This window comes from Halomonas litopenaei, from assembly GCF_017303055.1.
Taxonomy (GTDB): domain Bacteria; phylum Pseudomonadota; class Gammaproteobacteria; order Pseudomonadales; family Halomonadaceae; genus Halomonas; species Halomonas litopenaei_A.
The window spans coordinates 173015-230685 of record NZ_JAEKJT010000007.1; the positions used below are offsets into that span (position 1 = coordinate 173015).

Below are 57671 nucleotides of genomic sequence, written 5' to 3' on the forward strand. Positions count from 1 at the left end.
CCCGGTGTGGTCACGGAAGATCCAGCCACAGCGGGCATCGCCAAATCTCACGACGTAGTAATCCCGCCGGGCCGGGGCGGCGTCCCACCAGCCACTGGCCAGGCGTTCTGGCCCGGCAAGCCACTCCAGCTGCGACAGCGCTGCCGACGACATGGCCAGCGGAGTGGGCAGCAGCCAGGCCGGACGCGGGCCCTGGGGCAACACCTGCGCCGCTGCGCGGGTGCACCGCTCAAGCGTCGAGGCTCGCTCAGGGCGATGATCCTCGCGCCAGCGAGGCTGCATGACACTGTTCTGACCAAGCCGGGTTCGCAGGCGGCTGAACAGGGCGTCGGCAGTTTCTTTGGGGGGCGCCGTATCGAACAGGTCCTGGGCGGGCTGCTCCTGCTGCGTCAGTTCGCTGACCTCTAGTCGCAGACGGCGCACTGGCGCATTGAGCTCACAGCGCTCCAGGCGCAACCGACATAGCTCGAGCCAGGCATCGGCAGACTGCTCTCCTCCGGCATGTCCCACCGTGATGTGCTGCTCTGCATCCCGCTGATACAGCGTCAGCTGCAGCGACAGCGCCTTGGCACAGCGCACATGCAGAAAGCCCTCCATTTCCATCAGCAGTCGCTTCAAGGGGAACAGCAGCGCAGGCGCCAATTCGATGTCATGGTTCAACTCGAGCTCACGCTCCAGCCGCGGTGGCGGCTCAAAGACGGGCAGCAGGTCAGGCACAGCACCGGTCAGCCGCTTGAGCCATTGGGTCAGATCGGGACCCAGTCGCGAAGCCAGAGATGCCGTCGGCAGAGCCAGCAGATCGCGAACACGCTGGAAGCCTAGCCCTTGCAAACGCGCCAATTGGGCACGCGGCAGCGCCAGCTGGGACAACGACAGCTGCCCCAGCCGCCGATGATGGCCATCAACATCGGCTCCAGGGCTCTGAGTACCATTGCCCCGAAAACCAGAGCCCCGAAAACCAGAGCCCCGAAAACCAGAGCCCCGAACACCAGTGCCCCGAACAGCGCTGTCCTCAACGTCTGGGCGGACGCCCCCCGCACGAGCCAGCAGCACCGCCGCCAAGGGCGTATGCCCCGTGGCGCAGACGAGATCGAGCTCCAGACCGGCCAGCTCGCTCTCCAGCCTGGACCACAGCGCGGCAAGACCACCGAAGTAATGGAGCATCGAGCCAATTTCCAGCACCACGCCCCGGGCAGGCTCGCCAGCGAGGCTAGGCTCGAAACTGACACGCGCGCTAAAACGCCCCACCCACAGGGCGAGCCCTTCCAGCCGCTGTCGACATGCGGCCGTGTCCGCCGTGAACAATTGCAGCTCAGGCTCCAGGCTGAGCGCCGTGCTCACGGTCATGCCGGGCCGCACTCCTTGACGCTGGGCCTTGCTGCATACCTGCTGGACACGCTCTCCATTGGCCGATACCAGCGCCTTGGGCTGCGTGTCGCCAAGAGCCACCACGTCAAGCTCAAAGCGAGGACCATGCAGGCACAGCCATAACCCCTTCATGGCGCCCCCCTGTTCACCGGTGACAGGGACGAGGTCGGCAGATCCAAGGTGATCGTTTTTGCCGGTATGGCACCCTTGCGCTTGAAGGCCTCCACCTCAAGCCGACCATTAGCGCTGCCCCCCAGGCGCAAACGCCAGGGTGCAGCAGACCCTTGCTGGCCAAGCGATGCAGGGCGCAGCAATACGCCGACCCCGGTGCCCCCCGCCATCGCCAGTTGCAGGCGACGCAACCAGCTGCCCTGGAGGGCGCCAAACCAGCCAAGCACCAAGTCACAACAGCCACTTTTCACCACCTGTTCCATGGCCCACAGACGTTCTTTGGTGGTGCCTGTCTGAATGACATGGATCTTGGTGATACCGATGCCCGCCGCCTGCAGTGCCAGGGCATGAGGTATCCAAGGGGGATCCAGCAAGACAATCCGCTGGCTGCGAGTCATCAGTGGCGCCAGCAGGCGGATTTCACCGATACCGGGATGGTCAAGCAACCACTCCATCAGGTCTCCACGGGGCCAGCCCCCACCCAACACCTCATCCAGTGTCGCGAATCCGCTTGGCACGACCAGAACATCCGCCTGAGAGGTCTCCCTGTCCCGCGCAGGATCACGGCCCGCGCGCCATAACGTTCCCCGTTGCATTAGTTGAGTGATGTCGACGGGGTGTGCTGCTGTCATGGCGCCCCCTCCTTGAAAGTGATGCGAGTCATGCTGAACAGAATACTGTTATTTTATACAGTATTTAAGGAATGCCAAGCGATGACGGCTTGAGACGTCGTCAAGGCGTCAACGCAGTCAGCGTGACATGGGGTCTGTCGTCAGAGCTCAGCACTGCATAGGTTCCGCCGAGAAAGGCGGGACAAGAGGAGTAAGGTGAACACAGACCGTGACGCAGCTCACCGCAGCCTGGAAAAGACTGTGGAATAGTCGTGCGGAACATTTGCCTGCTGCCCGAAGGCGTACGCCAGTGACCACCACTCCCCTTCCCGCTTCCCCCGACCTTATGATGTCAGCGCTTGAGATCAGGGTGCAGGGCTGCGTTCAGGGCGTCGGGTTTCGTCCTTGGGTATGGCAGCTCGCCACCGCTATTGGCGTGACGGGGAATGTCCGCAATGATGGCCAGGGGGTCGTGATTCGCGCTCAGGGGTCCCCGGCACAGTTGGCGACGCTGCTGACACAGCTCGACAGTGAGCCGCCACCGCTGGCGACCATCACAGGCATCGCATCGTCCGAGTTGCCCCAAGTGGAATCGATCACCGATTTCACCATCATCGACAGTCGGCCCGGACTAACTCGCACCGATATTGCGGCAGATGCCGCTGTCTGCGCCGCGTGCAAAGCCGAGATTCTCGATCCGATGCAGCGCCGCTCGGGCTATGCATTGACCAATTGCACCCACTGCGGCCCGCGACTGTCGATTATCCGGGCCATGCCCTACGACCGTGCAGCCACGACCATGGCGGCCTTTCCGCTTTGCGCCAGCTGCCGCCAGGAATACCGCTCCCCTGCCGATCGGCGCTTCCACGCGCAGCCCATCGCCTGCCCCGACTGCGGTCCACGGGTCTCGCTGGTGCGCCTTGATCGCGACCATGGTGTGCCCGCCACCGACCCGGAGAACCACGCTGATATCTCTTATGGCAGCCCTGAAAGCAGCCCTGATGCCGATCCGATCATGGCCGCGGCAGAGCTGATCTGCGCGGGTCATATCTTGGCCATCAAGGGACTCGGCGGCTATCAGCTCGCCTGTGATGCCTCTAGAGAGGATGTGGTCGCACGACTGCGCCAATTGAAGCGTCGACCGACGCGGCCCCTGGCATTGATAATGGCGGATCTCGCGATGGTCTCCCGCTACTGCCACGTCAGCCCGCGGGAGGCCGAGGCGCTAGAGAGCCCGGCGGCGCCGATCGTCCTGCTGGAGCGACGCACGCCCATGTCTCCCAAAAGGCCTAGCCAGGCCCCCAACCTGGCTTTAGATATCGCCCCGAATCCGGCTCTAGATATCGCCCCGAATCCGGCTCCCGACATCGCCCCGAACCTGGCTCTAGATATCGCCCCGAACCTGGCTCCAGGCCTCGACCGGCTGGGGGTGATGCTGCCGTCCACGCCCCTGCACCTGTTGCTGTTTCGACATATCGACGTACCGCTGGTACTGACCAGTGGCAATGCCTCGGGCGAGCCGCAGCTGATCGATGATGCTCGTCTCAGCGATGCACTGGGGGCTATGGCCAGCCACGCCCTGAGCCATGATCGCGGTATCGCCAGGCGCGTTGATGACAGCCTGGTTCAGGACGCCGCGGGGGCCTTGCGCGTCCTGCGGCGGGCTCGGGGCTTCGCGCCAACGTCGCTGCCATTGCCGCCGGGGTTCGAGGATATTGGCCCTGGCCTCGCCCTTGGCCCGCAACAGAAAGCCACGTTCTGCCTGATCGATCGAGAACGCGCCATTCTGTCGCCTCATCAGGGCGACCTGGACGATCCCGCCACCCTGGATGACTTTGAGCATCATCTGCAGGATTTTCTGAAGCTCTACGATCATCGTCCTGGTTGGCTGGCCTGCGATCGTCATCCGGACTACCACACGAGCCACCTGGCCACAGCGATGGCCGCTCGCGAGGGGCTGACGATAACCCAAGTCGGCCACCACCATGCCCATATTGCCGCCTGCCTGGGTGAACATGGCCGACCACTGTCTGCACCGCCGGTACTGGGTATCGCCCTGGATGGCCTCGGTCTTGGCCTGAATGGTGAGCTATGGGGTGGAGAGTGCCTGCTGGCGGACTACCAGCAGTGTCAGCGCGTGGCAGCATTGAAGGCGGTGCCGATGCCCGGAGGCGCAGCCGCCGCCCGAGAACCCTGGCGCAATCTTGTCGCCCAGTGGTTCGCCGGCCCTGGCATTGACGCCTTGCTAGGAGGCTATCCCCAACTGGAGGTGGTCAAGCGGCTTGGCGGCATGCCCTTGCCAGCCCTGGTTGCCATGCTCAAGGCAGGCCTAAACAGCCCCAAGGCGTCATCCTGCGGCAGGCTGTTCGACGCCGTCGCGGCGGCACTCGAGCTGAGCTTCGAGCACCAGCATCACGAAGGCGAAGCCGCCATGGCGCTGGAAACACTGGCTGCCAGGACACTGGCCCGCATGTCCGTGCACGACCTCGGCACCGCCCCAGGCTATCCCCTCGACATTACCGTTTCTGACACTGGCGTCATGCTGCTGGACCCGGCCCCCCTGTGGCCGGCGCTATTTGATGATCTGGCCAGGAGCTGCGACCCGGCCCTCTGCGCGGCGCGCTTTCATCTGGGCCTGGCCACCGCCTTGACTCGTGTCGCTTCGACACTCTCGCAAGACCACCCTTTTGACACCGTGGCCCTGAGTGGTGGCTGCTTCCACAACCGTAGCTTGCTTGCGCTGGTCGAGCAGCGCCTTGGTGCGCAGGGCTTCAAGGTGCTGAGTCACCGCCAGGTACCGGCCAATGATGGGGGCATCGCCCTTGGCCAGGCGTTGATTGCCGCAGCACGTGCTCACCGCGGGCACCCACCACACTCGCCATTACACCCTTGTCTAGTGCCCGACGGCCATGACGACGACGCACAGGAGAGTACCCATGTGCCTGGGAATCCCGGGGCAGATCATCACGATCGATGATATCGACAACCGTCTGGCAACCGTGGACGTCAGTGGCGTCCGCCGCCAGATCAACATCGCCTGCATCATCGATGATGCCCATCCGCCCGAATCCTGCGTGGGAGACTGGGTGCTGGTACACGTCGGGTTTGCCCTGAACCGGATCGACGCTGCTGCCGCGGAACGTACCCTGGCGATGCTGGACATGCTCGGTGATACCCACGAACTCGATGCCTTGATCGACAGCCAGGAGAAGCGGCAATGAAGTTTATCGATGAATTCCGCGACCACACGCGAGCCCGCCAGACCCTGGAGCACATCACCACGCTGGTCGAGAGGATCTGTCGTGATCGCGCTGCCCCCCTTCGTATCATGGAGGTCTGCGGAGGTCACACCCACGCGATCTTCCACTATGGGCTGGAGGCGATGCTGCCCAAGCAGCTGGAGCTGATCCACGGCCCGGGCTGTCCGGTCTGCGTGCTGCCCATGGGACGCGTAGATGACTGCCTGGCGATCGCTGAACGCCCCGAGGTCATCCTGGCGACCTTTGGTGATGCCATCAGGGTCCCGGGCTCTCGCAAGAGCCTGCTTCAGGCCAAGGCCGAAGGCGCCGACGTGCGCATCGTCTACTCGCCCATGGATGCACTGGATCTCGCTATCCGCCATCCAGAACGGGAAGTGGTGTTCTTCGGCCTGGGCTTCGAGACCACTATCCCCTCCACGGCTCTGACCATCACCCAGGCGCAGCGCCAGCGCATCACCAACTTCTCGGTGTTCTGCAACCACATCACCATCATTCCCACGCTGAAGGCCATTCTCGAGAATCCCGATCATCGCTTGGACGGTTTTCTCGGGCCGGGCCATGTGTCAATGATCATCGGCACCGAGCCCTACCGCTTCATCGCTGAACATTACCGTTGCCCGGTGGTCATCTCCGGCTTCGAGCCCCTGGACATGCTGCAATCTCTGCTGATGGTGGTGCGCCAGCTGCACGACGGCCGCGCCGAGGTCGAAAACCAGTACCAGCGGCTGGTTTCCCGAGACGGTAATCCCGCTGCACTGCAGGCTGTCCACGAGGTGTATGAATCCCGCCAGTCCTGCGAGTGGCGGGGCCTGGGGCCCATCGAGGACTCCGGCATGCAGATCAGGCAGGCATACGCCGCCTACGATGCCGAGCGCAAGTTCTCGCTCCCGAACCAGCAGGTGGCCGACCCCGAGGCGCTGCGCTGTGGCGAGGTACTGACCGGCAATCTCAAGCCCTGGCAGTGTGAATTGTTCGGTAGCCAGTGCTCCCCAGAGTCCCCCTGCGGCGCCCTTATGGTCTCGAGTGAAGGCGCCTGCGCCGCTTACTTCCAATATGGCGGTCCCCGCGCGGAACAGCATGAAGAGGTCTCGCCATGAGCCACAAGCGCACTCTGGCCACGGTCAATGCAGCCTTCATCACCCAGGCCCATGGGGGTGGCGGCAAGGCCATGAAGGACCTGATAGATGATGTCTTCATTCGGGCCTTCGGCGCCCCTGAGGATACCCTCGAGGATCAGGCTCGACTGGCGCTGGAGCCCCTCTGCCGTACCGGGGATCGGCTGGCCATGACCAGTGATGGCTTCGTGGTGAAACCGCTGTTCTTTCCGGGTGGGGACATCGGCAGCCTGGCGGTCTGCGGCACCGTCAATGACCTGGCGGTAGGTGGCGCCCTTCCGCGCTATCTGTCCTGCTCGGTGATTCTGGAAGAAGGACTGCCGGTCGAAGACCTGAGACGTATTGCCCGATCCATGAAGGAAGCGGCAGACCGTGCGGGGGTCGCCATCGTGACCGGCGATACCAAGGTGGTCGAGCGTGGCGCCTGCGACGGTATCTTCATCACCACCACCGGTGTGGGGGTGATCCCTGCCGAGCGCCGCCTGAGCATCGAGCAGATTCAGGCGACAGACGTGGTCATCGTCAACGGCTGGCTGGGCGACCACGGTGCAGCGATCCTGGCCGCCCGTGGAGATCTCTCGCTGGAGACGGCTCTAGAGAGCGACTGCGCCGCCCTCAATGGCCTGGTGGAAGCACTGCTCGAGGCGGTGCCGAACACGCGCTGCCTGCGCGATGCCACCCGCGGTGGGGTCGCCACGGTGCTCAACGAGATGGCCGAGGCCTCGCAACTGTCCATCGAACTTCAGGATGCGTCCTTGCCGCTGCGCCGAGAGGTCAGGGGCATGTGCGAGATACTGGGCCTGGACCCTCTCTATCTGGCCAACGAAGGCAAGCTGGTGGCCGTGGTACCGGCGGATCGTGCCGATGCCGCCCTGGCCGCGCTCAAGCGCCATCCCCTGGGCCGGGACGCCAGCGTGATCGGCCACGCCTACTCCGGCAAACCCGGGCGGGTTACCCTGCGCACCTTATTTGGGGGCCAGCGAATCGTCGACATGCTGGTGGGTGAGCAGCTCCCCAGGATTTGTTGAACCGCAAGCGCTTGATGATCTATGCAGCGCGGCCTTAGGTGGCGTCACTGGGCCCCGCCGCGTCGCCACCCTCTATCCCATAGTCGATTCCATAGCGCTTGAGCTTGGCACGCAGCCCAATGCGCGAAAGCCCAAGCTCCTCGGCGGCACGTGTCTTGTTGCCGCCATGCCGGGTCAACGCATCGAGCAGGCAGCGCGTCTCCAACAGTTCGATCTGCTCCCGCAGGGTCGCCGCGGGAGCGGTCGTCGAGGCGGGGTGACTCTGCCGGAGGCTATCACGAACGCAGTGTTCTCCTGGCACTGCGCCTAGGCCCCCGTCTGTTTGCTCTGCTCTGATGTCACTTCTGGCGGCACCTCCGGCTTTACCCCTGACCGCCCCCTTGTTCCTTTCTTCACAACCCCATCCTTCACGCTCTTCACGGCACGGCTCTTCACGGAACATGCCGGCATGGGGTGGTGTTCGCAGGGCTTCGGGCAGCAGCTCCAGACCGATGGTCGCGCCGGTCGTCATCATCAGCATGCGCGTAATCTGATTTTCCAGCTCGCGCACGTTACCGCTCCAGGGTTGGGCCGATAGACAGTCAAGCACGCCAGGACCAAACCCCGAGACACGCACGCCGTGACGGCTGGCCAGCTGCATCAACAGCACTTCTGCCAGCGAAGGAATATCCTCAGGCCGTTCACGCAGTGCCGGCAAGGCCACCGTGGCAACGTTCAAACGATGGTACAGGTCTTCCCGAAAGCGGCCCGCCGCCACCTCTGCCGCCAGATCACGGTGGGTGGCGGCAATCACCCGCACATCCAGCTGACGCACAGTGTTGGTGCCCACCGGACGTATCTCGCCCTCCTGCAGGAAGCGCAGCAATCTCAGCTGGAAGGCGGGCGAGGCGTCCCCAATCTCATCGAGCAGCAGCGTGCCCTGCTGCGCCCGTTCCAACATACCGATACGGTGGGCACTGGCGCCGGTAAAGGCCCCCTTGCAATGTCCAAACAGCTCGCTTTCCAGCAACTCGTCTGACACCGCGCCGCAATCCAGCGCGAGAAAGGGCATCTCGGAGCGCAGGCTGGCTGAATGTATGGCCCTCGCCATCAGCTCCTTGCCGGTGCCACTTTCTCCTGTCACCAATACCGGGACGTCGAAGCCGGCTATCCGAGCAGCCAGATGACAGAGGCCATCAAGGGACGACCCCGGCAAACGGATGATTCGCTCAAACCCGCGGGACTGTTGCAGCTGCTGTCGATGCGCGGCCAGACGCGCCTGAACAACCGGCTGTGACAGCGCCTGCTCGGCGCGCAGCCGACGTGTTTCTCGCTCGAGCCAGTAGTGCTGCTGAGCATGCTCAACGGCGCGTACCAGCGTCCACGGCAGATGCTGACGACAGAGACACTGAAACGCCTCGGGCAGCGCCACGTCGCTGTCGCCTCCCCTGACCATCGCTGCCGCATGCTCGGACTCCCCCTCAGACGCCTCATCCAGCACGAGAAGACCACGCACGTCAGGCCAGCGCTGGGTCAGCTCCTGGACCCAGCCCGGCGACAACGGCACCTGGGTATCGACGACCAGCACCCCAACCCATTGCCGCGCCAGCTGCTCCCGGGCCCCTGGCCAATCCTGCGCGACCAGACACTCCGGCGCAGGCGATGACAGCCCGCTGAGCAGAGACTCATACAGCGACTGGCCCACCACCAGCACACCGGGAAGCGCATCCGCTGCGACCAGGCCCGCCCCCAGCGCCGAGCGCTCCGTCAGGGAAGACACGTCACAGGACCTTGAGGCCTGGCGCCTCGCCTTGCTCCAGCTTCTCGAGGCGTTGTCGTGCCGCCTCCAGCGCGCGCTGCCGCAGCATTTCTCGCCGCTGGGCGATCCACTGAAGCCAGCGATCCATGCCCTCGCCACTGCGGGCCGACAGCCGGATGATCTCGATATCCGGGTTGATCTGGCGGGCGTAGGCTTCACAGGCCTCTATATCGACATCCACATGGGGCGCCAGATCCATCTTGCTCAACAGCATGAGGGAGGCTGCGGCGAACATATGGGGATACTTCAGCGGCTTGTCCTCTCCCTCTGTCAGCGACAGGATGACCACCTTGGCATCTTCACCAAGGTCGAACCCTGAAGGGCACACCAGGTTGCCGACGTTCTCGATGAACAGCAGCCCAAGTTCCGCCGGCATCACCCTGGGAAACGCTCGCTCGATCATCGATGCATCCAGGTGGCAGCCCTTTCCGGTATTGACCTGAAGCGCCGGGACTCCCGTCTCACGAATACGCTGAGCGTCGTTGGCCGTCTGCTGGTCGCCTTCAATGACCGCCAGCCCATCAGGCCCCAGCCGCCGAATCGTCTCAACCAGCAGCGTGGTCTTGCCGGAGCCCGGACTGGACACCAGGTTCAACGACAGCACGCCTTTCGCTTCCAGCTGCTGGCGTACGCTGTCGGCGATCCGGTTATTGCGCGACAGCACGTCTGTCTCGATCTCGATCAGCCGGCGTTGCGACAATCCCGCCACCTCGACGCCAGCGGGTCCCGAACCACAGTCCAGATGCGCCTCGGCACCGGCGGTGACGCTGCCCATGGCATGCCGAGAGCCTTGCTCATCCGCTGAACCTGCCTGGCTATGGCTAAGGTCATGGCTATGGCTATGATCATGGTGATGGTCATGCCCATGATCGTGGTGATGGTCGTGGTGATGGTCGTGGCTATGAGCGTGGCTACGATAGTGACCCTGGTCGTGGCTATGTCCGTGATGATGCGCGTGGTGATCGTGCTTATGGTCATGCGCGTGGTCATGATGGGTGTGGTCGTCCTCACCGGGACGGTTCTGCACGCCTGTCCCGGCGCATCCGCATACGGTACACATCAGATTACCTCCAGTTCCTTGATGCGAAGTTCTTCTCCGCCGGTGACTCTCAGGCGCGAGCTGGCGCAGCACGGACAATGATCGCCCCGCTGCTTGAGCGTCACGGTCTGGTTGCAGCCAAAGCACCAGGCGACGGCAGCCACCTCGACGATCTCAAGCCTGGCGCCCTCGACGAGGGTTCCTCGAGCGCTCAGGTCGAACCCAAACCGCAGCGCGTCGGGCTCGACACACGCCAGGGCGCCGACCTCCAGGCAGACTCGGGTGACCTGGGTGAACGGATCGCTGCGGGCGTGCTCTTCAATCAGCTCCACGATCCCCTGGCACAGGCTCAACTCATGCATGCTGGCCACCCCGCTCTCCGGCTGCGTTGATGTCTCCTACAGCTTGCTGCGATGCAGGCCAGGTCATATCCGTCGTCTGCCACACCACCGGCAGACAAGGGTCCGCGCAGCTGAGGGCAATGGCCACACGTTGCCGGGCACCGCTGTCGCCTGAGCCGTAGGCAGAGCTGAGCAGTCGCGCCAGAAATCCCGGCTGGCACCCGCCCGCATCATCGTCGTGGCCATCTACAAGAGGTGTATCGAGCATGGCATCGGTAGGGGTATGGATGCGGTACGCCATGACCCGGCCATCGCGGCAATCGACCTGATGCCACAGCCGGCCACGAGCAGCCTCTGCCCAGCCGTCGCCGGGACGGGATCGACCGAACCAGGCACGCGCTGGCGACGCTGGGCATGTGCCGCTGCGGGACGTACCATCGCCGCCAGCTGCGTTACCTCTGACACCACGCAAACCCTCGATCAGGCGTGCCACCTCGACGACGCGCGCCAGCATTCGAACATGCAGGCTCCAGCCATGCCGGGCGATGAGCGGCGCCAAGGAAGGATCAGAGGCAACGCGTCGCACGAAGCTGGGGTCATTGACCGCCTCCATGCGTCCAGCCCCGGGCGGCCAGTCAGCCGTCTGCCGTAGTACCTGAGCAGGCAGGCTGGGTGAGGCGTTCCACCACGCCGAGAGATCGGCGAGCACCCGGTTCGCCCGCTGGGCCAATAGCCGGTGCTCAAACTCCTCAAGGTCAGCCAGCCCCATGCTGGCCAGCCCCTGCAGCTCGTTGCCCGCCGCCGGATGCCCCATGGCCCCAGGCCAGTCGCGCAACATCACCAGCGCGTGCTCTCGCAGCACTTCACACTGAATGTCGGTGTGCTGGGCGGCTGGCACCGCCAGCCCCATGGCAGACGCTGCGGCGGCGGTCTGGGCGGCGGCGCAGAGGTTGTACAGACATCCCACCATGGCCAGAGCCTCGGCAGGACGACGGTCCTTTAGCCAGTGAGTGGGCAGACGGCCGCGCTGCCGAACGCGAAAGACAGGCGAGTTGGCGCCTTCAGGCCGGTGAGGGTCATGGTCGATGACCAGAGCAGGCATCATCAGGATGCTGCCTTTCCAGACAGGCCGATGGTCACCACGTCACGACGTGAGCGCGGACGCTGCGAAGCGCTCAGATGCGGTTGTTGAATATCGGGATCTTGCTGGACCGCTGGTGAGGAGTCGTCCGTGGATGGAGCCTCGTCGTCCTGGGCGCTGTGCTGTCTGGCGGCGATATCCGCGTGACGATCCGTTTCAGCGCGATGGGTCGCATCGAACAGGGCATCCATGACCGCATGGGCAACGTCTAGCGCATATTCCTGGCTCGTGAACTCGCTCATGTCCGAGAACAGGGCGCAGGCAAAAAAACCGCCTACGGGCGCGCTCAGGTTGTAGATGAATTCATACTCCCCCGAGGGAAAGGCCACTATCCGCTTGTCTCCTGAACGCAGGTCGGTCACTTCATCGGTCGCAGGGATAAGCACCAGATTCATCAGCCAGGGGGCGATCAACACGCCCAACTGCCCCTGGCATTCCGATGTCGTGGACTGCCACTCCCGAAAGCCCACCGACGCGACGCTAAGCCCTGGATGACAGAAGGGCATATCTTTCATGCGCGATGCCTGGGTCTCGCGGAAGGCCTCGACCAGCGAACGGACTTGGCTGCTGGCCTGACTGATGACCTGACTATTGGTCCCGTTACTGGCCGGACTGCCGGCCCCGTTAGCGGCGCCGTGACGGGTGCTGCTGGAGCCCTGAGGGAAGGACGCCTCGATTGACGTTGCAGACGCAGGTTCTGCCGGACCCAAGGGAGCCACGCCCGACACGCTAGTCCCCCCGTGAGCGTCCTCAGGTTGAGCGCGAGCGTCCGCGGACGGCGGCTCACCCAGGCTCGGCTCGATGATGGCTGTGGTGGCGGGAGCGTTATCGTCACTCAGCACCATAAACTGTTGCCTATCGCCATCGCAGCCGGGGCAGCGCCAATCCGCGGGAAGACGAGAAAATGGCGTGCCTGGCGCTATTTGCCTGCTGCTGTCACCCAATGCCGGGTCATAGCAGTACCAGCAAATCTTGCATTCAAGACGGGCGTTATCGTCCAGACGCGCCGCGTCGCCAAGGAAGGACCCTTCAAACTGGGAATGGATCACGCCATGGCCTCCAGCGTCTGTTCAAGCCGGACCACAGAGTCGGCGATGTCCTCAGGCGCCGCGCAGGCCACCTCAGGGATGTCGGACACTTCGATGACGTCGAGAATCAGCGCATCCTGGGAATTGAAATAACGCAGCCGCCAGACATGCTCCAGCGCCGTGCTGTCGATACGGCAATTGCCGTAGCCCCGGGACAGGATCGATACCTCGCCCTGGCCCAGCGCCAGCTCAAGATAGTGAAGGTCTTCCGGGGTATGGGGCAGGAGCGACAGGTTGATGGCGTAAGGCTCATCGCCGGGACGGTGAGCGTGACAGCGCTCGACCAGCTCCGTGACGATAAAGGGGCCATTGACGACCCCTGCCGCCGTTTCCGGTGGGCAGAAAATTCGCTTGGGTGGCGTCTTCAGTGCGGCGCTGGGCACCCTGCCGATCTCGATTCGCTCGTAAGCCCCGCCACTGCCTACCGTGGTCACTCGCCATAGCCCGGCGAAGATGGACTCCTGTACATCGCAGGATGGCTCACCCGTCGCACGCACCGAGACCTCTCCTTCCCCGAGTGTATCGGCCACCACCCGACGGTTTTCGTCGTCCAACGGTGGCAGCTCAACCACCAGATTGCCGCCTTCCGGCGTCCACCGAGACGCGGCGGCGGCCAAGGCCTTCAACGCCGTAAGAGCCGGGCGAATGCGTTCGGGGTCTTCCACTTCAGGCAACGAGGCATGAAAGGTGCGCATGTCCGACGGCATGGGAAGATAGTCGAGTTCGGCACCTTCTTGACTGCCGGGCCCTACCCCACCCAAGGAGGGAGAAAAGTGGTTCAGCGTCATGATCCATTCCTTGTATAGGCCCGCCAATCACCCCGACGACTTATGACTGCCTGGCGATCAACTGGGCGTGCGGCGATGTTCCCTCGACGATAGCGCCGACCTCTTCGAGATAGTCCTGCCAATCACGAACCCGCGACACCACGCCCTTTAGCTGACCTTGCTCAACGAAAACCAGAGAAGGCACTGGCCAGACCTGGAAGCGCTCTCTTATCAAGTCCTCGTCCTGTCGCTGGACAACCGCGGGCATAAACTTGCCGGCAAAGGCACTCACCAGCTCTGGGAGAATGGCAGCCACGTCCTGGGTTTCGAGATTGGTCTCTGGATCGCCACTCAACAGCAGTACGTGCCCCCCCTCCTCTGCCATGAATGCCTGCAATTCAGCCCCGGCCAGGCAGGGATAGCCCAGTTCATTGATCAAGCGCCCCAAGGGTCCCGTCATCGCTCTCTCCCAACGACTCTCGCATCTTTTCTCACATCCTTTCTCGCACCTTTTCTCACATCCTTTTTCACACCAATGTCCTCCCACATCCCGACTTTTCCCCGAGCTTTTCCCCGAGTTTTTCCCCGAGCGGCCGCAACGCTCCAGCTTGTCTCAGCCGCTGGTCCTTCCGGCCTTACGGGCTGCCTCGAGGTGCGGCGGTAGCCTGGGGGCTTCTGCCTCCAGGTCCGCGAAGTAGCCTGCTTCCATGGCGCCTCCCTTGGCGACTAGCGCCACGGCGTCCAAGGCGCTGCGTATCAGCTGGGCTTCCTCCGGGTCGAGCACACGCCGAGCCGCACCCAGAAACACCAGCAGCCAATCGCCTATCTCCACGTCACCGATCAGCGCGATATCCACCTGTTCAGCCGCGCTTCCCTCTGCTCGGCAGCACAGGGCGAGCGAACCGGATACGTCCACCACCTGCATCGGGATGCCTACACACATGGCTGCCACCTATCGTGCGGTGGCAGCCTATCGGCGGTTGTGGCCAGCCCCATCCTCATGGCGAACCTCCCTCACGGGAGCAGCCAGTAGTGTCCAGACAAGTGGGCCCTTGAATCGAAGAGCGGGACGCAGAGGGCTGATGATGTTGCCGCTCCGCCATAGGACTGGGGTCGGTCTCGTTGTCGGTATCGGTCAGGGTCTCGGCATGGCTTGCCTGGACGAGAAATCGCGCGTCGCCAAGGCGGCAAGCGTCCCGCGACGACGGGCGCTGTCCTTCGTAGTGATCCAGTGCCAGGGCTGGTGCGGCCAGTCCGCCCTGATCCGCGATCGCCTCACGAGGACGCAGCGTCACCTTCCAGGCGCCAAGCTCTTCCACGGCCAGCTGGATCACCTCATCGATACGGGCGGCTACCTCAGGGCGCAGCGATCCGCCGTAGTCATCAATGACCTGCGGCTGCACGCCGATCAGCGTGAGGTGTCGAGGCTGCCACCCCAGCAACTGCGCCGCCGCCAGCACCTCCTGAAAGCCCGTCTGATGCAGTGACATCTTCTTGGCTCCCATAAAGCTCGGAACCTCATCGTCACGCACGACATGGATCGTCGCGGGAGGAAGCCCGTAGTCGATGGCATCAATGACCAGCAGCTCGCTGCATGCCTGGATGTAGGGCAGCAGATAAAGACCCTGGGTGCCTCCATCCAGCACCGTTACCTGAGGGGGCACATCAAAACGTCGATGGAGGGCTTCAACCGCCCGAACGCCAAATCCCTCATCGGCCCAGAGCACATTGCCGATTCCCAACACCAATATCGACGATGCTTGGCTGTCATTGTTATCCATGGCTAAAGGCATTCGGCTCCCACCTTCAAAGGCGCTAAGTTCCTGTCATATCAGCCGCTGATACCGGTAAACAGCAGACAACATAAAGGTGCTCGGTATCGACATATAGGCATGTAAAAACAGTGAATTACTGAGCGAACACTAGCGCTTCACCAAACAAGAATTCAGTGTCGCAGAATAGCTCGGGCTGTAATCAAGAAAAAATGTCTCTATTGATCCAGCACAATTTAAAGGAAAAGGGGTAATCACTCTGTCCATTTTCTTCCATCAACAGGCGACTTCATCGCCGGCACGGCACACATAGGTGAGATGCGTCTCGATAAGGTGTATCAAGATAAGCCAGGAGGTACCCAGTCGCTCGTTAACGAGAGATAAGATTTCACGAGAGATAAGATTTCGCGACAGGGGATATCGAGAAGGAGCTTTCGAGACAGAGGCTTTCGAGACAGGGCTTTCTAAACAGGCTAAGGCGAGATATATCAACGGCCACTTATTTCTACATGGGACGGAAAATCTGGCACCTTTTCCTGACATCTAGAGGCGTTATCAACTGACAAGAATCGCTAGCGGGTTTGTAAATAGCCCGCTAGCGTGTATACGACAAGGCCTCTGCTTCTAGCCCTTCTGGATCTTCCGAAACGTTTGAACCCTCTAAATCCTCGGGACCTCCTGAATCAGTGCATCAGAAGGGTTCATCGTCTTTGAAGGTACGTTCCCCCGAGATCATCGTCGAGACAATGCTCTGTCTCGACATGATGTCTTCGCGTATCGCGACGTACACGTGGATGATGATAAACACTACCATGACCCACATGCCAAGCCGGTGCAGGGTGTGAACATCCAGGCTCTGCCCTACCAGCGGGATAACCCAACCAAACAGGCTGTCCTGCCAGCTCCCCCTGAGAGCCCCCTCAGCGTAAAGCGCCATACCCGTGACGATCATGAACAGCGTTCCCAGGGTGATAAAAAGGAACATTGCCAGCTGCGCCAGGGGATTGTGCCCCACGTACTTGCGCGGACGCTTTTCAAGGAAAAGGTACCAGCGCAGCTCGAACCAGACTTCACGCCACCATTCGCTGCGATGCAGCGGCAGTCTGAACAGCTGCTTGGCATGATGGTTACCCACCAATGACCAGTAGAAACGGAACAAGAAGCCAATGGTCAGTACGTATCCTGCGGTAAAATGCGCGAAACGAATGTAGCCCATCACGAAGTGATCGCTGGCCTCACCGGAGACCGTCGGCAGCGGCTTGCCGATGAAGTAGCCGGTGACGATCAGCACGAGAATCGCCAGGGCATTGGTCCAGTGCCATAGCCGCAATGGAGCTTCGTACACGTAGACCGAGGTCTGCCTGACGGAGTCAGGTAGCGCGCCGGCCGCACTGCCGGCGCCCCCTTGGCGCGGTGCGCCCGGCTGGCCCGACACTTCTGGGTCAACAGAAGCCGCAGACGTCTGCGCAACATCCGGCGTCTTGGATTGCTGAGACATGATTCCTCCCCCGCTATCGCACGGTTACGCGGGACAGCTCTTCTCCGTCCTCGCTCATCACATGGGTGGAGCACGCCAGGCAAGGATCAAAGGAGTGCAGGGTGCGCAGGATTTCCACCGGCTCGTCCGGCCTTTCCATCGGGGTCCCCAGCAACGAGGCCTCGAAGGCTCCGATATTGCCTTCGGCATCCCTCGGGCTGCCGTTCCAGGTGGTGGGCACGATGCACTGATAGTTCTCGATCTTGCCGTCCTTGATGCGAATCCAGTGGCCGTTCATGCCCCTGGGAGCCGCCACGATACCCACCCCACGAGCTTCACTGGGCCAGGAGGCTGGGTCCCACTTCTCGATGTTGGCCGTGGCGAGGTCACCTGCTCGAATATTGGCCACCAGTTCGTGCCAGTCATCGAGCATCATGGAGGCGCAGTAATGCGCCTCAAGCGCCCGCGCCAGGGTGCGCCCTATCGTCGAAGGCAGTGCCTGGCGTGGCGTAAGGCGGGTACCGGCAAGCTGATTGAAGGCCGCCAGGGAGCTGTCGACCTGGTCGATGACGAACTCGTTGCCCTGGGCGTAATTGAGGATATAGCGAGCCAGTGGCCCCACCTCCATGGCGTGCCCGCGCCAGCGCGGCGACTTTATCCAGGAATACTTGGCCGACTCATCCAATTCCCGGATGTGGGTACGGGTGCCTACGGTTGCCTGGCCCAGCTCGTAGTGGTGTTCCGTCTCGCCGTCCCACGGGTGAAGCCCCTTTGACTCGTCGGCATAGCGATACCATGAATGGGCCACGAACTCCTGGATCTGCTCTGGATCGGTGGGGTCGACCTCGTGCACCTCGTCCCAGTTACCACCGACGATGGCACCGCCCTTCAATTGATCGGTGGACTTGTCGTAGTTGACCTTGGAGTAGTCGCCGTAATCCATCACATTGCTGCCAGCGAGACCGCCGCCATGGAGCCAGTCCTTGTAGAAGCTGGCAATGGCGATCACATCCGGCAGGTAGACGTTCTGGGAGAACGCAAAGGCCTCTTCCATACGAGCCCGAACGAAATTGAGTCGCTCCATATTGAGCGGAGCCCCGGCAGCCAGGTCACCGTCGATATTGATGGCGCAAGGCACCCCACCCACCATGTAGTTGGGATGCGGGTTCTTGCCGCCGAACACCGTATGGACCTTGACGATCTCCTTCTGCAGATCGAGTGCCTCCAGATAGTGGGCGGTGGCCATGAGATCCGCCTCCGGTGACAGCTTGTACGCCGGGTTGTCCCAGTAGCCGTTCTTGAACAGGCCCAGCTGGCCAGACTCGATAAAGGTCTTCAGACGATTCTGCACATCCCGAAAGTAGCCAGGGGATGACAGCGGATGGTTGGGGCCGGTCAGTTGCTGCAGACGAGATGTGGCCCTGGGATCGGCGCGCAGCGCATTGACGGGATTGACCCAGTCGAGCGCATGCAGGTGATAGAAGTGGACCACGTGATCGTGCCACTGCAGCACCTTTGCCATCATTTCCCGAATCAGGTGAGCATTTCGCGGGATGCGTATATCCAGGGCATTTTCCACCGCTCTCACCGATGCCAGCGCGTGACAGCCTGTACAGACGCCGCAGATACGCTCGACAAAGGCCCAGGCATCCCGGGGATCACGGCCCTTCAAAATGACCTCAAGCCCGCGCCACATGGTCCCCGTGGAGACCGCATTGCGAATGATGTTGTTGTCATCCACATTGACCTCGCAGCGCATGTGCCCCTCGATGCGCGTGACGGGATCCACCACGATGCGGCGGCCGCTTCTATCCAGGTCGAACCCGTTGGGTGTGCGCGTCTGTGTCATCAGACCTCCTCCTTGCTGACGGATGACTGGCGCTTGACCTGCGCCCGTTTCAATGCGGTGACCGCGGCATGAATGGCGACCGCACTGCCCACACCGGTCGCCACGGCACCACCGATCTGATCGGCATTGGCTTCGATACCGAATTGGTGAACGTCCTGCAGGCGGGCGTACCAGGACCCTTTATCCCAAAAGCCATCCTCCGAGCAGCCGATACAGCCATGACCTGCCTGGATGGGGAAACTCACGCCTTCATTCCAGCGCACGGTGGAACAGGCGTTGTAGGTGGTCGGGCCCTTGCAGCCGACCTTGTAAAGGCAATAGCCGCGCCTCGCCCCCTCGTCATCGAAGGCCTCGACAAATTGGCCAGCATCGAAGTGCGGACGCCGATAGCATTTGTCATGGATTCGCTGGGAATAGAACATCTTCGGACGCCCGGTACGATCCAGCTCGGGCAGGCGATCGAAGGTCAGCATGTAGGTGATGACGCCGGTCATGACCTCAGCGATGGGGGGACAGCCCGGGACCTTGATGATCGGCTTGTCGGTGATGACCTTGTGCACTGGGGTAGCCCGGGTGGGATTGGGCCTGGCGGCCTGAACACACCCGTGACTGGCGCAGGAGCCCCACGAGATGACCGCCTTGGCATGGGCCGCCGCCTCCCGCAGCTGGTCCACGAACGGCCGGCCTCCCACGATGCAGAACATGCCGTCTTCGTTGAGCGGTGGATTCCCCTCCACCGCCAGGATGTAGTTGCCCTTGTAGCGTTCGATGGTGTCGGCAAGCGCCGCCTCAGCCTGATGCCCCGCTGCGGCCATCAAGGTGTCGTCGTAGTCCAGCGAGATCATGGACAGCACCACGTCCTTCACCAATGGGTGAGCCGACCGGATAAAGGACTCTGAGCAACATGTGCATTCCAGGCCATGGACCCACACCACCGGTGTGCGGGGCTTGGTTTCCATGGCGTGGGCAATCTTGGCCGTATAGGCGGGCCCCAGACCCAGCGCTGCTGCGGTCAGAGAGCAAAACTTGAGGAACGAGCGACGCGTGACTCCCTGTCGGCGCATCACGTCGTAAAAGGTCTCGATGGGTTCCATCATCAACGACTCCCCTGTCGTGGTCGTCAATCGATCTTCAATCGGCGTTTGTCACCCTGCTGGCAATGGCGTATCCATCGCGCGGGATCAGGACGGCTTTATGGCTAGCGCCGACGCTCACGGTCCACAAGAGAAAAGCAATACATGTGCCAACGACGTTTTCGTTATATCTTTCAGACAGGTAGCAGTATTTTCCCGTTGCCGGCGGTAACCCAGAGACCGGTCGCTGTGCGCCAGGTTTTCGGCCCAGCCGGCACATCAGCACAGGGCGGCAAGCAACTTGCCAGCGCCGCTAATCGGCCACACCGCCGCCTTCCAGCTTGACATTCCAGGTCAGCCAAGTAGAATGCAGCGCCATTGAAAGGCTACGTAGCTCAGTTGGTTAGAGCACATCACTCATAATGATGGGGTCCCCTGTTCGAGTCAGGGCGTAGCCACCAGATACAGAAAAAGCCCGTCGATCACTGATCGACGGGCTTTTTCGTTGTGACGAGATAGGCCGAGGGACCCTGACCTTTCCCCCAAGCATCAGAGGCCGGTAGGCCTGGAAACAAAGATGACGGCGCGACTGTCTAGGGCGTGCCGTCTCTCTGCATCTTGCCGGGCGGTGATGCGGGATATCACATGCCCGCCCAGCGCCCCTATCTCGTTGGGTCCCTCGAGGGTCAGACCAGTGTCGGCTGGTTGAAAAACGCTGTCAGTACGCGAGTCAGATGCTCGACATCCTGGCTGCCCGCGGTCTCGCGAATCGAGTGCATGGCCCACTGCGGAACGCCAACATCCAGCGTAGGCACCCCAAGCTCAGTCGCGGTAATCGGCCCGATGGTGCTGCCGCAGCCCATGTCGGCCCGGGTGATAAAGGTCTGCACCGGCACGTCCGCCTGCTCGCACAGATCACGGAACATGGCGGCCGTGGCACTGTTGGTGGCATAGCGCTGATTGGCATTGGTCTTGATCACTGGCCCGCCATTGAGACTTGGACCGTGCTGCGCATCATGCTTGTCCTTGAAGTTCGGATGCAGGGCGTGGGCATTGTCACAGGAGATCATGCGCGACGACTGAATCAGGCGAATGTAGCCTTCTTCCGTCCCCTCACCGACCTGCCCATTCACGCGCTTCAGCACGTCCGCCAGGAACGGGCCCTGGGCACCGCAAGCGCTGGCACTACCGACTTCCTCGTGGTCATTGGCCACCAGCACCATGCCCTGGTCGCCATCGGCATCCAGCATGGCCTCAAGCCCCATGAAGCAGGACAGCAGGTTGTCCAGCCGGGCACTGGCGATCAGCTCCTGGCGCAGCCCTACCAGTGACGGCGGCTGCAGGTCGTAGAAGCCCAGTTCGAAGTCCAGCACCTTGGCATCGCCGAGTCCGTGCTGCTGCGCCAGCCATTCCTGCAGCAGGCTCTCCAGGGTCGCGTCCTCATCGGCCTGCATGACGACCGGGGCCATCTGGGTCTGGGCATTCATCGCACGCCCGTCGTTGGCTTCACGATCCAGATGAATCGCCAGGCTGGGAATGATCGCAATCGCCTGCTCGACGTTGATCAGCACGCCTTTCACCTGGCCATTCGGCAGTCTGACGTGAATGCGGCCTGCCAGGCCCAGATCCCGGTCAAACCAGGGCGACAGCAGCGCGCCGCCATAGACCTGAACGCCCAGCTGCAACCACCCCGCCGAACGCTGGGCAGCATGGGTCTTGAGTCGTAGATTGGGGCTGTCGGTGTGTGCACCGACCATACGCAGCGATGACAGAGGTTGCGTGCTGGGCAGGTTCACCGCAATGATGGAGGAGTCATTGCGAGTCACATAGAAGCGGTCGCCGGGAACCAATTCCCAGCTGTCGATCTCCAACAGATGGCGGTAGCCCGCATCTTCGAGCCGCTGAGCCATGTTCGCAGTGGCATGCCAAGGGCTGGGTGAACGGCGAAGAAAGTCGAGCAACCGACTGAGCCTTTTGGCGCATTCGGTATCATCCTTTGGCAAGCACTCCTGTGACATGGGCGTCCTCTGATGCATGATAGTAATGGTTCAAGGTTTGTCCTTTACTCTGTTAACACGGTAAAGGACAAGGATTGACAGCAAGCTGCTACAATGCGAATCCGGTCCAAGGGACCCGCCGACCGAGTCGGTGTCAGACCGACGAGTGTACACGAATCCTGGAGTGCTTCATTGATGAGCCTGATTGAGTCTGCGGGTCGCGCCCTGGCGCTTTCCCTGCTGATCGCGGCCCCAACGGCGCTGGCCACTCCCACGCCCGGCGACGACCAGCGTCAGGCGGCCATGGAGGTGGCCGAATCGCTGCGTTACGGCCACTACGCGGATGTGAAGCTGGACGACCAATGGTCCAACCGCGCCTTCCAGCGCTACCTCGACGTGTTGGATGGACAACGCGCCTACTTCCTTCAAGACGACGTGGATGACTTCGGTGATCTACGCACCGGCATGGATGAAGCCTTGCTGGATGGCTCCCTGGCCAGGGCCTACGACCTCTACCAGCGCTATCACGAGCGCGCCGAAGCACGCCTTGACTGGATGCTGGACGAGATCGATGACCTCGACATGTCCTTCGATGGGCAGGGTCGACTGGAGCTGGATCGCGAAGACGCCTCCTGGGCCGCCTCTCAGGAGAGCCTGGACGAGCTGTGGCGCAAGCGCCTGGCCAACGCCGCCCTGACGCTGTCGATCAGTGGACAGGACGACGACAAGGTCATCGATACCCTGCGCGAGCGCTACGAGACCCAGAAGCACCGTCTTGAGCAGACCAACTCAGAGGATGTGTTCGGACTGATCATGGCCGCCGCTACCGGCACCGTGGACCCCCACACGGAATACCTGTCGCCGCGCCAGGGTGAATCCTTCGACATTCAGATGCGACTGTCACTGGAAGGCATCGGCGCACTGCTTCAGGCCGACGGCGAATACGTCAAGGTGGCCAGCCTGGTGCCGGGCGGCCCCGCCGAGAAGGATGGCGCACTCAAGCCTGCCGACCGCATCATCGGCGTCGGCCAGGAAGGCGAGGACATCGTCAACGTGGTCGGCATGCGCCTGGATGACGTGGTCGAGCTGATTCGCGGTCCCAAAGGCTCCGAGGTGCGTCTCGAGGTGGTGCCCGGTGAAGCCGTCGACATGACCCGCTCCACCGTGGTCGATATCACCCGCGACACCGTCAAGCTCGAGGATCAGGCGGCTTCCAGCGAAGTCATCGAGGTTCAGCGCGAAGACGGCGTGCACAAGGTCGGCGTCATCGAGGTGCCCGCCTTCTACGTGGACTTCGACGCCTGGCAGGCGGGAGAAGAGAACTACCGCTCCACCACCCGTGACGTCGCCGCCGAGGTCGAGAAGCTCAAGGCCGAAGGCGTCGAGGGCATCGTCCTCGACCTGCGCAACAACGGTGGTGGTGCCCTGCAGGAAGCCAACTCGATGATCGGCCTGTTCATCGATCGCGGCCCTACCGTGCAGGTTCGTGATGCCCGTGGGCGCATCAGCCTGTACGGTGACACCGACAGCGGCACCCTCTACGACGGTCCTCTGGTGGTTCTGGTCAACCGCCTGTCTGCCTCTGCCTCGGAAATCTTCGCAGGTGCTATTCAGGATTACGGCCGTGGCCTGATCGTGGGTTCCAACACCTTTGGCAAGGGCACCGTGCAGACCCTCAATGACCTGAGCTACGGCCAGATCAAGCTGACCCGCGCCAAGTTCTACCGGATCTCTGGGGAGAGTACCCAGAACCGCGGCGTCAAGCCGGACATCATGTACCCCAGCCTGCTCGACCCCGAGATTATCGGTGAGAGCGCGCTGGACAACGCCCTGCCCTGGGACACGGTACGTGACGTTCAGTACCGCAGCTATGGCACCCCGCGCCAGTACCTGAAGGAACTGCGCACACGCCACCAGCAGCGGGCCGACGACCACCCCAACTTCCATTACCTGGAGCAGCGGGCAGAACTGGCGAGCCGCCTGCGCGAGCAGCACACCAGCGTCAGCCTCAACCGCGAGCAGCGTCAGCGTGAAGCCGACGCCCAGGACGCCGAGATGCTGTCGCTCGAGAACGAGCGCCGTGAAGCCCTCGGCCTCGATATCCTCGAGGAATGGGGCGATGCCCGCGAGAGCGGTGACGATGCCGACCTGGCCGCCGAGGAAGACGCCGAAGAGGAACAGCCCGTCGACCGCGCCGAAGTCGAAGAGTCAGCGGAAATCCTGCTCGACTTCGCCGAACTCGGCCCGAGCTGGCAGTACGCGGTAAAAGGCTAAGTCGCGATACAGCCACCTAGCTGCACGCAGAACGAAAAAGCCGGGGCATCACGCCCCGGCTTTTTTGGTTTCTGGCCCCCACAACAGCCAGCCCACATCACAACTGCTGCATATCTAAAGCGGGTTATCTTTCGGAAAAGTCCCGTCGAAGCGCGTCAACTCCAAGGCTATCTACCCTCCCCGACGCGACAGGCAACAGTACCCCTTACTGAACGCACGTGACGTATTCAGCAATGTGACCGGCAGTATTGCGAGATATCGTTTAAGAAAGGCTTTCTCCATCCTTCCGTCCTGTTCAGTGCGCTCTGACCCCATTCCATCTACCTCACCCCACTACGGCCTGGTGAACGCGCCCCTGCGCGTGGCGTTGCAGAGCGCTGCGCTCACCATGAAGCGATATCACACGCCATCTGGCGATCGGGAGGATGCGATTTAGAGCAATAGTCGCCTATCGGAGGAATACACGACGCGTAGCCTTGCTGAAGGCTCGCCATAACACATCCAAAGGGAGCCACGGCGAAAAGGACCCACAGACACCTGGCACGGGGAAGGAAGGCACTTCGCCAGATGGAGGACAGGCCAGCCCGAGGCAACTGATGACGTGTTCCATCACCCGCATAGGAGCATCACCATGAAGCATTCCTCTCCCTTTGACCTGTTCGTCAACGAGTACAACGAAGACATACCCGAGCATCACTTTCCCAGAAGCAGCATCTCGGCCTCAGCGGCGGAGGCCATTGTCAACTCGGAGGCCTGGACCGACGCCCAGCCTGTCATGAACCTTTCCTCCTTCGTCACCACCTTTACCGAACCCGAAGCTCTCAAGGTGCTTGATCAGCACTTTCTGAAGAACTTTATTGACCATGACATGTACCCACAGCTGTTCGCTATAGAGCAGCGAATGGTCCGTTGGCTGCATGACCTGTGGAACGGGCCGAAGGAGGCCACCCCGTATGGAGCGGCGACGGTGGGCTCCTCTGAAGCCTGCATGCTGGCAGGACTGGCCCACAAGTGGAACTGGCGCCAGGCCCGCGAGGCCGCTGGCAAGGAGACGTCGCGGCCCAACCTGGTGACCGGGGGCAACGTGCAGATCGTGTGGAAGAAATTCCTGCGCTACTTCGATGTCGAACCCAGGATTGCGCCACTCAAGCCCGGCAATTATCGACTGACCACCGAACACCTTGATGCACTGGTGGACGAGAATACCATCGCCGTCGTCGCCATCGCTGGCCAGACCTTCACGGGTGAAGATGATGATATCGAAGCGATTCATGACTGGCTGGACGACTACGAGCGACGCACTGGCCACAACGTGCCCATGCATATCGATGGCGCGTCCGGGGGTTTCGTCAATCCCTTCCTCTACCCCGACTACCCGTGGGACTTTCGACTGGCCCGGGTCAAGTCCATCAATGCATCAGGCCATAAGTTTGGGCTGGTGCCTCCGGGATTGGGTTGGGTGATCTTCCGTGACCGTGAGACCTTCAACGAGGATCTGGTGTTCTACGTCAATTACCTTGGCGGTGAGATGCCCACGGCAACCCTCAACTTTTCCCGCAGCGCTGCCCAAATCGCCTACCAGTACTACACCTTCATTCGCCTCGGGCACGACGGTTACCGCGAGATCATGCTACATACAGTCGAGAACGCTAAATACCTGCGCAACTTGCTGGTGGAGAGCGGCTACTTCGACATCATGAATCAGACACAGCGAATTCCGGTGGTCGCGCTCACGCTCAAAGACAACTTCGATACCTTCAATGAGTTTGATATCTCCGCCAAGGTGCGTGAACGTGGATGGGTACTCTCGGCCTATTCCATGCCACCGAACGCAGAAACCGTGACCAGTCTGCGCATCGTGGTGCGCCCCCATCTCAACCGCAACGTCATCAAGGGCTTGGCTAGAGATATCGTCACTGCATGCGACTGGCTAAAAGCACATGGCGGCACGTCAGTCGCCCCGGCGTTGCACGATCATACGAAAACAGCCATCAGCAAGTGTTGAGCGCCCTTCTAAGGCCGTTGGTCACCGCCAGCGGCACCCTATTCCTCAACACGGGGTAAAGAGCTGCAGCAGAACCTTGATCGTCGCTCGTCACTCCTGCTCGACTTCGCCAAGCCAGGCCTGAGCGGGCGGCACACGGTGAAAGGCTAGGCAGAGTCAGAGCCATATAGCTGCACGCAGAACGAAAAAGCCGGGGCATCAAGCCCCGGCTTTTTTTGGTTCTAGCGGTCTGAAGCCAGCCATCGACAACCTAACGGCGAACAGCCCTTCTCTCTCTTCTCTCTCTTCTCTCTCGTCTCTCCCTCCAAAGCCACATCACGACCAAGAGTTCGAGCACTGCAAAGCCAATAAACGCCACCCCGTAGCCCAATCGAGCCTGACGCTGATGCGCCTCGGTCGGAAACAGCTCCAGCGAGCCCTGCAAGAATCCAGCACCGCTCAACAGCATCAACACGAGTAACAGCACCGCAACACACCAGAGTAGGATTCTCACCTTCGTCCCGCCTTGTTCTTCATGAACTTTCCCCCAGAAACCAGTCCACCGTCAATGTGACATTTCCGCTACATTTACCCTGATAGCCAGAGATCTCGCGATGAAGCCTAATCGACACACCGAAGAGCAGGTCATCACCATCCTCAAGACGCATGAGCGCGGCGTCTCAGTGGCCGAGCTGGCTCGGCAGAATGACGTGACCAAGCAGACCATCTATCGCTGGAAGGCCAAGTACGGCGGTATGGAGGTATCAGAGGCCAAACGTCTGCGGGAGCTGGAGGCAGAGAATGCTCGCCTGAAGAAGCTGCTGGCGGAAACCGCTCTCGACAATGCTGCGCTCAAGGAGATCGTCTCGGGAAAGTGGTGACGCCCGAAGCGAAGCGGCAGGCGGTAACGCACCTGGTGACAGGCGGCTGGCTCAGCCAGCGACATGCCTGTCGATTGCTGGGCCTGCCACGGTCGGTGGCCCGCTACCAGGCGATGCCGCGTGACGATGAGCCGCTTCGAACGCCTTGGCGACCTGCTACCCCCGCTACGGCTACCTGTTGCTGCACGCTCTGTTGCGGCAGGAGGGCCTGGTGGTGAATCGCAAGCAAACCTACCGGCTATACCGTGAGGCTGGGCTTCAGGTTCGCACCCGGCGGCGCAAGCGACTGGTACGGCCAAGAGCGCCGATGCCGTGTCCAGACAGGCCCGACCAGCGCTGGTCGATGGACTTCGTCTCGGATCAGCTGGCCTCGGGGCGCCGCTTCCGCGTGCTGAACATCGTGGATGACTTCAGCAGAAAGTGTGTTGGTCAGCTGGTGGACACGTCCATTTCCGGACGTCGCTTGGCCAGGTTCCTAGACGAGCTCGCGCAACACCGCTCGCTGCCTGCATCGATTGTCTGCGATAACGGCCCCGAGCTGACCAGCAAGGCGATGTTCTTTTGGGCGCGTGAGCGGAAGGTCACGCTGGCCTTCATCCAGCCAGGCAAGCCGACGCCGAATGCCTCCATCGAGAGCTTCAACGGCAAGTTCCGGGATAGCTGCCTCAATCAGCACTGGTTTCTGAGCCTTGCCGATGCCCGTCATGAAATTGACCAATGGAGAGTCCACTACAACCATGTCAGACCGCACAGCTCGCTGGACGATATGCCGCCCGTCGCCTATGCCCAGCGATGTGCATGAAGGCGCGGTTTCTCACATTGTGGGTGGACCTGCATCAGAGAGAAGGTCAATCGTGCGCATCTTCAGCTGGATTTTCATTACGATAGGCTGTCCACTTTATCCCTTTACTCCCACAAACCAGTAATTCCCAGTATGAAATTATAATGGGAGTACCTGATAGGTTTCTTACAATTATGTCGTTACCAATTTCAAGCACTCCAACAAAACTATAACTGACTTCCATTCGTCGCCTAGAATTCCATAGCTCCCATAGTTTTATTAAAGCCAACAAGGTAGACAAACCTGCACCCCAGAGTGCAATCATTTCATTGCTAATGCCCATGAACCCCCTTAAATGCCTAACGCCTCAAATAACCGGCAGCTGGAACGGAGCGGAGCGCAGTGTAAGTTGTCCAGCGGCGAAGGCGCGAAGTTGATTGACTTGTTAGGTATTATCGAACGTCTCTTTCTCGAAGTAGCGTATGAATTTCATTGAGTGTGGCAATTTGTCTTTTCTCAAATGGTGTTTGCTTATCTGCTTGTTGCAATGTAGCGATACCAGTCATCACACTAGCAGCTCCTATAAGGAAAGTTACAGCATTCATTGATCCTTGAATATAGAACCAGCCAGCAGCAACAAGCAGTAGCAATGCTAAAAATGCAAGAAACTTCCACGTAACACCATTTTTTCGAGAGCGTTCATCCCTTAATAGTTGATTTCTATGCGCTTCTTCATGTAAAAGCTCTTCATTATTGCAGTGAATTAACAACTTATATACGCTATTTTCAGAATTGTCGTTAATAGTGACATCACCATGTATATCACCTGGATTGAAATCTCTCAATATCACCTCCTTAGTAAAGATGCCTAACGCCTGCCAGCAGGCGTGCGGGTTTTTGCATCGCCTGCCTGGCCTTGTTAGGTGTGAGTGTTCTGCTATTGACAGTTAATGGCAATGAACCGTTCCGACACTATTATCCATATGGCAACACTGCCCGGGTGGAGAACTTTTCCGGCACCCGCCCCCGTGGGCCAGAGCGGTGCCGCTAACCAAAGTAAGAACGATTGCGATAACAAGAACTTTCATATCTCCCCCTACTTCTGATTGGATTTATCCTCGGGACCTGAAACTACACACCTAACGCCAAAACTCAGCCGCGGTCTCGGCGACGCAAAGCGGTGGCAAGGATGTCGTCTGGAGTGCCTTGTTGTACGAACATCTGTTCACCGCGAAAGGCTTAGACCGGCGAGGATTTTGAGCTTCTCTAAATACAACTTCATGTTCGCAGCGCTGCTCGTTGGAACACAACCGTCGTTATAAAGATACACCCTATCTCCCTCGATTTCTCCTGAATACGACAGTTTCTTCAGCTTCGCGGGGCCAAGACCGGAAAGGCAAGCTGAAACGGGATGCTGCTCATACGTCACAAAATCATCCGTGTTGAAGCCAACAGGTTTGTAGCTTCGGTTCAGTACGACCCAGTTTCCATTTGCCTGCTTTTCGATGCAGTAAGGGAAGTACACGGCGCGGAAATCTGTGTGTGTGCTCATGGTTGAACCACCCTCTCCTTGTTCGTATAACGCCCGCATTTGCGGCTGATTTGGAGCGCAGCGGAAAAACATTCCGACAACATGCGCTTGTTACATGTGATGCCCAATATGGATATCTTCATAGGGTGTAAATCCATAAACGTATCCAGCATCCTCATCAAAATCAGCTTTACCTACGATTATTCTTAAATTACTGTCCATTTCTGGTAAGCGCCTACGAATTCGATGAAGAACTTCAGGAACAGCTTCTTCTTCTAGAACCACGAAAATAATTGCAAGCTCATGAAACCCTTGCTCCTTGAGCAGATAGTACGACCTATAAAAGTCTTCATTCATGCGATTCATCAAGTTCTTAGGGTGCATTGTTAGCTTGACCTCAAAACCAAACTTCAGATCTTCTTGGTAGCCAACAAAATCTGGGAAGCCATTTCTATTAAGCTCAAGCTGATCGAACAAGTGAGAAAGCCATTCATAAACTGCTTTTTCAGCTGACCTTGCTAGTTCATGGATACGCATATTACGCATAGCCATTTCACGCCTTCGATCAGATACTTCACGAACCTCTTCAATTGCCTCTTCTGTGACTTGGGCATTTAGTTTTTCGTTAGCGAAATTTAAAAAGCCCTCTGTATTGTAAACATGGAACCTCTCAACCCCTGCTTCACGACTGATTTCGTCGGTTAGCTCAGGTCTAACGCCAATAGTTTTTTTACCGTTGCTATCAACCTTCCACCACCAATCGGCCTTCGCATCATCTGTTACAAAGACTACATCCTGTATTTGATTTTCCTTCGCATGGTTTATTATCTGCTTCCAGATTATCAAATCACCATATTTTCGTTTATACGTGATTCCGGCGTATGTAAACTCGTCTGGCTGTTTGTCATCTTTTGATGAGTCTTTGAATCCCGGCGGGATATTGTTTTTATATCTCAACTCTCCATCTTTAGATATATCGTCTACTTCGTTTTGATCCTTTGGTGGGCTTCCGATTTTCCCCTCGAATAAGGCGTCTATTCTATTTCGAATTTCATCATCTGAATTTACACTAATGCTGTTGCCTTCAAGGTTGCTTAATTCCTTTACAAATGAACTTTTAACCTCGTCGAATTTATCTAGGAGTTCATCCGGATTGATGTAGCTATGGCGTTTTTTTAACTGGAGAGCATCAAATTCGTTCTTCATACCGGAGACTGCACTTTCAACGATATTCTTTACCTCTGAGAATCTCTTATGCTGTTCCGCGATAACAGTTAATCTGTTGCGCTGGTATTCAAGACCCACATGGTAAGGAACCCAGGCACGATCAGACAACTTCTCAATAACTTGTAATAGGGCATCACGAGTAGAAGATTGATATCTATACAAATTTAAAAGTACATTTGTATCAAAAATGAAAATTGCGTTATCCCAAAGTGCGACAAAATCGCCCTCACCTAACCTATAAAATCCTTTAAATAGACTTTTCATTATTCTTCAATCCAAACATGTAACGCCTGAGCTCAGGTACGTTTGAGGCGACGCCCGCTTTTGCGGAAGCAAAAGTGGGTGGTGGATCAAACGTCACCTTCAGCGATTTTTTAGAGCGCGCCCTAAAAAAGTACGCCCTTGATCTGGCTAACTAAATTTTTCCCTGCGCGATGATCACTAGACGTTTTTGGCATGGTGATTGTGTAGCGTTGATCACCCCTGAATGTCATTTTGTAATGCTTCCCGTCAGCCTCGATGTCGAACCCGAGTTCTTCGAGTTCGTGCGACATTGCTGAATCCAACTTTCTATACTGACTGAGCGCCGCTTTGATCCTTGCTATGAGCTCATCTCGATTTGATGATGGTTCAATGGCTGCGACCAAACTCTGCAGCAAGTGTTGTCGGCGAGAGTTGTCTTGAGCATCTCCCAACGCCTTTGCCAGCACGTCGTTCAACAGCTCGACCGTTTCGTTCTCATACAAGTCTAACTCTGAGCCTCGCGCAAGCACCGGCACGCCGGAAACTGCTTTGCCTCGAGTTCGAAGACCATGCACCTCCGCGGTGAGGCGTCGGATCTCAGCTTCCGCTCTATCGAGTGCTTCCTCTTTCGCCTTAAGCTCTTCGTCGAAACTTTCTACATATTCCGTTAGGTCAGCTGCGCCGTCCTTGCGCAGCCTTTCGATTTGTTGTCTGGCAATCAGTTCTCGCTGAAAGGCCCAAGTCAAGTCTCGGGGTGTCCTTAACCTGATTGCTCTGTTTCTGATGATACGAGAAATTTCACCGCCCAGCGATCTGGGGTCATAATCGAATTCCCGGGGCAGAAGAAGTTCCCGATCGCTAAGGTCCGGCCAATAAATACCGATTGCTCCACCGTAGGCATTTCTATGACCAACTTCATGCATCAGCCGAAATGAGAATTCACGGTTTGGCTCAGTCACTACATGGGCAATTCCGGAAAGCCTATGGGCCAAACTCTCCGGGCGAACAGAGACACCTCTGCTGGTTGAGGAGCTTAGGTAAACGATTGGGAGTTCATTGCGACAGGCTCCATTTATGAGATCCGCTGCTAGCTCGATGTCGCTATTACCTAAACATAACGGCTCGTCAGAAACCTTCTGCCAACCGTCTAAACCGCCGCCAAGCTCGGAGATGAACTGACGCACGATGTAAGGCTTTCGGGCTGGCGGCAATTTCAAAGCGGTAGTTTCAGACTCGCAATGTACCTTTACCGCAACCCTTCTTAATGATTCAGCGCCATGGTAGGTGACTTCGGTTGTCCAGGTAACGCCATCGTCTTCGTCCTTTTCGTAGCGAAGTCCGAGATAACTAGAGCCACTATCTGAAACTTTGATCCCTGCGACACGTTCCCTGCCGAGGTTCAAAGACCACTGGCTTTCGCCATTACCCTCGTCAAGAAGAGATTTATCGAACGCAGAATGCTGGCTGCCCACCAACCATGTCCGCATCAGCGAATCCACTTGATCTACGGTGGCGCCCTCTGCGATAGGAAAAATGGTCGAAAACGTAAGCATGGTTCTCCTCGTTTAGTTCGTGTACATAGCGCTCTAACACTGTGTTAAGGGGCAGGCAAAGCGGAGCTTTGGCTGTCCTGTGGAGGCCCGTAGGGCCGGAACGTACTTGAATACCTTGTTAGGCATTTGCGATTGAAACAACAAGATTTACTAACAAGTACATGCCAAAACAAATATAAAAAGACCAAGAACGCCTATTAGCCAGCCGCCTATATTGCTGTAGATGACTGTTGAACTATTTTTTTCAGGCTTCATAATTTTAAGTGAAAAAGCCTGAGCTATAAGAACCATTTTTACTACTACAAATGAAACAATATAGCCAAGCAGCATAAACCAAGAGCAAGCCGCATCATCAGCGTATGGCTGGAGATTGATAGTTGTTTCTTTCAATCTTAAGAAAACAGCAATTGATAAAGTTAAAGCGCCGCCTGAAATAGGAAAAACAGCATTAGCAACAGAATCCACTCTTCCTCTGAGTTCCTTCCAATCGCCATCATCATATTGCATAGACCATCCCTAGATGCCTAACGCCCGCCAGCAGGCGTGCGGGTTCTTGCATCGCCTGCCTCGCCTTGTTAAGAGTGAGTGCTCCGCTATTAAAAGTTAATGGCAATGAACCGTTCCAACACTATTATCCATATGGCAACACTGCCCGGGTGGCGAACTTTTTCGGCACCCTCCCCCGTGGGCCAGAGCGGCGCCGCTAACCAAAGTAAGAACGATTGCGATAGCAAGAACTTTCATATCTCACCCTGCTTCTGAGCGAATTAATTCTCGGGACTTGAAACTACACACCTAACGCCAACCATCAGCCGACCGCTTGGAGCGGAGCCGAAGGCGTAGCGGAAAGTGGGTCGGCTGCATGGTTTTGTTAGGTTTCTAGTGTTTAAGGCTAAGATATTTGCCAAATTTTTCATCAACTGGCGAATACATTTTTAGCAGATTTTTCTTTATGTCGGCGGCTGCATGAACATTTTTTGAGCGTTCTTCACCAACAGGCAAACCTTCCATTTGTGACTGGTACATCTGCAAATCAACAGCCAAGTGATAAATCTCTTTATCTAAGAACTCCGCTAATTCATCTGAAAATAACCACTTTGCTTGTCTAGTGCCCCTAAGAAATTCTTGTAGTTGTAGGTCATTCACAGCTCCGCTAGACATTATTGAGCTTAAGAACTTAGTGACTTCAGCATAAACCTCATAGCGACGCTCAAATAGATCAAGCTTTAGTTTATTTCGGTTCGTATTCCATTGCAGTAATGCAATCAATACGCCGAACAGGGCAATAGTGGGCACTGTTAGAGCGGATATATATGCTGTCCAATGTGGATCACAGTTCATTTTGAAACCTAACGCTTGAATTAAGCCGCGCCGCGAAGCGGTGTCGACTTGAATGAATTGTTAGGCAGCAGGCCGCCTAACGCTTCGGCTTGAGGCTCCGCAGAATGAGTTGATTGCTTGATAACACAAAGGCCGGCAACCAAAACAACAGCGCCCGCGGCAATAAACGCGAGGATAGATGCCCACATAAATCCAGTGCTCCAATGGCAAATGCACGGCTCCCTCCGCACGCGACCAAATAAAGTGCAAGGTTTCCGATTCTCTTGCTTCTTAGCGTACTCAAGCGAACAAAGACGGCGGAAACGGTTGTGGACAACTGCGGCTGCCAGGCCTAGTTGAAAAAGAAATGTAGCCCAGATGACAGCTTGTGAAAGGGTCGAGAACTCTGACTTGCCAATGATGCCGGAGAGAAAAGCAAGTAGAGCAACTGCGCCACCACCATTGATGAGGAGCAAGCCTCGAACTGTCTCCGAGTCAATCACTGCCCTCGTTTCTCTGCCCTCTGCCATAAACTTTCCCCTGCTGCCTAACATTTTTATTCATAGGCATGCTTATTTCGCTTCCGCACGAAGCTGCCTAGATTGCAGCCTATACCTTTGAATTGTTTCGCAAATTTCTTACTTTACGCCAGTGTAACTCGGGACAAAACGCACATGCTCATCTTCAAAGTGCGAATGCCCAAAGTCGATCATCAGCGATTGCAAAGCCATTAATTTTTCCGTAATTTTAAAGCGTCTGTGCGCAATAAACCCGCCCTCTGATGCATTGTGTCGAGCTCGCCTTTAAATCCTATGTCTGGTTTCGTATACGCGTATGAATACCGCACGCAGAGAAGCACCTACGCCATGTCACCAGGTGAAAGGCATACCTCCCCTTTCACCTACGAACCACCAACCATCCACGCTACCGCCACGGCGGCCACGGGAAATGACCACCCAGGCGACGAAGGCCGCTGTGCGATCAGGAGAAGGGGGGAAGTCAGTGTGGGTAACCGGGTACGCAGCATCCCGCCAATTAGATGGCGCCGTGCTGCATTTAACGTCAGATTAGCGTTGGCTGGTCATCCCTTGGCCATAGTCGGCTTTCCTATCCCTGCGCATGATCGTTTTATCGTGCTCTAAACGGCACTTTTATGGCTTGGTGTATGCCAATAAGAGCAGAATAGACAAAATATGCGTGGAATGGGAAAGAATTTGCGCGTTTTTTGGCTTATGTCTTATAAGCTGTTGAAATTCGAAAAATCCTTTCTGGACGCAGCTTCTTACATAAGTATCGGGGAGAGAGATTTATGCTGATAGGATTGCGCCACCGCACATGAGCAAGCGATCACTCACCTACGGCTAGCGGCGTTATGGGCTGTTCACCTTATCGCCGGATAATCACGATGTGTTGCAGATCAAGCCTAAGATACTTATTCACCGTTGACGGGAGCCGCTTCGCGGGTTTCTGAGACTCCGCTTCCGAGGTAGCCCTGCCGTGAGATGTCTTCGCGCCCACCGCTGCAAGAGGATCCTGGACCGCCCACTTGGACACCAAGACGAGCTGACATCTGTGTGCACGTCGGAATGAGCTACGAGGCCTTCAGATGGATACCCATATACAGTTTCGCATCGATGAAGAGACAAGGCGCCTAGCCCAGCAGATGGCAGAGAGTCAGGGGCGTACGCTCAGTGGAGCCTGCAGGGAATTGGTGGAACAGCTCGCCGAGCAACAGCGCCAAGCAACGTCATACCACAACGGGTTATCACTACAGGTCCAGCGTGCGTTTGACAAGCTCGAAGCCGGTGCAGCGACCTTTGTCGATCACGACACCGCTAAATCCCGGATGGAAGAACGAAAGGCACGGCTCCGCGCCCGTCACCTGCCCCGCAGTCATCGGTAATGTGGCTCCCTGGCTTGGCCGATGGACTTATCCCTACAACACCACTCGTCCGGCTAGTCAGCCGGCCCTGCCCCTTCGCTCGAGTCACTCCCCCATCTGCGCTACACCTTGCCTACAAGCGCCTTGCTATCTCGAACATGGCTTAGCGGCGCCGCCTGCCTCTCCTACCGTACCTTCCTCCCTACTTGTCCCTCCGCTACTGGCCGCTCTCGGTATCGGTATCGACATCGGCGAGGGGCTGGTCCTCAGCCGCGGGGTTGGCGTACTTCATCCAGGTCTTGCCCAGGTGGTTGCGTAGTTCATTACCCACCTGCGTAGGATCACGGGCTTCCAGGGCGGCCATGATGGCTTCGTGTTCTTCCATGGCCACCGACCACTTTTCGTTCTTCAGGTTGGAGAGGTAACGCACGCGATAGAGCTGTCGGCTCAGGGTGGCGTGGATCTCGATCAGTGAGTTGTTGCCGGAAAGCGCGACGATGCGGTTGTGGATCGCCTGGTTCAGGCGAAAGTAGTTCTGGCGGTCGCGACGCAGGAAGGCGGCCTTCATCTCGAAGTGCAGGGCCTGCAGTTCGGCGATGTCATCGTCGGTGGCGTTGGCGCAGCAGAGCTCCGCGGCGGACTGTTCCAGCACGCTCAGCACGTAGGCCTTTTCCTGCACGTCCTGGGGGCTGACGTCGGCGACCACGGCGCCTCGCCGCGGGGAAATGACGACCAGGCCCTCGGCCGCGAGGATCTTGAAGGCCTCGCGCATGGGGGTACGTGAGACGTCCAGCTCTTCGGCCAGCTTGCGCTCCGGCAGCCGTTGCCCGGGCTGAAAATGGTCCATCACGATGTGCTCGCGCAGGTAGTTCGCCACCTTCTCTACCAGCCCTTCCCGTGGGTCCATTGCCGCTTCATCCATCGTCGTCGCCATCATGATCCTGAGGTGCGATAAGAATGGCATACCAAAAATTCTCAATCAAACTTGGCCGCGTTTTGACGCAAACTTTTAATTGTATGCTTTTCATGCGGTTATACTGAAAGATACAGGAATTACTACCAAGGTCTAGGTGCCCAATGTTTGACCTTAAAAATGGTATACCACTAAATTTCACAGCATCCATGAACCACTCGCCCCACCCAGCCCGCCGCCTGAAGCGAGCATGGCTGCCCCTCAACAGCGGGGCGAAATGGGCCAGCCAGCACGGAGATGCCTCACTACATGAACTACTTACATCACTTTGACACCGCCGCTACCGTCGAAGCCTGCGTGGCCGGTGCCGGCGACTTTGGCCGAGGCATCCTCCGTCAGGCCCAGCAGATGCCGGGCATGAATGCGCGTATCGCGGTCGACATCAACGCCGCAGTAGCAGCAGAAGCCCTTGAAAAGGCGGGAATTCCGCTTTCGCGCATCGCGGTATGCCATTCTGCCGAGGAGGCTTCGGCTGCGTGGCAGGCTGGCCACTATCTGGCGACCGGCGACCTGGAGATCGTCAAACACCTGGATTTCGATATCCTGGTGGAAAGCACTGGTATACCAAATGCGGGTGCGGCTCACGCTGCCAGCGCACTCAAGGCAGGTAAGCATGTCGGTATTGCTACCAAGGAAACAGAATCCGTGGTCGGCCCCTACCTGACCCGCCTGGGCAATCGTCACAATCGCCTGTTCACACCCTTGGACGGTGACCAGCCGAGCCTGTTGATTGGCCTGGTCAGCTGGGCGCAGACACTGGGATTCGACATCATCGCTGCCGGCAAGAGCAGTGAATACGACTTTGTCTGGGATGAGGACGACCAGGCGATCTGGTGCAACGGCACTCGCTATGACGCGCCGGACATGGCCAACCTGTGGACGCTGCCAGAAGGCGATGAACGCAGCGTGGTGCGTGCACGGGGCGAACACCTCAACGCCATTCCGCAGATCTCCGCTCCGGATCTGTGCGAGATGACCAACGTGGCCAACGCCACTGGCCTGCTGCCCGATGACCCCGCCTTTCATGCCCTGGTGCTGCGCACTCACGAAGTGCCGACGCTGCTGGACCTGGAGGCCAATGGTGGCGTGCTCGCCGGCAGTGGCCGCCTGGAGGTGTTCAACTGCCTGCGCCGCCCGGACGAGTTGAGCTTTGCCGGTGGCGTGTTTGTCGTCGTTCGCTGTGAAGATGACCACGCCTGGCAGGTGCTGGAAGGCAAGGGTCATATCCTGAGTCGCAGCAAGAAGAGCGCCATGGTCTATCTGCCGCGCCACCTGCTTGGCCTCGAAGCACCGATCTCCCTGCTTGACGCCGTGCTGAAGGGCCTGCCCTCCGGCGGCGGTCAGGCGACCCGCCCGGCAGTAGACCTGGTCGCAAGGGCGACGTCTCCGCTGGAAGGCGGCCAGGCGCTGGAAATGAAGGGCCACCACCGACACATCGCAGGCCTTCAGCCAGAGGTGCACCCGGCCTCAGCCCTGGTCGCCAAGACGCCCGTGCCGTTCTACCTGCTTCCAGGCGCCACGCTGAAGCGCGATATCGCTGCAGGACAGCTGATTACCCTGGCCGATGTGACGCTTCCCGAGTCGACTCTGCTGACGCTGCGCCGTGAGCAGGATGCGATGTTCTTCTCGACTGCCGAACACATTTCGTCGCCGGCCTGACGTCGGGCCGAACCCACTGGCACTCAACGGGCTAAAGCCCACGCCTAACCACAACAATCCTTCCGGAGAACGCCATGCTTAGCCGACATCTCGTCCTTACTGCCAGCGCCCTTGGCCTGACCCTTGCTGCTGCCAGTCCCGCTGTCTTCGCCGCCGATGACGCCGCGGACTTTCCGTCCAAGCCCCTGCAATTCCTGGTTGCCGCCGGCGCCGGTGGCGGTACCGACAACTTCGCGCGCACCATCAAGCCGCTGCTCGAAGAGGCCATGGATACCCGCGTCACGGTGATCAACCTGCCGTCCGCATCCGGGGCACTGGCTCACCAGCGCACCGCCAATGGTGACGCCGATGGCCACACCCTGGACTTCGCCTCGTCTACCCTGGTGACCTCGCTGGCGGCCGGTCAGAACCCCACTGGCCTCGACCAGCTGACGCCGGTGGCGCGCATGCAGTCCGACGTGATGACCCTGATCGTCGATCCGGACAAGTACGCCGATTTCGACGCCTTCATGGAGCACGCCAAGGCCAATCCCGGCGAAGTGATCATCGGCGGCACCCACGCAGCAAGCCCGGACCGCATGGCCTTCCTGTCATTCCGTGACGCCACGGGCCTGGACATCAATTTCATCCCTTATGACGAAGAAGGCAGCGTGGCGGCCAACGTCATGGGCGGCAACATCGATGGCCTGTTCGGTGAAATCAGCTCGGTCCTGAGCTACATGGAATCCGGCGAGATGATGCCGATCCTGGTCTTCGCGGAAGAGCGCCTGGGCAACTTCCCGGACATTCCCACCACGGTGGAAAACGGCTGGGACCTGACCGATGGCAACGAGCGCGGCATCTTCGTCCACGCCGACACGCCTGACGCCATCGTCGAAAAACTCGAGACCACCCTGAAGGGCGTCTACGACTCCGAGACGTACCAGGAGTACGAAGAGCGCGTCAACCTGCACTACCGTGAAGGCTGGCTGGGTAGCGACGCCTACCGCGAGAAGCTCGAGCAGAACCTGGAGCTGTACACGCGCCTGCTGGAAAACAACTGATCTGTACACCGGGTGTGCGCCGCAACGGCTCGTCAGGGCCGTGACGGCCACCCCCATGAGGGCCGGGCTATGCCCGGCTCCCACCCCGGGGCCAGAGACAGCGGTCTGCTCTGCCCCATCGTGAACCGAGCCTCACCATGCATACCAAGTTCACCGTCTTTGCAGTCCTGCTGCTGGTCCTTGCCGGCATCACGCTGGTACCGACCCTGAATTTCCCCAGCTCCGAGGACGTCTCGACCTTCATCGGCCCGCGCTTGTGGCCCTTGTCCTTGCTGCTGCTGTTGATTGTCCTGTCAGCCACTCTGCTGGTGAGCACGCGACTGGCCCAGAAGAAGGAAGCGCAGCAAGGCCTCAGTCGTGAAAGCGACCCAGAGTCAGCGACTGACGTGCCCAACGCCACGGCAGACGATCCACTGGTCGCGCCAACTGAGCTGAACACGCCGGCAGCCTCTTCAACGTCAGGCGTTATCGCGGCCCACCGCCACTGGTGGGTAATGGGGGCTACCGTGGCCTACACGCTGCTGATGCCCGTCACCGGATTCCTGCTGGCCACCGTCATGTTCACCCTGGCCTGCACGCTACTGCTCGGCGCGCGCCACTGGGCCGCCCTGCTGGCCACCGTGGTCATTGCAGCGGTGCTGATACAGGGCGTGTTCTCTACCCTGCTGGGCATACCGTTGCCATGACCCTCAGTCGATACGATCTTTTACCCGTGCTTCCCAGGAGCTGACGATGCTGGAGAGTTTTCTGAGTGGGCTAGGCGTGGTCTTCCAGCCCATGAACCTTCTGATTCTGACCTCGGCCGTCTTCATCGGCTTCATCGGTGGCGCCCTGCCAGGCATAAGCGGTGTGATTCTGGTGGTCATCCTGCTGCCGGTCACCTATGGCATGGATCCGACCCAGGCGTTCATGCTGCTGACGGCCATCTACGGCTCTACCGTGTTCTCGGGGCTGATCACCGCCATTCTCTACCGCGCACCCGGCACCCCGGAAGCCGTGATGACGGCCTTCGACGGCTACCCCATGACCCAACAGGGGGAAGCGGGCAAGGCCCTGGGTATCGGCGTGCTCAGTTCTGCCATCGGCGGTCTGGTCGGCACCATCGCGCTGATCATCTTCACCCCCTTGCTGGCCTCGGTGGCGCTGAAGTTCTCATCGCCAGAGTACTTTGCCCTGGCCATTCTTGGCCTGACCGTGGTCGCCTCACTGGGCGGCAGACTGATCCTTGGACTGATCGGGGCTACCCTCGGCCTGTTGATCGCCACCATCGGCATTGACCCTCTTACCGGCACCAGTCGCTACACCTTCAACAACCTCAACCTGGCGGAAGGGGTTGGCCTGATTCCCGTCATCGTCGGGCTTTTTGCGGTGTCCGAGGTGATGAAGCGTTCACTTTCCCGGGATGCCGAACAGCCGCTGACCAAGGTCAAGATCAAGATCTTCGACGCCCCCATCCTGAAGAAGATCGGGGTGACCCTGTCGCGCTCGTCAATTCTTGGGGTGATCATCGGCATTCTGCCCGGCATCGGCGCCAGCACCGCGGCCATGGTTAGCTACAGCGAGACGGTGCGCTGGTCCAAGCATCCGGAAAAGTTCGGCAAGGGCGCCCCGGAGGGCATTGCCGCACCGGAAGCCGCCAACAACGCCGCCGCCATGGGCGCCCTGGTGCCCCTGTTTGCGCTGGGCATTCCGGGCAGTGGCACTACCGCGATCATCCTTGGCGCCTTTATCATGCATGGCCTGCAGCCGGGGCCGATGTTCATGCTGACCTCAAGCGATCTGATCTATGCGGTGTTCGCCGGACTGTTCGTGGTGAACTTCATGATCCTGGCGTTCTCCAAGCCGTTCATCAAGCTGTTCACCCGCCTGCTCAACGTCCCCTACTCGGCACTCGGCCCGATCATCCTGATGTGCTGCATCGTCGGTACCTACTCGGTGCGCAATTCGATGTTCGACGTGTGGCTGATGCTGGGTTTCGGCGTCCTCGGCTTTCTTCTCGAGAAGATCAAGTTCCCGCTGGTGTCGATCATTCTCGGCCTGGTCCTCGGCCCCATCGCGGAAAGCGAATTGCGGCGCTCGCTGGCCATGTCCCAGGGGGATCTCAGCATCTTCTTCTCGCGGCCGATCAGCGCCAGCTTGATCGTGATTGCCGTATTGCTGCTAAGCACCACCATCATCATCGCCCTGCGCAAGCGGGCCAGAACCCGTGCAGCGGCGATGGGCTGAGGGGATAAAGCCGCACACTGGCGAATCTTCCCCATCCCCCCACGCAGAAACGACATCGCCCTCGCTGCCACAGGCAGCGAGGGCGATCTTGCTTCTACTGATGGGCACCCGCGCCTAAGGCCACCCCACTGGGCCAAGACGCCTACCGCCCTGCCAATCAGGCCCGCCGTCAACCAGGCCCGCTATCAAGGAGCGAACAAGGCAGCGATACAAGGGCGGATCAATAGTCATGGCCTGCATCCACCGCGGCAGGCGCTTCAGGGTGCAGGCGCTGGATATGCACCCGCCGGGCAAGGCGAATGAGCGGGCGTATCATCATCTCGATACTGCCGATCAGAAACAGCCAGGTCCCTATATAGGCAAGCGACTCGTAGAAAAACAGAATACTGCCGATGATAAACCAGGTGCCGATTAAGAGGTCGTTGACGATACTGAGCACCTCATAGCGCTGGCGAATGATCAGCTCTTCATGACCGATGTGCAGGGTCAGAGTGGGCGTTTTCGACGACTGTTGCGTGGTTGTCATGGGGTCTTCCCTTTCGCAGTGGTTGTCCGGCGCCCTGTCGCGTTTCAGCGCGAGAGGGAGCAACCTGGTATCCAGAATAACCGTATGCAAAACAGGATAGAGGCAGCCAGTTTGGCGGAGCAAGACGAGGTAGCACCACAGGCCTGCAACGCGAGCAGGACACAACACATAGACGAAAAATGGACGAAACGAACGCAGCGATCGTTAACGCCAGGTACCGAAAGCCGACAAGGAAAGCCCAGAATTCCAAGGACAATAACGAAAAGCAAGGAAGGAAATAAAGGCAGCGAACTCAGGAGTGTCGCTAGATGGCGCAGAATGCAAATGCACTGGCTCCCCGAACAGGACTCGAACCTGTGACCCAATGATTAACAGTCATTTGCTCTACCAACTGAGCTATCGGGGAACGACAATGTGCAGTGCTAAATGATGCAGCGCTATATGGCATCAGGTAGCGACCTTGAGCCGGGCGACAATTCTTGCAAGGTACGGAGCATCGTGACATTGCGCCAAGATGGCTCCCCGAACAGGACTCGAACCTGTGACCCAATGATTAACAGTCATTTGCTCTACCAACTGAGCTATCGGGGAATGACCTTGAATTGTCGGTGCAAGAGGCGGGATCAACCTTGGAGGTTGGCTCCCCGAACAGGACTCGAACCTGTGACCCAATGATTAACAGTCATTTGCTCTACCAACTGAGCTATCGGGGAATCGCCTTGAGCACGGGGCGTAGTATACGGATCACGCCGAGATCGTCAAGCCCACCTGAAGGTTTATTGCCAGACAGGTCGACTTAACTCGCTGATCCGCCTCACAACCTTGGATAGCGTCCCCGCCTGACGCCGACAGCATCACGGCGACATCGCTCTGACGACACCGGCTGACACCGGACGCCCTGGAACCAGGCATGCTGAAACGACAGCGCCCGCTGACCGAAGTCAGCGGGCGCTGTCTAAATCCTGGTGGCTACGCCCTGACTCGAACAGGGGACCCCATCATTATGAGTGATGTGCTCTAACCAACTGAGCTACGTAGCCTTTTGGCCGTCAGGCAATAACATCGCCGTGTCGACGGGGGTGAATTATGCACACCCCCCAAGGACTTGGCAAGCCTGACCGCCAAATTTTCAGCGACGAAGACTCACAAGGGCTGTCGCCACCTCTAAAAGGTGTCAGTCGATACCCAGCGACGCCTTGACGGCTGGCAGCGCGGGCTCGCCATCGGCGGTATTGACGCCTTCAAGCCATGCCTCCAGCAGTGCCGGATTCGCCTTCAGGTAATCCTGGGCAGCCTCCTCCGGCGCCACGCCATCGTCCATGATGGATCCCATCAACTGGTTCTCCATCTCCAGGGTAAAGCTCAGATTGTCGAGCAGTGCGCCAACGTTCGAGCAGCTCTCGCTGTAGCCGGCACGTGTGTTGGTGTAGACCGTGGCGCCCCCCAGGTCGGGACCAAAGTAATCGTCTGCGCCCTCCAGGTAGGCCATATCGAAATTGGTATTCATCGGGTGAGGCTCCCACCCCAGGAAGACCATCCAGGACTCATCCGGGACCCTAGCCCGCAACTCGGCCAGCATGCCTGCTTCACTGGAGTCGACCAGCGACCAGTCGCCGAGACCGAAGGCGTCGTCGTCGATCATCTGCTGGATCAACTCATTGCCGTCGTTCCCGGCCTCGATGCCATGCAGCTCGCTGTCGAACTTGTCGGCGTGCTGGGCGAGATCTGCCACCGAGGTGACGCCCGCGTCGTGCACATACTGAGGCACCGCCAGGGTGTACTTGGCGCCTTCCAGGTTGGCACCCAGGCGGTCGACGTCACCCTGCTCCACGTAAGGGTCGCTGATGGACGCCATGGAAGGCATCCAGTTACCCAGGAACACGTCGAAGTCACCGTTCTTCATGCCTGAATAAGCAATCGGCACCGATACCGTATCGATGCGCGTCTCGTAGCCCATGGCCTGCAGCACCTGGGTGGTAAGCGCGGTAGTCGCGGTGATGTCGGTCCAGCCAACTTCAGCGAAACGCACCGGCTGGCAGCTGTCATCGGCGGCCATCGCCTGGGGGGCGGCAAGGCCGGCGATGGCAGCCGCCAGCACGGACAGAGCGGGAATCGTCGGGGTCGTCATGATGCACTCCTTATTCGGATTATCGGTTGCAGTATGGTGGCCTGTTCACGACGGTGCCGTTGAATCGACCAGATTTTGATTGAACGTCCAATCAATAAAAGGCATACTCTCTACATCCTAACCTCGGGGACACCTCGAGGAGCAAGTCACCGTTTCAACTCTCGAGCACCTGAAGGCTCGTGAGGCAGTGGTAGAGAGGTCTGTCATGCCCAAGGTAGGAATGGAGCCAATCCGCAGGCAACAGCTGATACAAGCCACCATGGCCGCCATCCATGAGGTCGGCCTGGCGGATGCCACCGTGATGCGTATCGCACGTCACGCGGGCGTGTCTGCTGGCATCATCAGCCACTATTTTGGCGGCAAGGACGGCCTGCTCGAAGCTACCATGCGGCAGATTCAGCACGACCTGGGCGACGCGGTCGCTGCACGTCGCAAAGCCCTCTCCGACAACAGCCCAAGAGCGCATCTGGAAGCCATCATCGATGGCAACTTTGATTCATCCCAGACCAACGCTCGCGCGGCCGGCACCTGGCTCGCCTTCTGGGCCAACTCGATGCACAAGGCTGACCTGCAGCGCCTGCAGAAGATCAACGATCGCCGGCTTTACGCCAACCTCTGCTACCAGTTCAAACGTCTGATGCCCCGTGACGAGGCACAGCGCGCCGCCAACGGCATGGCCGCCATGATCGACGGCCTGTGGCTTCGCGGCACCCTCTCGCCCGAGGGGCTGGACACCCGCCAGGCGCGTGAATTGGCGCGGGAGTACCTGCATCGTCTACTGGATCAGGCGGCCAGGACGTAGCGCATCCACTTGATCAGGCCGCCTGCCACCATCTGCAGAAAGCCTAGCCTGGATCAAGAGACGCCCCATCACCGTGCGAGGCATGCGCCTCAACGTCAGGGCACACTCGATGGCGCCGTCCGCGATCACCCCATCACCTTTATTAGCTCGCTCTCACCATAGGAGGATGTCATGGCAACGCTCGACACCCAGAAGCTCTATATCAATGGCCGTCTGACAGACGCCACCTCCAACGAGACGTTCAGCGTCACCAACCCCTACGACGGTAGCCACCTGGCAGACGTCCAGGTGGCCAGCGACGCCGACGTGGATGCCGCCGTGGCTGCCGCCCAGCAAGGCCAGAAGGTCTGGGGCGCCATGTCCGGCATGGAGCGAGGCCGCATTCTCAACCGCGCCGTGGCCCTGCTGCGTGAGCGCAACGATGAGATCGCGGAACTCGAGACCCGTAACACGGGCAAGCCCTTCAGCGAGACCTCCACGGTCGACATCGTCACCGGTGCCGACGTGCTGGAGTACTACGCAGGCCTGGCCGCCGCCATCGAAGGCAGCCAGATTCCGCTGCGCGAAGACAGCTTCGTCTACACCCGTCGCGAGCCGCTTGGCGTGATCGGTTCCATCGGCGCATGGAACTACCCGATCCAGATTGCCTGCTGGAAGTCAGCCCCTGCCCTCGCCGCCGGCAACGCGGTGGTCTTCAAGCCCAGCGAAGTCACCCCGCTGACCACCATGATCCTGGCCGAGGTGTTCACCGAAGCCGGCCTGCCGGATGGCGTCTTCAACGTCGTCCATGGCGAGGCTGAGGTGGGCCAGGCGATTACCGGCCATCCTGACATCGCCAAGGTGTCCTTCACTGGCGAGGTCGGCACCGGCAAGAAGGTCATGTCTGCCTCGGCGGCTTCCAGCCTCAAGGACGTGACCATGGAGCTGGGTGGCAAGTCACCGTTGATCGTATGTCGTGATGCGGACCTGGACCGTGCGGCCGACGCCGCCATGATGGCCAACTTCTACTCCAGCGGCCAGATCTGCACCAACGGCACGCGGGTCTTCGTCGATAACGCCATCAAGGCGGACTTCGAGGCGCGCCTGGCGACTCGTGTAGCGCGAATCAAGGCAGGCGATCCGATGGATCCGGCCGTGAACTTCGGCCCGCTGGTCAGCTTCGAGCATCAGCAGAAGGTCCTGTCGTACATCGCCCTGGGCCAGCAGGAAGGCGCTCGTGTGTTGGCCGGCGGCGAGACCTGGGATCAGGGTGACTGGGCCAAGGGTGCCTGGGCGGCGCCTACGGTGTTCACCGACTGCACCGACGATATGCGCATCGTCCGCGAAGAGATTTTCGGACCGGTCATGTCCGTGCTCGGCTTTGATAGCGAGGAAGAAGTGCTCCAGCGTGCCAACGCCACCACCTATGGCCTGGCGGCGGGCGTCTTTACCGAAAGCCTCAACCGCGCACACCGCATGATCCACCGCCTTGAAGCCGGCATCTGCTGGATCAACACCTGGGGCGAGTCGCCGGCCGAAATGCCGGTCGGCGGCTACAAGCAATCGGGTGTCGGCCGTGAAAACGGTATCGAGACACTGGCCCACTACACCCAGACCAAGTCGGTCCAGGTCGAGATGGGACCCTTCGAGTCGGTTTTCTAACCTCACCACATCCAGGGTCGGGGCCCCCACCCCGACCCCATGTGACAGGCTTGCGCGGAATCCCCTGCCCTTTCTCTTGATGGCTCGCCCTCCGGGCCATCCGACACCGCGTCGCGCCTGACCCCGACATCTCACTTATTCTCCCGGGAGGCGTTTCATGCCACAGCATCGTGAATACGACTACGTCATCATTGGCGCCGGCTCAGCCGGCAACGTTCTAGCGACTCGCCTGACAGAAGATCCTGACGTCCAGGTGCTGCTGCTCGAAGCAGGTGGCAAGGATCACCGCTTCGACTTTCGCACCCAGATGCCCGCCGCGCTGGCCTATCCGCTGCAGGGCAAGCGCTACAACTGGGCGTTTGAAACCGACCCTGAGCCGCACATGGACAATCGCCGCATGGAGTGCGGTCGCGGCAAGGGCCTGGGCGGCTCCTCGCTGATCAACGGCATGTGCTACATCCGTGGCAATGCCCTGGACTATGACGGCTGGGCCCAGCGTGCCGGGTTGGAAGACTGGCACTATGCCAACTGCCTTCCCTACTTCCGCAAGGCCGAGACCCGTGACATCGGCCCCAACGACTATCATGGTGGCGATGGCCCGGTCAGCGTGACCACGCCGAAGGAAGGCAACAATCCGCTTTATCACGCCTTTATCGAGGCAGGCCAACAGGCGGGCTACCCGGCCACTGAAGACGTCAACGGCTACCAGCAGGAAGGCTTCGGTCCCATGGACCGTTTCGTCACCCCCAATGGCCGTCGCGCCTCCACCGCCAGGGGCTATCTCGATGAAGCCAAGCAGCGTCCCAACCTGACCATCGAAACCCGCGCGACCACCGATGTGATCCTGTTCGAGGGCAAGCGCGCGGTCGGGGTACGCTATCAGCGCAAGGGCCAGGACCAGCAGGTGCGCATCCGTCGCGAAGTGCTGCTGTGTGCCGGCGCCATCGCCTCGCCGCAGATCCTGCAGCGCTCCGGCATCGGACCGGCCGACCTGCTCGAGGAGCTGGGTATCGAGGCCGTTCAGGTCAATGACAACGTCGGTGCCCATCTGCAGGACCACCTGGAGATGTACATCCAGTATGAGTGCAAGAAGCCGATCTCCCTCTACCCGGCGTTGAAGTGGTACAACCAGCCAGCCATCGGCGCAGAATGGATGTTCAAGGGCACCGGCATCGGCGCCAGCAATCAGTTCGAGGCAGCCGGGTTCATTCGTACCAGCCAGGAGGAAACCTGGCCCAACCTGCAGTACCACTTCCTGCCCATCGCGATCAGCTATAACGGCAAGAGTGCGGTACAGGCCCACGGCTTCCAGGCCCACGTCGGCTCCATGCGCTCGGAAAGCGAGGGCCGCGTGCGCTTGACCTCTCTTGATCCCAAGGCGGCGCCGTCCATCCTGTTCAACTACATGTCCACCGAGAAGGACTGGGAAGAGTTCCGCGACGCCATTCGCCTGACCCGTGAGATCATCGCCCAGCCGGCCATGGACGAATATCGCGGTCGTGAGATCTCTCCGGGACCGGACGTCAACACCGACGAGGAACTCGACGCCTTCGTGCGCCAGCACGCCGAGACCGCCTACCACCCCTGCGGCACCTGCCGGATGGGAGATGGCGACGACTGCGTGGTAGATGGCGCAGGTCGCGTGCACGGGGTGGAACGCCTGCGCGTGGTAGACGCCTCGCTGTTCCCGGTGATTCCCACTGGCAACCTCAATGCGCCGACGATCATGCTGGCAGAGCGAATGGCCGACAAGATTCGTGGCCAGCAGACACTGCCGCCGAGCGACGCGCCCTATTACGTGGCCAACGGTGCCCCTGCCCAGGCCACCCCGCAGCGCCGGCTCGAGGACGCCCACCCGACCCAGGGTGAGCGCCGCCTTGCAGCAGGCACCGACGGCTCGACACCTACTGGCTAGCGAAGCCCGCTGCCACACGCAGCATGTCGACGTCATCCCCCTGGCCCTGTGTTCATCACAGGGCTTTTTTGTGCAGCTCAGAGACGTTTGATTCGACCATGGTGCAAGACCAGGCGTTTTCAGTGGCTGGTTGCCAGTCGATGGGCTAATCTGCAAGAATTCAAACAGGCGTTTTATTCCAATCACCGGCAACACTCTGCCTCTATCGCCAGCCAAGGAGACTCTCCATGCTCAGCCTGCTCCTGCTCGTCTTCACGGTCGTTGGCCTGATCGCCATCGCCCACCGTGAAGCAGGGTCTGCCCCCGCGACCGCTCTGCCTGCGGTACTGGGTATCGTCGGTCTACTGCTCGATGCCGAAGTCGTCGGCGTGCTGCTGTTGATCAGCGCTGCCGTGATCGCCGCGTGTGGCCTGCCCGCACTGCGCCGCCACTGGCTCTCGCCGCGCCTGTTCGCCATGTTCAAGAAGGTCGCGCCCAAGGTCTCTGACACCGAGCGCACCGCGCTGGAAGCAGGCAGTGTGGCCTGGGATGGGGAGCTGTTCTCCGGCCGCCCCGACTGGCAGCGCCTGCTCGACTTCAAGGACGATGGCCTCAGCGACGAGGAACGTGCCTTCATCGACCATCAGTGCACCGTCGCCGCCGGCATGTGCAACGCCTGGGACATTGCCCGCGAGCGCGCCGACCTGCCCCCGGAGCTGTGGGACTACCTGAAGAAGGAACGCTTCTTCGGCATGATCATTCCCAAGCAGTATGGCGGCCTCGGCTTCTCTGCCAAGGCACAGTCTGCGGTACTGCAGAAGCTGGCCGTCAATGAGACGCTGATGTCCACCGTGGGCGTGCCCAACTCCCTAGGTCCCGGCGAACTGCTGCTCAAGTACGGCACCCAGGAACAGAAAGATCATTACCTGCCGCGCCTGGCCGATGGACGCGAGATCCCCTGTTTCGGCCTGACCGGCCCCCGTGCCGGCTCTGACGCCACGTCGCTGCCGGACGTCGGCATCGTGTGCAAGAAGGAGGTCGACGGCAAGGAGGTACTGGGCCTGCGCCTGACCTTCAACAAGCGCTGGATCACCCTGGCGCCCATCGCCACCGTGGTTGGCCTGGCCTTCCGCATGTTCGACCCGGACCACCTGCTGGGCGACAAGGAAGATCTGGGTATCACCTGTGCCCTGGTGCCACGAGACACGGACGGCATGGACATCGGTCGCCGCCACCACCCCATCGGTAGCCCCTTCATGAATGGCCCGATCCGCGGCAAGGATGTGTTTGTCCCGCTGGATACCATCATCGGTGGCCCGGACATGGCGGGTGAAGGCTGGCGCATGTTGATCGAATGTCTGTCGGTGGGTCGCTGCATCACCCTGCCCTCCGGCGCCACAGGCACGGGACGCTACGCCATTGGCTGGGCTGGAGGCTTTGCCCGCATTCGCCGCCAGTTCAACGTGCCGGTGGCCGAGATGGAAGGCATCCAGGAGCCCCTGGCACGCCTCACCGCCAAGGCCTACATCGCCCAGGCAGCGGTCTACCAGACCGCCAACACCATCGACCACGGTCATGCACCGGCCGTGCCCTCCACCATCCTCAAGAGCCAGCTGACCGAGTTCCAGCGAGACATTCTCGCCGATGCCATGGACATTCATGGCGGCAAGGCCGTCACCCTGGGCCCGCGCAACTATCTGGGCATTGGCTACAGCGCGAACCCGGTGGCCATCACGGTGGAAGGCGCCAACATCATGACCCGCAACCTGATGGTGTTCGGACAGGGTGCCATCCGCTGCCATCCCTACGTGCTTGAAGAGCTGGCGGCCAAGGATGCTGACGATGCAAAGGCCTTCGATCGCGCCTTCTTCCGCCATGCCGGCCTGATCTTCGGCAACGCGGCGCGCGCCTTCTCCATGGGACTTGGCCTGGGCAAGCCTGCCAACCCCTTCGATGAAGTCGCTGGGCCCTACGCCAAGGAGGTCTGCCGTCTTTCCGCTGGCTTCAGCCTGTGCGCGGATGCGGCCATGGCAAGCCTGGGAGCCGAACTCAAGCAGCGAGAAATGCTGTCGGCACGACTCGGTGACGTGCTGTCCAACCTCTACCTGGTCAGCATGGTGATCAAGCAGTGGCATGAGGGCGACAAGGTCGAAGGCGAAGCCGAGCTGATGCACTACGCCTGCCGCTTCCTGCTCAACCGCGCCGAGACCGCCTTTGTCGAGGTATTCGACAACTTGCCGAACAAGGCCCTGGGCAAGACATTGAAGGTGCTGGTCATGCCGCTGGGGCGGCGCTGGGCCCGTCCTCACGACGATCTTGCCCGGGCCATTGCCAGGTCCGTTTCCACGGGCTCGGCGCTGCGCAAGAAGCTGCTTCAGGGCGCCTGGGACAGCAACGACCAGGTGCAGGACAACCCAGTGGCGCGCTACAACGCCCTGCTGGAGACCCAGGACCGCGCCGAGGCGCTGTATCGCCAGATCAATCGCGCCTATGCCAAAGGCAAGTTGCCGGTGCAGGCCCTGCATCCGGAAGAGCGTCTGGAAGCCGCACTGGCCGAAGGATTGATCAACGAAGACGACGCCGATTTCATGCGCAAGCGTGAGGCCGAGGTGCTGGATATGCTCAGCGTGGACGACTTTGCCTTCGATGCCTTTGTCACCGACAAGGACAAGGTCAACCTGCACAACGCGACCGCCTGAGTCATCGGCACTGCATCACCACAACGCCCGGCAATCGCTGGGCGTTGTCGTTGTGAAGAGCATTTTCCCTGTGGCCCCTACTTCAGCGGCCATACCAGCATGATGAGTGGTATCGCGACCAGCATCACCACCAGCGTCAGCGGCAAGCCAAGACGCCAGTAATCGCTGAAGTGGTATCCCGCTGGGCCCATCACCAGGGTATTCGACTGGTGACCGATGGGAGTGAGGAAGGCGCAGGAGGCGCTGATCGCCACGATCATCAGGAAGGGGTCGAGTGACAGCCCGAATCCGTTGGCCAGGCTGGCAGCAATCGGCGCCATCAGCAGCGCCGCTGCGGCATTGTTGATGACGTTGGAGAGCAAGGTACTGACCATGAACAACCCTGCCAGCACCAGCAAGGGTGGCCATTGGCTGCCCCACCCCAACAGCGTGTCCGCAATCAACTGAGCGCCACCGCTGGTTTCCAGCGACTGCCCCACCGGTATCATCGCTCCCAGCAGTACGATCACCGGACCATCGATGGCCCGGTAGCCCTCTCGCAGGGGCAGTACCCCGACCACCAGGGTCACCAGGGCGGCCAGGGACAGCGCCACCGCCGCCGGCAGCAGATCAAACAGCATGGCCATGATGGCCGCCACGAAGATGCCGATGGACAGGGCCAGCTGACGCGGCTGCCCCAGCGTCAGCCGACGATCCGCCAAGGGCAGGCAGCCCAGTACCGTCAGGCTCTCACCCAGTCCCTCCGGATCGCCCTGCAGCAACAGCACATCACCGGGGCGGAAGCGGATATCCCTGAGCCGCTGCTGCAGCCTTCCACCATCCCTAGCCACCGCCACCAGGTGTAGCCCGTATTGATGGTGCAGGCGCAGCTCCGCCGCGGTGCGACCGCTGATCGCGGCGTCATTGCGCACAATGGCCTCGATCAGATGAAGGTCCTCGTCCTCGGAGCGCTCCTTGCGGCTGTCCTCTTCTGCCTCGTCTTGCGGTGCCGAGTTGCCCGAGTGAGCTCCGCTCTGCGTCCCTTCCTCGTCACTACCGACGTCATCCCGCGCCCGGTCCAGGGTCTGGCGACGCTCGATGGCCTCCTCGTCCTGGCTGAGCAGATGTCGCGTGCGCTGCGCCAGAGAAGCTGTCTCAAGGTTGTCGTCGCCGCCGGCTGGCAGGTCGTCGCCTTCGGCGCCCTCTGGCAGGTCGTCGCCCTCTGGGGTAGGCACATCGCTCGGCGCCAGGCCAACGCGCAACCCGGCCTGATCCTCAAGCGCCTTCAGTTCGTCGGGGCCCGCCTCGAGCAGCAGGATATCGTCTTGTCGCAGTACCCCATAAAAGGAATGGCCCGCATAGCGCCGTCCATCACGTACCAGCGCCAGCACCGGCACGTTGTCGTCCAGCTTGCGCCTGAGCTTGTGCAACGACCAGCCGAGCGCCTTGGCATCCGCCCCGACCCGCACTTCGACCAGGTAGTGAGCGGTATCGAACATGGCATCCCGGCTGGCCTGGCCAGTGCGCCGTGGCACCAGACGCCATCCCAGCAGGACAATGAAGGCAACTCCGGCCAGGGCCACGGCTCCGCCCACGGGCAAGAAGTCGAACATGGCGAAACGCTCACCCGAGAGCGAGGCGCGATAGCTGGAGATGATGATGTTGGGCGGCGTGCCGATCAGCGTGGTCAGGCCGCCCAGCAGTGACCCGAACGCCAGGGGCATCAGCAAGATGGACGGAGAGGTATCGTGTTCCCGGGAGAGCCTCAGCGCTACCGGCAACAGCAGCGCCAGCGCACCGACATTGTTCATGAAGCCGGACAACAGCGTGACCAGCCCCGTCAACGCCAGCAACTGCAGGATCAGGCGATCTCCAACCTTGAGTACCTGGGCGGAGATCACGTCGACCACGCCTGCGTGCTCGAAGCCCCTGGAAAGCACCAGCACCGCCACCACGGTAATCACCGCCGGGTGGCCGAAGCCGGTAAAGGCGTCGTCAGCCGGTACCAGCCCCAACACCACTGACGCCAGGAGTGATGCCAGAGCCACCAGGTCGAAGCGCCAGCGCCCCCATACAAAGGCCGCCAGCGTCAGCCCAAGCACCACAAACACCAGAAGACTGTCATCCATGTCGGCCTCCTCCATGGTCAGAGCACTACGAAACACTGCATCAGTGTCCAGCGAAACGCTGATTGAGAGTAGCCTACATCAGTGGGTTACGTAGCAGGTTCCTCAAAAGGCAGGGGCTGTTGGCCTCGACGCACCTCGAACACATTCAGCGTCATCGCCACCAGCGCGTAGTACCCCAGCACTCCTACCAGCTCCACTACGGCCTCTTCGCCAAACGCCTCCACCGCCTCACGGTAGGTGGACTCATCCACCCGGCGGGTGTCGTAGAGCTGGTAGGCCAAGCGGTGCACCAGCGCCTCCTGGGGATCCTCGAAGGGCGGCTGCCGGCCCTCGCGCAGTGCCTCTACAACTGCTGGGGAGAGACCGGCCTCCAGCGCGATGGGGGCATGAATCTGCCACTCGGCCTGGGACTTCCACCACGCAGCGGTTGCCAGGATGGCAAGCTCCGTCAAGCGCAGTGGCAGGCGTGTCCCATAGCGGCAGAAGGCCCCAAGACGCTGGGCGTTGTCGGCCAGCTCCGGGCTATGCACCCAGGCGAGAAACGGGCCGTCCAGGTTGCCGCGCGGTCCGCTGAGGATGTCGGACAGCACGCGCCGTTGCTCATCGGTCATGCTGGCATCGGTGAGCTCCGGCAGGCGGGATCGGATGGACATCTTGGTTTCCTCAAATGGAGTCTTGGGTACAGTGGGTGAGCACCACAGCGCGCAGCCGACGCCTAGGCACCACCGGCAAGGCATTTGACCAGCGCTGTGTCGATGGCGGCCTCAAGCTTGTCGACGATCTCATCCAGGTGCCTGTCTTCGACAATATAGGGAGGGGCCAGCAGCACATGATCACCGCGCCGACCGTCGAGGGTGCCCCCCGCCGGGTAGCACATCAACCCCTGGGACATCGCAGCCGACTTGATCCGTGCATTCAGTCGACGCTCTGCCGGGAACGGTGCCTGGGTCTCACGGTCAGCGACCAGTTCCAGGCCAAGGAACAGGCCACGGCCACGCACATCACCCACCTGGGGATGATCGCCAAAGCGCTCCAGCAGGCGGCGCTGCAAGCCTTCACCCTGTTGACGCACCCGTTCAAGCAGTCCACGGTCCTCGATACTGCGCTGGACAGCAAGAGCCCCGGCACATGCCGTGGCGTGGCCAATGTAGGTATGCCCATGCTGAAAGAAGCCTGATCCCTCGGCAATGGCGTCGCGAATTCGCTGGCTTGCCAGCGTCGCACCAATCGGCTGGTAGCCACCTCCCAATCCCTTGGCAATGGTGACGATATCCGGGCTGATCCCCTCCTGCTCGCAGGCAAACAGCGAGCCTGTGCGTCCCATGCCACACATCACCTCATCCAGAATCAACAGGATGCCGTGACGATCACAGATCTCGCGGACTCGCTGGAAGTACCCAGGCACGGCGGTCACCGCGCCGAGCGTAGCCCCGACGACAGGCTCTGCCACGAACGCCATGACACGCTCGGCGCCGAGCTGAGCGATGGTCTGCTCGAGCTCTTGTGCCAGGCGCTCGCCATAGGCGATGTCGCTCTCTCCCGCCTGTTTGCCGCGGTAGGCATAGCAGGGGCTGACATGTGTCGTCTCGCTGAGCAGCGGTTCGAACGGTTGGCGACGCCAGGCATTACCCCCGGTGGCCAGGGCTCCCAAGGTGTTGCCGTGGTAGCTCTGTCGACGAGCGATGACCTGGGTACGCTCCGGCTGGCCGATCTCGAGGAAGTACTGACGCGCCATCTTCAATGCTGCCTCTACCGCCTCGGAACCGCCGGAGACAAAGTACACGCTGGCGATACCCTCAGGGGCTCGCTCTACCAGAAAATCGGCCAGCGCTTCCATCGGTTCTGAGGTGAAAAAGCTGGAATGAGCGTAGGCCATCCTGGAGACCTGTTCAGCGATGGCCTGCTGCACCTGGGTATCGCTGTGGCCCAGGCAGGACACTGCCGCCCCGCCGCTGGCGTCCAGATAACGCTTGCCACTGGCATCAATGAGGTAGGGACCATCCCCGGCCACCGCGGTGGGGTAGGTAGAAGTGAGATGGCGATGAAAGACGCGGCTCATGCTGGCTCCCGGGGTGGTTGGCCCATGGCAGGTAGAAGGTACGGCGGATCACGTGCGTCGAGGCGGCCAGGGCATCTGACCGAGACATCTGCTGGTGAGCACGAGCTCAGGATCAGGCGCTGGTCGAGTGGCTGGACGGCATCGACATCATTACCGCCAACAACAAATGCAAATATTAAATGCTTTTTAGATTGTTTCAATGCATTGTTTGCAAAAGCTCGCCTTCTCTACGCGTCTTCTGAGATAGCTGGCAAGATAAGCAGCTGTTTTCACATGGCCTCTATCGCCGAATGTTTCAGACAAGGAGCCAAGATGCCGTCCTCTCCCCCTGCTAACGCGCCGGTGCCTCGCCATCTTGCTGACCTTCAACGTCTCACCGAGAGCATCCGTGAGGGGCATTCCTCGCTGCGTCTTGGGCGGCGCTCACTGGCCGTATTGACGGCACTGATCGAGAGCCCTCAGTCCACTGCGGTGGCATCGATCAGCGAACTGGCGCAGCGCCTCGACGTGAATCCCTCCACGCTGACACGTCTTGCCCAGCGACTGGGGTTCGACGGGTTCGGCGAGCTGCAAGGGGTCTTTCGTCGCGAAGTAGCCGACGGCGGGGAGCATTTCTACAGCGACCTCGCTGCGAAGCTGTCGACGGACCAGGACGAGGGCAAGGGCGTGGCGCGACTGGCACGTCTAGGCCGCCAGGAAAGCGCGAACTTTGCCGCGCTGTTGCACCAGCTGGAAGCGGGCACCTATGACGCTGTCGTCGAGCTGCTGGCCACAGGACCCAGGGTGAGAATCCACGGCCAGCGCCAGTTTGCTTCGCTTGCGCAGTTCATGGCCTATGGATTGGGCATGCTACGTGCCGACGCAGCCGAGCTCGATGCGGGGCGACAGGGAGTGGCCGATGCCCTTGCTCAACTGGACGCGGGTGACGTGCTGGTCGTGGTCAGTTGCTTTCCCTACACCACCAGCGTGCTGGAAACCGCGAAGGTAGCGGCAAAGGCAGGTATCCGGATCATTGCGCTGACAGACAGCGAATCGTCACCGCTGTCACGGGTCGCAGAACACCGCTTCCTAGTACCCAACGACAGCCTGTTCTTTTCCAACGCCATGGGCGCCTTCTTCCTGTTGGCGCAAGGGCTACTGACTGAGGTGGCAGACCGACTCGGCCATGAAGGACTGGCCGCGCTGAGACGACGAGAAAAGATGATCCGAGAGTTGGGGGCATCACTATAGTGCTGGACCAGCGAGCCCGCCACGCGGACTCGCTGCCTGCGCCCGACGATCGCCGTCAAGCGCGAGGGACTCTCAGGGCAGCAGCACCGTCGAGCCGGTTGTCTTGCGTGAGGCCAGCGCGTCCTGGGCCTTGCCCGCCTCTGCCAGCGAGAAACGCTGGGCCACATCAATCTTCACCTGGCCGCTCTCGATCATATCGAACAGCTCATCCGCCATGTCCTGCAGCCGCTCAGGCGTATCCGCGTAGCCATTGAGGCTGGGACGCGTCACATACAGCGCGCCCTTCTGGTTGAGGATGCCAATATTGACGCCTTCCACCGGCCCCGAGGCGTTGCCGAAGCTGACCATCAAGCCTCGCGGTTTCAGACAGTCGAGCGACGTCTCCCAAGTGTCCTTGCCAACGCTGTCATAGACCACGTCGACCATGGCACCGCCCGTCAACTCACGCACACGCTCCACCACGTCTTCCTTGGTGTAGTCGATGGTGGCCCAGGCGCCGTTACGCTTGGCAAGCTCAGCCTTCTCGTCGGAGCTGACCGTACCGATGAGCTTGACCCCAAGCGCCTTCGCCCATTGGCAGGCAATGGAACCCACGCCACCGGCGGCGGCATGGAACAGAATGGTTTCGCCGCCCTGCAGCGGATAGGTCTGGCGCAGCAGGTACTGCACGGTCAGGCCCTTCAGCATGGCCCCGGCGGCGGTCTCGCAGCTGATGCCTTCGGGCAAGGCCACGACCTTGTCGGCCGGCAGGGTATGCAACTCAGCGTAGGCGCCCAGAGGCCCCTGGGCATAGGCCACGCGATCCCCGACCTGCAAATGCTCGACGCCTTCACCCACGGCATCGATCACGCCTGCCCCTTCGGTGCCAAGCCCAGAGGGTAGCGATGGCGCCGGGTAGAGTCCGGTACGAAAATAGATATCGATGAAGTTGAGGCCGACCGCCTCGTTGGCAACGCGCACTTCACCCGGTCCGGGGGCCGACGTGGGCGTATCCACCAGTTCCAGTACGTCTGAACCACCGGTACGAGCGAACTGAATCCGCTTGGCCATGGAAAAGATTCCTTACACTGCTAACGGGATGTACGCCCAGTCAAGCGCTATGCGCGAGTGGG

The 57671-nt window shown here is 60.1% G+C and carries 43 protein-coding genes, 5 tRNA genes and 1 pseudogene (1 of these 49 cut by a window edge); 17 read left to right on the forward strand and 32 right to left on the reverse strand.

The features are described from left to right. Positions 1 to 1500, reverse strand: partial view of a Y-family DNA polymerase gene (locus tag JF545_RS15100; RefSeq protein ID WP_206943419.1) — the 5' portion only. 30 nt of this gene lie to the left of the window's left edge; the window shows 1500 of its 1530 coding nt (coding positions 1-1500); its start codon is at positions 1498 to 1500; its stop codon lies off the left edge, out of view. Then, the gene (imuA, locus tag JF545_RS15105; protein ID WP_206943421.1) at positions 1497 to 2171 is read right to left on the reverse strand and encodes a translesion DNA synthesis-associated protein ImuA; all 675 of its coding nucleotides are present in this window, start codon (positions 2169 to 2171) and stop codon (positions 1497 to 1499) included. The genes JF545_RS15100 and imuA overlap by 4 nt, the downstream gene beginning before the upstream one ends. Before the next feature lie 289 nt (positions 2172 to 2460). On the opposite strand from imuA, the gene JF545_RS15110 reads away from it, so the two are divergent. The 4 genes from JF545_RS15110 to hypE are packed head-to-tail and all read left to right on the forward strand — an operon-like array spanning position 2461 to position 7553. Beyond that, positions 2461 to 5127 carry a Sua5/YciO/YrdC/YwlC family protein gene (locus JF545_RS15110; protein WP_206943422.1) on the forward strand — a complete coding sequence of 889 codons (2667 nt, stop codon included), beginning with the start codon at positions 2461 to 2463 and terminating at the stop codon, positions 5125 to 5127. Continuing rightward, a complete protein-coding gene (locus JF545_RS15115) occupies positions 5087 to 5371 on the forward strand; it encodes a HypC/HybG/HupF family hydrogenase formation chaperone (RefSeq protein ID WP_206943423.1) in 285 nt (94 codons plus the stop codon). Before JF545_RS15110 ends, JF545_RS15115 begins: the two co-directional genes overlap by 41 nt. Further along, positions 5368 to 6507 carry a hydrogenase formation protein HypD gene (gene hypD / locus JF545_RS15120; RefSeq protein WP_206943424.1) on the forward strand — a complete coding sequence of 380 codons (1140 nt, stop codon included), beginning with the start codon at positions 5368 to 5370 and terminating at the stop codon, positions 6505 to 6507. The genes JF545_RS15115 and hypD overlap by 4 nt, the downstream gene beginning before the upstream one ends. Further along, positions 6504 to 7553 carry a hydrogenase expression/formation protein HypE gene (gene hypE, locus JF545_RS15125; protein ID WP_206943425.1) on the forward strand — a complete coding sequence of 350 codons (1050 nt, stop codon included), beginning with the start codon at positions 6504 to 6506 and terminating at the stop codon, positions 7551 to 7553. Before hypD ends, hypE begins: the two co-directional genes overlap by 4 nt. A 34-nt stretch (positions 7554 to 7587) precedes the next feature. Here the strand turns inward: hypE and JF545_RS15130 are convergent, their stop codons facing one another. From JF545_RS15130 to JF545_RS15185, 12 genes are all read right to left on the reverse strand, one after another. Next, entirely contained in the window at positions 7588 to 9312 is a 1725-nt protein-coding gene (locus tag JF545_RS15130) for a sigma 54-interacting transcriptional regulator (RefSeq protein WP_206943426.1), read from the reverse strand. 1 nt (position 9313) lies between these two features. Next, positions 9314 to 10411 (reverse strand): hydrogenase nickel incorporation protein HypB, encoded by a 1098-nt coding sequence (hypB, locus tag JF545_RS15135; protein WP_206943427.1) that lies wholly within the window; start codon positions 10409 to 10411, stop codon positions 9314 to 9316. Further along, complete coding sequence (gene hypA / locus JF545_RS15140; RefSeq protein WP_206943428.1) at positions 10411 to 10752, reverse strand: hydrogenase maturation nickel metallochaperone HypA; 342 nt, start codon at positions 10750 to 10752, stop codon at positions 10411 to 10413. The genes hypB and hypA overlap by 1 nt, the downstream gene beginning before the upstream one ends. After that, a complete protein-coding gene (locus JF545_RS15145; RefSeq protein ID WP_206943430.1) occupies positions 10745 to 11836 on the reverse strand; it encodes a hypothetical protein in 1092 nt (363 codons plus the stop codon). Before JF545_RS15145 ends, hypA begins: the two co-directional genes overlap by 8 nt. After that, positions 11836 to 12921 (reverse strand): [NiFe]-hydrogenase assembly chaperone HybE, encoded by a 1086-nt coding sequence (locus JF545_RS15150; protein ID WP_206943432.1) that lies wholly within the window; start codon positions 12919 to 12921, stop codon positions 11836 to 11838. Before JF545_RS15150 ends, JF545_RS15145 begins: the two co-directional genes overlap by 1 nt. Further along, positions 12918 to 13748 (reverse strand): hydrogenase expression/formation protein, encoded by an 831-nt coding sequence (locus tag JF545_RS15155; protein ID WP_206943434.1) that lies wholly within the window; start codon positions 13746 to 13748, stop codon positions 12918 to 12920. Before JF545_RS15155 ends, JF545_RS15150 begins: the two co-directional genes overlap by 4 nt. 40 nt (positions 13749 to 13788) lie before the next feature. After that, positions 13789 to 14187 (reverse strand): hypothetical protein, encoded by a 399-nt coding sequence (locus JF545_RS15160; protein ID WP_206943436.1) that lies wholly within the window; start codon positions 14185 to 14187, stop codon positions 13789 to 13791. A gap of 153 nt (positions 14188 to 14340) precedes the next feature. Further along, on the reverse strand, positions 14341 to 14670 hold the full coding sequence (locus JF545_RS15165; RefSeq protein WP_206943438.1) for a HypC/HybG/HupF family hydrogenase formation chaperone: 330 nt from the start codon (positions 14668 to 14670) through the stop codon (positions 14341 to 14343). A 55-nt stretch (positions 14671 to 14725) separates the two neighbouring features. Next, positions 14726 to 15520, reverse strand: a complete 795-nt coding sequence (locus JF545_RS15170) for a HyaD/HybD family hydrogenase maturation endopeptidase (protein WP_242520892.1) — start codon at positions 15518 to 15520, stop codon at positions 14726 to 14728. 670 nt (positions 15521 to 16190) lie between these two features. Then, the gene (gene cybH, locus JF545_RS15175; RefSeq protein WP_206943440.1) at positions 16191 to 16997 is read right to left on the reverse strand and encodes a Ni/Fe-hydrogenase, b-type cytochrome subunit; all 807 of its coding nucleotides are present in this window, start codon (positions 16995 to 16997) and stop codon (positions 16191 to 16193) included. Positions 16998 to 17010: 13 nt separating this feature from the next. Further along, positions 17011 to 18825, reverse strand: a complete 1815-nt coding sequence (locus JF545_RS15180; protein WP_206943442.1) for a nickel-dependent hydrogenase large subunit — start codon at positions 18823 to 18825, stop codon at positions 17011 to 17013. Continuing rightward, positions 18825 to 19922, reverse strand: coding sequence for a hydrogenase small subunit (locus tag JF545_RS15185; protein WP_277987396.1), 1098 nt, complete (start codon positions 19920 to 19922; stop codon positions 18825 to 18827). The genes JF545_RS15180 and JF545_RS15185 overlap by 1 nt, the downstream gene beginning before the upstream one ends. A gap of 360 nt (positions 19923 to 20282) precedes the next feature. Here JF545_RS15185 and JF545_RS15190 point away from each other — a divergent pair. Continuing rightward, positions 20283 to 20359 (forward strand) — tRNA-Met (locus tag JF545_RS15190). Positions 20360 to 20584: 225 nt separating this feature from the next. Here JF545_RS15190 and JF545_RS15195 read toward each other — a convergent pair. Beyond that, positions 20585 to 21916 carry a M18 family aminopeptidase gene (locus JF545_RS15195; RefSeq protein WP_206943444.1) on the reverse strand — a complete coding sequence of 444 codons (1332 nt, stop codon included), beginning with the start codon at positions 21914 to 21916 and terminating at the stop codon, positions 20585 to 20587. A gap of 174 nt (positions 21917 to 22090) precedes the next feature. On the opposite strand from JF545_RS15195, the gene JF545_RS15200 reads away from it, so the two are divergent. The 3 genes and pseudogenes from JF545_RS15200 (at position 22091) to JF545_RS15210 (ending at position 27836) form a co-directional block, all read left to right on the forward strand. Continuing rightward, positions 22091 to 24169: a carboxy terminal-processing peptidase gene (locus JF545_RS15200; protein WP_206943446.1), complete on the forward strand. Its 2079-nt coding sequence runs from the start codon at positions 22091 to 22093 to the stop codon at positions 24167 to 24169. Between the two features lie 631 nt (positions 24170 to 24800). Further along, positions 24801 to 26174, forward strand: a complete 1374-nt coding sequence (locus JF545_RS15205) for a glutamate decarboxylase (protein WP_206943448.1) — start codon at positions 24801 to 24803, stop codon at positions 26172 to 26174. Positions 26175 to 26767: 593 nt separating this feature from the next. After that, positions 26768 to 27836 (forward strand): annotated as a pseudogene (locus JF545_RS15210) (IS3 family transposase). Positions 27837 to 28267: 431 nt separating this feature from the next. Here JF545_RS15210 and JF545_RS15215 read toward each other — a convergent pair. The 7 genes from JF545_RS15215 to JF545_RS15250 all read right to left on the reverse strand — a co-directional run bounded on the left by JF545_RS15215 (position 28268) and on the right by JF545_RS15250 (position 36505). Further along, complete coding sequence (locus tag JF545_RS15215; RefSeq protein ID WP_206943450.1) at positions 28268 to 28660, reverse strand: hypothetical protein; 393 nt, start codon at positions 28658 to 28660, stop codon at positions 28268 to 28270. A 380-nt stretch (positions 28661 to 29040) separates the two neighbouring features. Further along, the gene (locus JF545_RS15220) at positions 29041 to 29367 is read right to left on the reverse strand and encodes a hypothetical protein (RefSeq protein ID WP_206943452.1); all 327 of its coding nucleotides are present in this window, start codon (positions 29365 to 29367) and stop codon (positions 29041 to 29043) included. Between the two features lie 90 nt (positions 29368 to 29457). Then, positions 29458 to 30837: a PIN domain-containing protein gene (locus JF545_RS15225; RefSeq protein ID WP_206943454.1), complete on the reverse strand. Its 1380-nt coding sequence runs from the start codon at positions 30835 to 30837 to the stop codon at positions 29458 to 29460. Positions 30838 to 30959: 122 nt separating this feature from the next. Next, on the reverse strand, positions 30960 to 32369 hold the full coding sequence (locus tag JF545_RS15230; protein ID WP_206943456.1) for a hypothetical protein: 1410 nt from the start codon (positions 32367 to 32369) through the stop codon (positions 30960 to 30962). A 150-nt stretch (positions 32370 to 32519) separates the two neighbouring features. After that, a complete protein-coding gene (locus JF545_RS15235; protein ID WP_206943458.1) occupies positions 32520 to 32876 on the reverse strand; it encodes a hypothetical protein in 357 nt (118 codons plus the stop codon). Between the two features lie 372 nt (positions 32877 to 33248). After that, positions 33249 to 33710, reverse strand: coding sequence for a hypothetical protein (locus tag JF545_RS15240; RefSeq protein ID WP_206943460.1), 462 nt, complete (start codon positions 33708 to 33710; stop codon positions 33249 to 33251). Positions 33711 to 35788: 2078 nt separating this feature from the next. Further along, entirely contained in the window at positions 35789 to 36505 is a 717-nt protein-coding gene (locus JF545_RS15250) for a GntR family transcriptional regulator (protein WP_242520893.1), read from the reverse strand. A 288-nt stretch (positions 36506 to 36793) separates the two neighbouring features. On the opposite strand from JF545_RS15250, the gene JF545_RS15255 reads away from it, so the two are divergent. The 4 genes from JF545_RS15255 to JF545_RS15270 all read left to right on the forward strand — a co-directional run bounded on the left by JF545_RS15255 (position 36794) and on the right by JF545_RS15270 (position 41472). Further along, the gene (locus JF545_RS15255; RefSeq protein ID WP_206943464.1) at positions 36794 to 38203 is read left to right on the forward strand and encodes a flagellar biosynthesis protein FlgA; all 1410 of its coding nucleotides are present in this window, start codon (positions 36794 to 36796) and stop codon (positions 38201 to 38203) included. 74 nt (positions 38204 to 38277) lie between these two features. Next, positions 38278 to 39246, forward strand: coding sequence for a tripartite tricarboxylate transporter substrate binding protein (locus tag JF545_RS15260; protein WP_206943466.1), 969 nt, complete (start codon positions 38278 to 38280; stop codon positions 39244 to 39246). A gap of 137 nt (positions 39247 to 39383) precedes the next feature. Next, the gene (locus JF545_RS15265; protein WP_206943468.1) at positions 39384 to 39932 is read left to right on the forward strand and encodes a tripartite tricarboxylate transporter TctB family protein; all 549 of its coding nucleotides are present in this window, start codon (positions 39384 to 39386) and stop codon (positions 39930 to 39932) included. Between the two features lie 46 nt (positions 39933 to 39978). Continuing rightward, on the forward strand, positions 39979 to 41472 hold the full coding sequence (locus tag JF545_RS15270; protein WP_206943470.1) for a tripartite tricarboxylate transporter permease: 1494 nt from the start codon (positions 39979 to 39981) through the stop codon (positions 41470 to 41472). A 220-nt stretch (positions 41473 to 41692) separates the two neighbouring features. Here the strand turns inward: JF545_RS15270 and JF545_RS15275 are convergent, their stop codons facing one another. The 6 genes from JF545_RS15275 to JF545_RS15300 form a co-directional block, all read right to left on the reverse strand. Further along, entirely contained in the window at positions 41693 to 41998 is a 306-nt protein-coding gene (locus JF545_RS15275) for a YrhK family protein (RefSeq protein ID WP_206943472.1), read from the reverse strand. 330 nt (positions 41999 to 42328) lie between these two features. Further along, positions 42329 to 42404, reverse strand: a tRNA-Asn gene (locus JF545_RS15280). Positions 42405 to 42513: 109 nt separating this feature from the next. Beyond that, positions 42514 to 42589: transfer RNA gene (locus tag JF545_RS15285), tRNA-Asn, on the reverse strand. Between the two features lie 46 nt (positions 42590 to 42635). Further along, positions 42636 to 42711: transfer RNA gene (locus tag JF545_RS15290), tRNA-Asn, on the reverse strand. Positions 42712 to 42961: 250 nt separating this feature from the next. Beyond that, positions 42962 to 43038, reverse strand: a tRNA-Met gene (locus JF545_RS15295). 134 nt (positions 43039 to 43172) lie between these two features. Further along, entirely contained in the window at positions 43173 to 44054 is an 882-nt protein-coding gene (locus tag JF545_RS15300; protein WP_224852086.1) for a choline ABC transporter substrate-binding protein, read from the reverse strand. A 277-nt stretch (positions 44055 to 44331) separates the two neighbouring features. On the opposite strand from JF545_RS15300, the gene betI reads away from it, so the two are divergent. From betI to JF545_RS15320, 4 genes are all read left to right on the forward strand, one after another. Further along, positions 44332 to 44928: a transcriptional regulator BetI gene (betI, locus tag JF545_RS15305; RefSeq protein ID WP_206943477.1), complete on the forward strand. Its 597-nt coding sequence runs from the start codon at positions 44332 to 44334 to the stop codon at positions 44926 to 44928. Between the two features lie 171 nt (positions 44929 to 45099). Further along, positions 45100 to 46569, forward strand: coding sequence for a betaine-aldehyde dehydrogenase (betB, locus tag JF545_RS15310; protein ID WP_206943479.1), 1470 nt, complete (start codon positions 45100 to 45102; stop codon positions 46567 to 46569). Between the two features lie 157 nt (positions 46570 to 46726). Then, positions 46727 to 48484 carry a choline dehydrogenase gene (gene betA, locus JF545_RS15315; protein WP_242520894.1) on the forward strand — a complete coding sequence of 586 codons (1758 nt, stop codon included), beginning with the start codon at positions 46727 to 46729 and terminating at the stop codon, positions 48482 to 48484. 227 nt (positions 48485 to 48711) lie between these two features. Further along, the gene (locus JF545_RS15320; RefSeq protein WP_206943481.1) at positions 48712 to 51162 is read left to right on the forward strand and encodes an acyl-CoA dehydrogenase; all 2451 of its coding nucleotides are present in this window, start codon (positions 48712 to 48714) and stop codon (positions 51160 to 51162) included. A 77-nt stretch (positions 51163 to 51239) separates the two neighbouring features. On the opposite strand, the gene JF545_RS15325 is transcribed toward JF545_RS15320, so the two are convergent. The 3 genes from JF545_RS15325 to JF545_RS15335 form a co-directional block, all read right to left on the reverse strand. After that, positions 51240 to 53270 carry an SLC13 family permease gene (locus JF545_RS15325; RefSeq protein ID WP_206943483.1) on the reverse strand — a complete coding sequence of 677 codons (2031 nt, stop codon included), beginning with the start codon at positions 53268 to 53270 and terminating at the stop codon, positions 51240 to 51242. An 86-nt stretch (positions 53271 to 53356) separates the two neighbouring features. Continuing rightward, positions 53357 to 53923, reverse strand: a complete 567-nt coding sequence (locus tag JF545_RS15330; protein WP_206943485.1) for a carboxymuconolactone decarboxylase family protein — start codon at positions 53921 to 53923, stop codon at positions 53357 to 53359. A 62-nt stretch (positions 53924 to 53985) separates the two neighbouring features. After that, positions 53986 to 55329 (reverse strand): aspartate aminotransferase family protein, encoded by a 1344-nt coding sequence (locus JF545_RS15335; RefSeq protein ID WP_206943487.1) that lies wholly within the window; start codon positions 55327 to 55329, stop codon positions 53986 to 53988. A 312-nt stretch (positions 55330 to 55641) separates the two neighbouring features. Here JF545_RS15335 and JF545_RS15340 point away from each other — a divergent pair, with 312 nt between their 5' ends. Then, positions 55642 to 56559: a MurR/RpiR family transcriptional regulator gene (locus JF545_RS15340; protein WP_206943489.1), complete on the forward strand. Its 918-nt coding sequence runs from the start codon at positions 55642 to 55644 to the stop codon at positions 56557 to 56559. 72 nt (positions 56560 to 56631) lie between these two features. Here JF545_RS15340 and JF545_RS15345 read toward each other — a convergent pair whose 3' ends face one another. Further along, a complete protein-coding gene (locus tag JF545_RS15345; protein ID WP_206943491.1) occupies positions 56632 to 57609 on the reverse strand; it encodes an NADPH:quinone reductase in 978 nt (325 codons plus the stop codon). Between the last annotated feature and the right edge of the window lie 62 nt (positions 57610 to 57671).

Coding starts and splice junctions, on each gene's coding strand:
- imuA (WP_206943421.1), bottom strand. CDS start 2,171: ATGACAGCAGCACACCCCGTCGACATCACTCAACTAATGCAACGGGGA.
- JF545_RS15115 (WP_206943423.1), top strand. CDS start 5,087: ATGTGCCTGGGAATCCCGGGGCAGATCATCACGATCGATGATATCGAC.
- hypD (WP_206943424.1), top strand. CDS start 5,368: ATGAAGTTTATCGATGAATTCCGCGACCACACGCGAGCCCGCCAGACC.
- hypE (WP_206943425.1), top strand. CDS start 6,504: ATGAGCCACAAGCGCACTCTGGCCACGGTCAATGCAGCCTTCATCACC.
- hypB (WP_206943427.1), bottom strand. CDS start 10,411: ATGTGTACCGTATGCGGATGCGCCGGGACAGGCGTGCAGAACCGTCCC.
- hypA (WP_206943428.1), bottom strand. CDS start 10,752: ATGCATGAGTTGAGCCTGTGCCAGGGGATCGTGGAGCTGATTGAAGAG.
- JF545_RS15145 (WP_206943430.1), bottom strand. CDS start 11,836: ATGATGCCTGCTCTGGTCATCGACCATGACCCTCACCGGCCTGAAGGC.
- JF545_RS15155 (WP_206943434.1), bottom strand. CDS start 13,748: ATGACGCTGAACCACTTTTCTCCCTCCTTGGGTGGGGTAGGGCCCGGC.
- JF545_RS15160 (WP_206943436.1), bottom strand. CDS start 14,187: ATGACGGGACCCTTGGGGCGCTTGATCAATGAACTGGGCTATCCCTGC.
- JF545_RS15165 (WP_206943438.1), bottom strand. CDS start 14,670: ATGTGTGTAGGCATCCCGATGCAGGTGGTGGACGTATCCGGTTCGCTC.
- JF545_RS15170 (WP_242520892.1), bottom strand. CDS start 15,520: ATGCCTTTAGCCATGGATAACAATGACAGCCAAGCATCGTCGATATTG.
- cybH (WP_206943440.1), bottom strand. CDS start 16,997: ATGTCTCAGCAATCCAAGACGCCGGATGTTGCGCAGACGTCTGCGGCT.
- JF545_RS15180 (WP_206943442.1), bottom strand. CDS start 18,825: ATGACACAGACGCGCACACCCAACGGGTTCGACCTGGATAGAAGCGGC.
- JF545_RS15185 (WP_277987396.1), bottom strand. CDS start 19,922: ATGATGGAACCCATCGAGACCTTTTACGACGTGATGCGCCGACAGGGA.
- JF545_RS15195 (WP_206943444.1), bottom strand. CDS start 21,916: ATGTCACAGGAGTGCTTGCCAAAGGATGATACCGAATGCGCCAAAAGG.
- JF545_RS15200 (WP_206943446.1), top strand. CDS start 22,091: ATGAGCCTGATTGAGTCTGCGGGTCGCGCCCTGGCGCTTTCCCTGCTG.
- JF545_RS15205 (WP_206943448.1), top strand. CDS start 24,801: ATGAAGCATTCCTCTCCCTTTGACCTGTTCGTCAACGAGTACAACGAA.
- JF545_RS15220 (WP_206943452.1), bottom strand. CDS start 29,367: ATGAGCACACACACAGATTTCCGCGCCGTGTACTTCCCTTACTGCATC.
- JF545_RS15225 (WP_206943454.1), bottom strand. CDS start 30,837: ATGAAAAGTCTATTTAAAGGATTTTATAGGTTAGGTGAGGGCGATTTT.
- JF545_RS15230 (WP_206943456.1), bottom strand. CDS start 32,369: ATGCTTACGTTTTCGACCATTTTTCCTATCGCAGAGGGCGCCACCGTA.
- JF545_RS15235 (WP_206943458.1), bottom strand. CDS start 32,876: ATGCAATATGATGATGGCGATTGGAAGGAACTCAGAGGAAGAGTGGAT.
- JF545_RS15240 (WP_206943460.1), bottom strand. CDS start 33,710: ATGAACTGTGATCCACATTGGACAGCATATATATCCGCTCTAACAGTG.
- JF545_RS15250 (WP_242520893.1), bottom strand. CDS start 36,505: ATGGCGACGACGATGGATGAAGCGGCAATGGACCCACGGGAAGGGCTG.
- JF545_RS15255 (WP_206943464.1), top strand. CDS start 36,794: ATGAACTACTTACATCACTTTGACACCGCCGCTACCGTCGAAGCCTGC.
- JF545_RS15260 (WP_206943466.1), top strand. CDS start 38,278: ATGCTTAGCCGACATCTCGTCCTTACTGCCAGCGCCCTTGGCCTGACC.
- JF545_RS15265 (WP_206943468.1), top strand. CDS start 39,384: ATGCATACCAAGTTCACCGTCTTTGCAGTCCTGCTGCTGGTCCTTGCC.
- JF545_RS15270 (WP_206943470.1), top strand. CDS start 39,979: ATGCTGGAGAGTTTTCTGAGTGGGCTAGGCGTGGTCTTCCAGCCCATG.
- JF545_RS15275 (WP_206943472.1), bottom strand. CDS start 41,998: ATGACAACCACGCAACAGTCGTCGAAAACGCCCACTCTGACCCTGCAC.
- JF545_RS15300 (WP_224852086.1), bottom strand. CDS start 44,054: ATGGCCGCCGATGACAGCTGCCAGCCGGTGCGTTTCGCTGAAGTTGGC.
- betI (WP_206943477.1), top strand. CDS start 44,332: ATGCCCAAGGTAGGAATGGAGCCAATCCGCAGGCAACAGCTGATACAA.
- betB (WP_206943479.1), top strand. CDS start 45,100: ATGGCAACGCTCGACACCCAGAAGCTCTATATCAATGGCCGTCTGACA.
- betA (WP_242520894.1), top strand. CDS start 46,727: ATGCCACAGCATCGTGAATACGACTACGTCATCATTGGCGCCGGCTCA.
- JF545_RS15320 (WP_206943481.1), top strand. CDS start 48,712: ATGCTCAGCCTGCTCCTGCTCGTCTTCACGGTCGTTGGCCTGATCGCC.
- JF545_RS15325 (WP_206943483.1), bottom strand. CDS start 53,270: ATGGATGACAGTCTTCTGGTGTTTGTGGTGCTTGGGCTGACGCTGGCG.
- JF545_RS15330 (WP_206943485.1), bottom strand. CDS start 53,923: ATGTCCATCCGATCCCGCCTGCCGGAGCTCACCGATGCCAGCATGACC.
- JF545_RS15335 (WP_206943487.1), bottom strand. CDS start 55,329: ATGAGCCGCGTCTTTCATCGCCATCTCACTTCTACCTACCCCACCGCG.
- JF545_RS15340 (WP_206943489.1), top strand. CDS start 55,642: ATGCCGTCCTCTCCCCCTGCTAACGCGCCGGTGCCTCGCCATCTTGCT.
- JF545_RS15345 (WP_206943491.1), bottom strand. CDS start 57,609: ATGGCCAAGCGGATTCAGTTCGCTCGTACCGGTGGTTCAGACGTACTG.